The organism is Sulfolobus acidocaldarius DSM 639 (assembly GCF_000012285.1).
Taxonomy (GTDB): Archaea; Thermoproteota; Thermoprotei_A; order Sulfolobales; family Sulfolobaceae; genus Sulfolobus; species Sulfolobus acidocaldarius.
In genome coordinates this window covers 794,910-852,580 of sequence record NC_007181.1, presented here as the reverse complement: position 1 = coordinate 852,580, position 57,671 = coordinate 794,910, and the positions used below count along the sequence as shown (strand labels likewise).

The window sequence follows — 57,671 nt, the reverse complement described above, 5'->3', positions numbered from 1 at the left end:
TTCTATGAACATAATTTATATCGTTCCTAGTACAAAACTCTCTCAGCCTCCTCGAAATATTTTCATCAGTGGAGTCATCTAATAAAAATACATCTCCTTGATTACTTACAGCGTCCTTAACTGATAGTAAAGTCCTCTCCACGATCTCTGGATCCTCATTAAACGAGGTGACAAATGCTGCTATTTTAAAACCAGTCATCTCGTCTGCTACTTCAATATTATATCTTTTACTTCTCCTCAAAAGTAGGTAAAAGTTAAGAAATATATAAAATGCCGTAACCATGGCGAGCCATAACCCAAAGTCTATCAATATTGTCTCAATTTTCACCCACGTGAAATAAGTTATAACCGCTGAAATTATCAAAGGTGAAAAAAAGAATACTACGTTTAAGACCTTAGGCATATTTTATTACACTTCTATAATTTTATCAGCATAAGATTTTATCACATCACATTCATCTTTGATCTTATCGCATATCAACACAATCTTCACACTTCTCTTGTTCCTCATTGAATTTATGAATGAGTTCCAGAACTCGTCTAAATAGGCTGTATTATCAACAGCAGGAGAAATGTCATTAGTTCTGTGTACAATTATCACAGGATTATCTAGGTCTTGAATTTTGTAGACAATATCATTGGCTAATCTATGGGCTAGTTTGAGCACATCAGCAATAGTCTTCATCTTAAATCTCTCCTCCTTATATTTCGGTAAGATAGATATTCCCACAAATTTAATTCCGTTTGACCTTAATATTTCGGTTATCTTTTCTTTTGTATAGACTACTACAACATGTGATCCTTCCACTACTGCCTTATTTATGGAATTCATTATTGCTAAAATACCATTTCCCCCAGGTTCTTGTGTAATCAACGTCACGCCGCTTAAAGCTTCCCCACCTTGCGTGGAGATATATACAGCTTTTTCCTCAAACCTCTCTTTTATAATGTTGTCTGCTAAATAGTTTATTTCATCTACAACTGGTAAGTCCAAGATGTTCTCTTGTGATTTCTCCATGATCTCCCTGTATAAAGGAATAGCTATTCCATAACTAACGCCTAGTTTTGTTATTACTTCCCGTAGCTCTTGCCTAATTCTTTCCACTTCATCCAATGAAGGAACCATGTTTACTATAAAAGCTAGTGGAGTCCCTCTGTAATTCACATCGCTTTCAAATGACTTCAAATAATCAATTGTAGAGTTTATTATATTTCTAGAGGCTGATGAAACATAAATTCTAAGTACCTTAGGATTAGGCACATTAGAGTAAAATAAGTCCAGTTCTACTTTAAGTGTTAAATCGTTGTAGCTTATTAGTGGTGGATTATCCGTGATGTAATACTCGTATCCATATAAGAATTTACTGGCCAAGATGCTGAGCTTTTCCCTCAACGAAATATCTGACATAACTTTTTTAAGGTCGTCATAAACTCTTTCACCGTCGCCATAAAATTTTAATAATGATAGTTCCCCGTCCCCAAAAGATAGTTTTTTAAAACTTTCTTCAAAATGTTCTTCTCCATCGGCTAATTTAGCCAATATACCCTTTCTTTTAATTCCGAATGCGAATGATGCATAACCTACCATATCTCTTTCTATCAAAAGAACTTTCTTTCCCTTCAAGGCTAGAGCCTTTCCAAGGGACAAAGCTATTGTAGACTTTCCAACTCCTCCCTTAACACCTAGAATGCTAACTCTATATACCATCCAACGAGACCTTAAACATTGTTTAATTTACTACTATTTAAAATTTTTCTTAAATACGATAAAATAAGATTAAGTGATGAGTGGAGAGAAATTTACTTATTTATTTAAAAATTTTACGTTTACTGGATAAAGCTCTTACCCTGTGAAAATACTATCGCTTAGATCAAGTAGTTACTATTTGTTACTCTCGGATAGAACCTGTTAAGACCGTATACATTTCAAATCTATCGAATGAGATTAAAAAAATTTCAGCTTACAAAATTTTTTTGGTTAGATATCTTTTGATCACTTCAATCGTCTTCAAATCTATAAGTAATACATGAATAATATTGGGATTAAGTTTTTCTTCAAAATATTTATAAATGCTGTGCCTTGAGGGATTTTTAGGTATGAAAAAATCAGTTTATTTGATACTCTACCTCCTAACCTGCGCACTTTGCGTTCACTTCTCAGCTGTCCCAATTGGAATATCAAGCTATCAGGGGACTATACTTACCCCCTCTGTACTGGGTTATGCAAACATAAGTTCCTTGCTAGCTTATAGTAACTCGTCTCAAAATCCTTATGGAGCTTCCCTACAGCTTAATGTAATGCTACAAGTGAATACTACCACATCAAAAACTTACTACTTTTGGTTGCAGAATGTTGCGTCATTTCTAACAAATGATAAAGTGGCTTATTTTTTAGATAATGTGTGGAATGTTACAACGCCATATACGCAAATATCTAACGTCAAAGGAAACGGTCAAGTATACACAATATCTAACGGTCCTTATGGACAAAGTTTCTATGGTTATACTTCTAATTACCCGATTAGATACAACTATCCCTTCTCGTTTTACATGTTTATAAACACATCATACTCTGGATCTCTAGTTACAGTAGAGTTTGGATATGTAATTGTTCAAAATTCGACTGTTATTCCTCCTGTAGTTGAAACTTATGATGAAGTCCAACTGAGAATTAATGGAGTTCAAGGTGCATCCATAATAGTTAATGACTCCTATACTCCCAGTGAGGTTATAGAAAATGTGCCTTATCTAGGCATGCTGGAAGATTGTGAACTTGTCTGGGGAGGACTCTCTAACGGGGAAAAAACCAGCTTTGAAAACATGTCAAGCCTTCTGGCTATGTATTATTTGTCAGATCAGCAGTGGAAACCATTCAAAAACATTTTTGACTATGGATTTGATACGGCTGAAGGAGCTTACAATCTTAATGTCTCTCTGAGTAATCAGGGCTACGCATTAGTGAGAGTTGGCTCAGAGAACTTCCAGCTACTTGATACTAACTTTACTCCTCCACAGCCTTCCTTCACGTATGTTCGTATAACGAGTAAAGTGCCACTGGTGATTAACAATAAATTATTAAACAATTACACGAGTTACATTAACTCACCTTTGTCGATAACAATGTTTAATGACTTCTCCATAAATAAAACAGCTATCGCGATGCTGAAAACCAATAATAATACACTCACAATATTTCCTTCATCTTGGTTCAAAAATGTAACGTTAGTGCCGGACTATGAGTTCCTATATTTTGTAACAGTTAACTCTCAAATACCGCTGAGCGCTCAGGTGAATGGGATAAATACCACTCTAAATACAGGTTTATATCCAGGAGATACTCAAGTTGTAATACAGAATCTCACATATTATGAATCTAATGATATGAGAATAGTAATATTAAAGGTACAACCATCCTTAAACTTTACCATAAATAGTCCTTTAAACGTATCAGTAAGTACTAAGGTTCAATATTTAGTTACAATAAATGGGATTAGTAAATGGGTTGATAATGGTTCAAAAATAGAACTTAACCAGACAATACCATTCTACTATTCAGGTGTTTATTTTGGGACATTTAAACTTTACCCAGGGGAGAGTATAGTTGTTACACAACCTATAAACGAGAGTTTAAAATTATATCCTAATTACGGTAACATAGGAATAATCGTGAGTTTAATCGCAGTTATGCTGATCCTATATCTTGTGATAAGAAGAAAGTGAGATTTATTTAACGCCTCCACCAGGTCTCATTGCCTTTTCTAATTTCTATCACCCTATGAAGTGGAATTATAGTATCATCCTTAAGGTAAATGTAATTGTTATCTACACTCGATATATCGGGAAATGGAACCTCTATTGATCCCTTTTTTCTGTCTCTTAAGATGAGTGTAAACTTGTCTAGGGAACTACTCTCCGTCCAAAAAACCTTATTTATCGCGTCCTTAATTCTCATTTCAGTCTTCTTTATAGTACTATATAGCAATATATAAACTCAATATAGTAAATGACAATATATAGCTAGTCTATATTCATATTTTCCCACCAAAAAGATTAAAATATTGGTTTCCTATCATCTTTTATTATGGATGATTATAATAATATCAACAAAATTGCGTTTATCACTAAGGACAAGAAATTCATAATAGATGGAGGAAAGATAAAAGAAGCTAAAAAAATTCCAGAAGGATACAAAATTAATTTTGCAAAACCTATGTTGGTCTTTAGACTAGACGGAGTGGATCTATCATATTTTATTGAGAGCTGTGGAAGTTTACTCGTAGGTAGTCTAACCATAAAAGGACTGGTGAAGAAAATTGACTATGAGGATTTTCTCCTTTATGTTGACCATAATAGAAAGGACATAATCGTTTTCATAAATGGAGAGATTTACAAGTTATCGTATAGTAAATTGCCTTTTTTAAGGTATGTATTGGGTAGTTTGCATTCAGGTATATTACTAGAAAGTGCAAGTTTTGATGAGATTCAAATGTATGCATGTTAACCTATGTAATTAGAACATAGTGGATTTATACGTAAAACAGGAGAATCCTATTCAATGTTTTATCTGAAAGTGGGAAACTCAAAAACATTATTATTTAGTCTTAATAAGGAACGAATAATGAGAAAGCTTTCGCTCGAAGAATATCTACTCAGATATTTGCCTAAGCTTGAAGTGGATGAAACCTATTTATTTTACCTTATATCTCGGGAGAGGGGTATCAAGGAAAAATTAGGTGTAAATATAGATAAGGTCTTGTTCAGGCTAAAGACTAAGGATCCGCTGAAGACTGTGAGTATTTTATCCGCAATACGGGATAACATTGAATTTCAAGTAAGGGGAGTTAGGATAGATAAGAATTGGATAAAAATAATGCATGTACTCAATCCCATAAATATGAAGAAAGCGTCAAGAAATGCAGTTAGTAGATATGTAAGCAATTGTGACAAAGAGGTAGATATAGAGAAAATATACTACTCAGAGTTAGCTAAGAACGTTGATTTTAGAATGTTTATGCTAGATGTTGACTCTAAAAATCCATCAATAATTCAACAGCTTTCAGGGATAAAGGCTAGATTGGTATTAGTGACTAAAAGGGGATTCCATATTCACGTATGGAAAGATGACTTATCTAATCCTAAAATACTGTTTACATTAAAGGACGTGGAGATTAAGACCAGAAATTCATTAGAATACGTACCGTTCATAAGTCAAGGAACCTTCACCCCTGAGGCTTATGAGCTAAACGACATAATGGAGATTTTAAATTTGATTTAGAGAACCAAGTTCGAAGTTTGAAATAATATGTACTACACTTACACAAGCGTAGACAATGGTATTACGTTAATCTTTGCGTCTTTGACATTTTTAAATAATCCCGGGATGACGTTGGGTTAGTGGTTTGAAACGAAAGCAAATTTTACAAAAAAGTTATTACCCCATCATATACATTTTCGAATTTTTTACGAATTTACGATAGTTAACTCCTTATAATATTTTCTACACCTATTTAATTATGAAAGTAGAAGTCACATTAAACCTTGATGAGGAGGTAGAAAGAAAGGTTGAAATATATGCATTAAGTGAGGGGATCAGCTTTGATGAGGCTATGGAGGAGTTAATAAGAACTTTGCTATACGATGAAATAGTGGAAAAAATAACTTCGTCTTCACATTCCTGAAAGTAAAATTTTACAGCTCACTTATGGGCTCAATTAGTTAATTTTAGATCTACCACCCTCTGTGATAAAATCTAATTCTCTGGTTCTAGTCTCAGGTACGAAGAACATGACTATCAAACTTGAAATTAATGCAACAGAAGCGTATATTCCCACCATGACACCTAATCCTACTATGTTAACCAGGGATGGAAACAATGATATTACTGTAGCAGAGGCAGCCCTGTCCACAGCGACGCTTATTGCTTGAGATGTTGCCCTCACTTTTGTAAAGGACAGTTCTGGGGCTATCATACCAGAGCCGATTATTGACGCAGGTCCCATTGCTGAAAACAGATAATTTAGCATATAAAAGGAAAAACCTAAAACAGCACCTGTTCCCTCCAATGTGCTCGTCTTAGGCAGACCAAATATAAATGGGTTAATCAGTAAAAGTGAGTACATCACTAACCATAACGCCACTCCGGCATAGCCTAAAACTATGAGCTTCCTTCTCCCTATTCTATCCACCAGGAAGATACAGATTAATTGTCCGGGTATTCCTGCAAAGAATTGGGCAACATACGTGAACATAATTGGCGACAAGCCTAAATTATGAGCTATTGTAATCGGACCGTATATGGCAAAAGTTGATGAGTAAATGTCATATAATACCCAAAGAATTGCTGCAATTATTATGAATCTCATTGACTTTATCAGTCTAATTAGAAAGGAGGATTCATCAACATTTACCTTCAGATCAACTCCGTCACTTTTCAATTTATTTAACTCCTTAATATCTGGTTTCACCTTTGAAAGAAAAAGTAAAGTCTCACTCAGTTTTCTTCTAGCCAAGATAACGCTAAGGGCAGGGATAGCTCCTAAACCCAATACCATTCTCCAGCCTAAAGAGGCAGGCAAGAAATAAGAGATTTGAGTGACAAAAGCAGCAACCACTGCCCCTAAACCCCACATTACGGCAAATGTTATGACCATTGCCTTTCCCCTTTTGTCCTTATCAGCATTTTCAGCTACTATAACAGGAGATAATACGTAATCTGCTCCAATTCCCATTCCTAATAACAACCTTGAAAAGAACAACTCTCCATAATTCTGGGAAAATGCCTGAAGAAAAGCGCCTATGGTCATTAAAGTCACATCTATTCCATACATTCTTTTTCTTCCTTGAAAGTCTGAAATTAGCCCAAATATCAATGCAGATATGGCTGCACCGAAATAGCTCCCTGCAACGAGTAAACCTGACGTGACATTGTTTAGTCTAATGAAATTTGATATGGAATATATTACCAAGGAAAGTGAGTAAAGATTATAACCATCAGTGAATACACCCATACCGGCTATTAAAACACTACGCCAAGTGAGCTTCATAACAATTAGTAAATACTCATAGTTTAAAACTTTAATCTCTAAAAATCTAAACCATAGAATCAACAGGATTATTAATTTGCATCATAAAAATTACCTGTGCTAATCAAAAAGCCAGTTAGAATGATCTCAGGAGTTACAATAGTGTCAGTAATGACACACCCTCACAGATGCCCTCATGGAAAATGTATATTCTGCCCAGGAGGTGTTGAGTATGGTACACCGCAGAGCTATTACGGAAATGAACCTACACTAATGAGGGCTATAGAAAATAATTATGAACCATTCTACCAAGTCCAATCTCGCCTCAGACAGTATGAGGCTAATGGTCATAATCCGAGTAAGATCGAGCTTATAATCATGGGGGGAACATTTCTCGCTACTCCCTTAGATTATCAAGATTGGTTTGTTACTCAAGCCCTAGAAGCTATGAATAGATATCCCTCTAACCAGAAACCTGGTTTCATACTCTTAGAGGACGCACAACTGAGAAACGAGACTGCGTCAATTAGATGTGTTGGATTAACCGTAGAAACAAAACCGGACTGGAGTAAAGAAGTTCATGCTAAGCAAATGCTTAGACTTGGAGTGACAAAAGTTGAACTGGGAGTTCAAACAGTGTTTGATGATCTGTTGACGAAAAGTAACAGGGGTCATACGGTTAAAGACTCAATAGAAGCTACTAAAATTCTAAAAGATAATGGATTTAAAGTAGTATATCACATGATGCTTGGCTTGCCCGGCAGCGACCCTGATAAGGATCTGGAGTCATTTGAGAGAATATTTTCTGATCCTGATTTTTCACCAGATATGTTGAAAATATATCCAACACTAGTAGTAGAAACAGCACCATTAGCTGAACTGTGGAAAAAGGGTCTTTACAAACCATATGATACTGAAACACTAGTTGAACTTATTTCAGAAATCTACAAACTGATACCACCTTGGGTGAGAGTAATGAGAGTTCAAAGAGATATACCTGCGACAATCATTATTGATGGTAACAAGAAAGGAAACCTCAGAGAACTAGTCGAGAACAGGGCAAAACAGAAGGGCATTAAAATCAACGAAATTAGACACAGAGAAGTAGGAATAAAGTGGATACATACGGGAAAGTTACCTACTGGTGAACCAAAATTAAAGAGATATGATTATGAAGCCAGTGGAGGGACAGAGGTGTTCTTATCTTACGAATATGACGACGATACACTGGTGGGCTATCTCAGGTTAAGAAAGCCAAGTAATAAAGATGACGTCACTATAGTGAGGGAGTTACATATCTACGGACCAGAAACTCCAGTAGGACTTTGGGATGATTTTTCCTTCCAACATAAGGGATATGGAGGAAGATTATTATCAGAGGCTGAAAGAATATCAGTAGAGGAATTTGATGCGAAAAAGATTCTAGTGCTTTCAGGGATTGGTGTTAGAGAATATTACAGAAAGAAGGGATATCACAATGAATATCCTTACGTTGCAAAGGATTTAAAATGAGTGAAGTAAAGCTTTTTTCCACTGCTATTAAGCTCATAATTGAAAGAAAGACGTCTCCTGAAAAGGCTTTCGATATAGCCGTAAAAAGTCTAAACCATAAGGTAAATAGGAGGAAACTATTTAACAAGTTCTTAAGAGTTCTGTGGAACTACTATTATGCTACATTTCTATACCCTGAAAGGGATATTGAAGACATCATAAATGTCTCCTTGAATTCAGACTTTCCATTTAAGCCTCCAAAATGGGCTGAGGAAAGACTACAATCAATAATGGGGGACTTAAATGTAAAGACGCGACAGCAGTGGATAAGGGTAAATACACTTAAGGCTGATGTCGAAGATGTGAGGAGGAAACTGGAGAGGAAGGGGGTTGTACTCCAAAGAGATTCGTTCGAATTTTTATTTAGAGTGATAAAGGCAAAAAGTAGGATTTCAGATCTAGAGGAGTTCAAAAACGGAGAAATTGTAATTCAGGACAAAGCTAGTGTTTACAGTGTTGTCTTTCTAGATCCGAAACCTAATGAAAAAATACTTGAGATAGGATGCGCCCCTGGTATGAAGACGTCGTTAATACAACAAATTACCAATAATAAGTCTTTGGTGATAGGGATTGACATATCGTCAAAGAGGATAAAGATTCAGCAAGATCTAATGAATAAACTAGGTGTCGAGAATGTTGAATTAGTTGTGAGTGACGGTTCAAATGTTCCAATTACTAAGGCAGACAAAGTTCTCATAGATGCACCATGTACTAATAGTGGAACGTTTGTTGCAGATCCCTCAATTTTCTTGCGAATAACCAAAAAGGATTTGATGCGATTAAGCAGACTCCAAAGAAGTATTCTAAGGAGTATAAGGAAATTCAAGGTTCCTACAGTCTTCTCCACTTGTTCATTATTTCCGGAAGAAGGTGAAAAGATAGCTGAAAAATATGAGGCTTTTCTGACGCCCATATCCATAGATACAACTAATTACGGCTATAAGAGGAGTAAGGTGTGGAAAAGAGTAGTCAGATTTTATCCTAACATTCATGGTACGGAGGGCTTTTTCATTGCAAAATTTAATTTCTCTAAAAACATAACATTAGATGATCAGAATTGAACAGGAGATTACTAGTAAGTAGTGCAATAACTCTGGTAATACTCCCTATATTCTATTATGAGTTAAAATTTTCTCCAGCTTATGTAGGAATAATAGCGTTGGGAATTATATTATCCTTTATCTCAGCCTTTATAAAAAGGGTCTCAATAATTGCCGGAATTTTCATAGTAGCAATATCACTTGTTTTCAGTGTTCAAGGTCAAACTGGTAATTACTCGTTGTTCAATATACCTTATTTAGGATTAGTATTACCCTTCCTGTTAGGGTTACCTGGAATAGCCATACCCGAAGTATGGGGAATAGTCTGTATTATTGGTGGATTTATATCCTCGTTAGTATTTCCAACAATACAATTACCCATTTACCTTGCTACGTTAACGAGCTTAGCCTACTTTAACTTATCAGGAAGAGGGTATCCAACTACAATAGTGGTCAAGGGTTTACCAAAAGGAGCAGAATGGAGCATAGAAATTAACGGAACTCTTCAGAAAGAGAGAGGAAATAAGGTAACTATAAAGGAAAAATCTGCTGATTACCTCTTGTGTCCGCAATTAGTTGAAAACACTTATTACTTGCCAGATGTAGTCAGTGGAAAAATTAGAAAGGGACAGACAGTTGTAATAAAATTCAAGAAGAGCGACAATATACCCTTTGACAAATACCCCCACTGTATAAGTGTGTTCAGAATATCAGGTCTACCGACAGGGATAAACTCTAAACTTAATGTTAATGGGCAGGAGTATGATATAACTGAGGGACAACAGCTAGTGGTACCAGCACTAAATGAACAGTATCTAAAGTGGAAAGTTGAAGAAGTTACAGTGGGGGATGTTATTTTTAAACCAGTTACAGATAGTGGGATAGTTAAGAGAGGCTCTACGGTCACTATAAATTTCAAGAGCCTATATAAGCCTACACCTAAGCAAAAGGTCTCTTTACCTTCACTTAATAATTGGGATCCAAAGATATGGATAAACAAAGAAATTTATGGGTATAAAGTTATAGATGTCGTAGGACAGGGAGGAAATGGATATGTAGTGAAAGCAGAAAGAGAAAGTAAATATTACGCTATTAAGATTTTAAGTCCTGAAAATCTATCTAAATCCTCTTTTGACACATTATTTAAGGAATCTGAGAATTTAAAGGAACTATCTAAGAATGATAAGATAGTTAGTATTTATGGCATATATGCTGATAGTAATTATATCAATTCAATTATCAAAGGAAATGCTGAAGCTTATTTCAATTATCCACCAGCTATAATAATGGAATTCATGGATGGGGGAACTATAGCTGACCTTATAAATGAGATAAGAAGTAGTCCATATTTTCAGTATATAGTTAAAGCAATAATAAGAGAAGTTGGATTAGCCTTAAAGTATTTACACAAGAGGGGATATGTTCATTTAGATGTTAAGCCAAGAAACATATTTCTGTCTGTAATACCTCCAAAAGATGAGAAGTTGTTGCTAGACCAAATAAGTAGTCGTGGAATTATAAAGCTAGGGGACTTAGGTAGTGCAGTAAGAGTAGGAGAGAAGATAACACAAGCAACACCAGCCTATTCACCACCAGAGCAAATAGAGGCGGTGATAACAGGTAAGGGGGCACAACCCTCAATGGATAATTATGCATTAGGCGTTACCGCATATTACTTGCTCACCGGAAATGTAAGCCCCATTACAAAATATGTAGAGAGAGCAGTAGATCTTTACCTTCAAAATAAATTCAATGATGCGCTTGAGGAGATAGATAATTCTAAGAAGGTTTTAGAAGGTTTCAAACCTTCTCTGCCAATAAATACTCTTCCCGAGCTCAACAGAGTAATACAGGGAACAATACTAAGCGACCCAACTAAGAGGTTGACTAGTGACGATATAGTTCAGATTCTTTCATGAGCTAACTTAACATTAGTTGTTTATGATTGATTATGAGTTATCTCCTAAAATTGCCATAATTTCCTTTATGGTCTTTTCTAATTCTTCACTACTGATTTTCCTTGCCTCGATCTTCCCATCCTTTACTATTGTCAAGGAACCTGTTCCAATGGAATCAATGTACAAGCTTATACTATAATCTTTTTTATTTATGTAGAGTTCCTCTTTTTCTACGTAGTTATCCCGGGAATATTTTTGTATGATTTCAAAACCGTTTCTCACTCCCCTAACCTCATGAGACTCGATATAGATATCGTCAAGAATAGATCTAACTCTTTCATGTAGACCTTTAATACTTACCATTTAACTTCTCCACGTGTACTAACTCGTAAAAGAGTTAAAAATTTCTTTCCTCAGCTTTTGAACGAAATTTGATACCTCTTCAACACTCTTGACAGGCAAGCTCAACTCCTCATTGACAGACCTTATTTGAAAAACATCTTGATTTAGCTTTCCTTCAACAACACCTGGCAGAACCAAATCACTTTTAGCCTTCCCTAGTAAGTTCACAAGTCCCTCAATGGAGAAAACTAACTCTTCTATCAATTCTCGAGGTGAAAGAAGTAGATAATGGGAAACAGTGGAGTAGTTTATTTTAGATGAGTATATTATATTTCCGTTGAAGAGTAAGATAACTGTACCGTATTCCTTGGAGACATTTATTATAATTCTGAAGTTTTTAAAGTCCTCCACCCTAGGTAACATACTACCAAATTTCTTCAAAAATTCTTTATACACTTCATCTTCGAATTCAAATGGTTTTTTCTCTATTATATCTTTAATAACCTTTATAGGTAATGAGTATTTCAGGGAAAGAGCGTTAAAGTCAACTGGAAATATCTTCATCTCTGACAATCTGTTAAAGAGGGACTTCACGTCATTTATTATAATTCCCCATGCCCTTAGCTTTACCTTATCATTCTCCGCCTCAACTATGTAACCAAGCTTTACGTTTAATGGTGGGCTCACGAAAAGGGATTTTATAATATCATGAGCTTCCTGAACTTTTGAGGGTAACTTCTCTGTTTTCCCCTCAAACTCAGCTTTCAAACCTTGTGGTATTTCTATTTTTCCCCTTACAACATTTTTCTCGAATATTGCCGTATAATTGCCTGTAAACACGATAGCTTTGTCCTCATGGTTAATAATGTATGTACCACTAGCCATGGTTTTATCATGAACTGCTTATAATTAAATTTATCATTTGATTGCAGATAAGATTTTATTTGAGTTTATAATATACACTCTAGTGGGATAGAATTAAAGAAATTTTAATTTCTCTATTTCGTTTAATAAATTTATAAGATTCTATTTGTTAGATAGTAGTATTTTGATTATTTAAATTTAATCAGAAACCTTTAATTAGTAACATTTATAGCTACTAAACGATTTATTATTTTGATCCAGTAATGAAAAAAACCGGTAAACGCTCTAGGAAAGCAATTTCAAGAACTGTAATAGCAGTAATAGTAGTGGTTGTAATAATTATAGCTGCAGTAGCTGCCTATTTCCTCTTAATGAATAGATCCTCTTCTTCAATACAGGCGGTAGCACTTGCCCCGACATCTTTTGTTATACTTCAAGGTACAGCAGAAAATTTCACAGTTTATAATACACAGCCAAACGCAATTCTCACAGTTAATTTTGGAGACGGAGTAATCAAAAACTTCACAGCTACTGGGACTTCTACTTCATTTTCATATACATATCAATATCCTGGACACTACCTAGTACTCATTAACGAGTATGTTAACAATAAACTTGTATCATCTACAAACTCATCATTACTTCCCATTACTGTTGAAGCAAATATTCCATCTAACGAGTCCTCTGTTGCATCAGTACCTTTAATAACATTCAACACAACCAAGAATCCCACTGCACCCTTCTTTAGAGCAGGAGAAACTGCATACTTCTATGCAGGATTTTTACAGCCACCAACAGGTCAAAACATGAGAATCGAGTCTTATACCTGGAACTTTGGAAATGGTCAGACTCAAACTGTAAAAGCTAACAATAGCACATTACTTCCAACAGTTAATCCAGTTAACACTACATATAGCTCTCCTGGTATTTACGTAGTTAAACTAACTTTAACCACTCTAAATGAAAGTTCAGGTAAAACATATAACTTCTCCACATTATATACTATTGCAGTAGGATCTTATGCTGAGTTTAAGTTCACAGGAAACATACCAAACCCAGGTACTATAACAGTGGCTGAAAATGTCCCTGGTGGACCTTACTCATTCGATCCGGATATTGATTATGAGAGCGTAGGTTTCGAGGTAATTAGTAACATCATAGGTACATTATTAATATACAACGGTTCAAGCACGACAAGCTTTATTCCATTTATAGCGGCACAAATACCAACTGTTCAGAATGGAGGTATCAATACTAATTACACAACTTACACATTTAAGATAAGGTCTGGACTGTACTTCGCGGATGGAAGTCCAATAACAGCATATGATGTCTGGTATTCAATGGTAAGAGCCTTGTTAACCGTAGGTGGTACTCCCGGTACAGGTACATGGATATTGGCACAATACTTGATACCCAACTCTACCGCTGGCGTACCAGTTGTATCGAGCTCTGATCCAAATCAAGGTTTCCAGGAGATCATGAATGCTGTGACATATAATAACACAACGGATACAGTAACATTCCATCTCTATAAGCCTACTCCTCCTAACCTATTCTTCACTGCAATTGCGGATCCATTGACTGCTGGTATACTGAGTGCGAAATGGTTAGAGAGTGTAGGTGATGGAATAACATTTACCCCTCAAGGCTTCTTAACTTACGAGAATACTGCAAACGAGGGACACTATAACACTCAAGTTGAGAACGATCCATTAGCATCTGGTCCTTACATGATAAAGCAATATGTTCCAGGGCAGTATGTTGTATTGACTCCAAATCCCTACTTCCCAGGAGTTCCTGGTATTCCTAAACCAAATGACACTGTTGTCATAGAATGGGTAAAGGATCCACAAACCGCTTATAACCTTTTCACAAGCGGACAAGCTGATATTGTTACTGGTCTACCCACAAACTATTTTGCCTCATTAAAGCCTTTAGTTGCACAAGGACAAGCCTCTATATACCAGTTCCCAACTCTGTCAGAGTTCTTCTTCGTATTCAACCTCAATATATCTACAAGTGGATTAAAACAGTTAGGTCCAAACTATAATATACCTCCGAACTACTTCGCTAACCTGTACGTCAGAGAAGCGTTTGCATATGCCTTTAACTACACAAACTATATAGAGAACATTTTAGGAAATGCTAAATACGGTTTTGACTTCGGAGAGCCTTATGCAGGAGCTATTATCAAAGGATTGCCCTATTACACCCCACCATCAGAATTTACAGGTGTCCCCACATTTAACTTAACATATGCCAAACAGCTTCTGATTAAATCAGGAGTATATAACGAATCTGTATACTTCCCTATAATTGTGCCCTCAGGAGATACAGTTGATTATGCAGCTGTGCAAATGTTTGCTCAAACCATGCAACAGATAGACCCTAACATAAAGATAGAGCCATTATATGAGCCATTCTCGACCATTATAGGACTACAAGTTCCTGGACAGAATCCAATGCCCATGTATTATCTTGGATGGATTGCAGATTATCCGTATCCATCTGACTTTGTTAATGCCATGTATAAAGAGAATGGAACCTATCCTGCTCCAAACGGCTGGTCTATATCTTACTTACAACAATTAGGCTATACCAATGAGGCTCAAATGTATCAGCAACTTAACAACTTGATAATTCAAGCTGATAGTGCTACAAATGCAACGCAAGCTGCATTATTATACAAACAGGTAGAACAGCAGGCAATTAATCTGTATATGTATATATACTTAGATCAGCCCAATGCATTCTGGGTTGTAAAACCATATATGAATGGCTACAATGGTCAAATATCGTATGAGGAGAATCCACAGATAGGTGGCGCTGGAGATTCACTTTACTTCTGGTGGGTAAAAGGTTAAGCAAAAAAGGGTATTTAATTGAAAGATATAAATTAATTTTTTAATCTTCTACTTAAGGTAATCTCATATGAAATTATGGTTATTTATAGCCAAGAGAATTGTTTTCGCTTTTATAGCCATAATTGGATTGACTTTTATAGTTTTCATATTGCTACACACTGCAGGTAATAACTTATTACTCTCTGAATATATTAATCCAAGATTGACAGGACCGGCAAGAGAACAAGTTATTCATGAACTTACCCTAAAGTTTCACCTCAACGATCCCATATATGTACAATACTTTTATTGGTTAGTAGCAATATTTTCAGGTGATTTAGGGTATACGAACACTCCTATTTACAGCGGTCCGGTATCCGGTGCTATAGCATTGTTTTTACCTAACACCATTTTACTTACAATTATTGCATCCATATTAATCTGGATAATTGGAGTTCCAATAGGTGTAAGGTCTGCTGTAAAACGTGATAGCGCATTTGATCAAAGCGTAAGAGTAGTCTCATTTGCCCTATACTCAATGCCAATCTATCTAGTTGCGTTTTTATTAATTCTAGTTTTTGGCGTTTATCTAAAAATACTGCCTTTTGCATTCTCTCTAAGTCCTACATTAGCCTCGAATCTCAGCTGGTATGTTAACGGTGTATCATATCCTACACATATTGTAATTATCGATGCTCTAATACACGGAAATCTAACTGCTTTTGCAAACGCAATTCTACACGCAATTTTACCGGCATTAACGTTAGCACTATCAACTATAGCAGGTATAATGAGAATACTCAGAGCCTCTATGTTAGAGGTGTTAGATCAAGATTACGTAAGGCTCGCTAGAGCTAAGGGAGTTCCTGAAAAAGTGGTGATTAACTTACATGCTAGAAGAAATGCATTAATACCAGTTTTGACTCTTTACGGATACACTGTAGCATCGCTATTAGGTGGAGCAGTTGTAATTGAGGATATATTTAGCTATCCAGGCATGGGATATTGGACTACCCAGGCTCTTCTAAATAATGACGTGGGAGGAATTATGGCTTCGACCCTTATATTTGGAATAGTATTCGTGATCGCCTCGCTACTGCTAGATATAATCTACGCACTAATTGATCCTAGAATAAGATATTAGGGTGAAGTAAATGGAAAAGAGAAGTAGTCAACTTAAACTCAGCCTGAAAATATTCTTTTCAAATCCTACTGCAGTTATTGGGCTTATAATTTTCTTAGCATATGTTATTGACGCTATTATCGTTGAAGTCAGCCCTGGATTATTAGGTATACAGAATCCTAATCAATTACAAATGAATTTCATTAATCCAGTCCCTCAGCCTCCATCTCCTCATCACCCTCTAGGTACAACGTATCCAGGAATTGATCTGCTAAAGGGAATCTTAGCTGCCATAAGAATCGACTTATACTATTCCGTAGTTATCGTCATTGGAGGTGCGATAATAGGTTCCGTCATAGGAATTATCGCCGGATACAGAGGTGGAATCATAGATGACATATTAATGAGAATAACTGATATATTCTTTGCAATTCCTTACTTAGTTCTTGCATTAGCTATTGGCTTTGTCTTAGGCAGAACTACTGAAAGTATGTCGATTGCCTTAATTATTGTTTGGTGGCCCCTATATGCTAGATACGCAAGAGCACAGACACTTTCAATTAAAAGGATGCCATTTATAGACGCTGCGAAAGTCTCTAACGTAGGTTCACTAAAGATTATGTTTAAACATGTCCTCCCCAATGTGCTTCCACCCATATTTGTTCAGATATCATTAGATTTAGGCTCAATAATGGTGATATTCTCCGTGTTATCTTTCATAGGTTTAATTACTAACCCCAACTTACCAGAGTTAGGTTATCTTACAAGTCTAGGATTGCAATACATTCAGACCGCTCCTTGGACTGTAATATTTCCAGGATTAGCCATAACTATATTTGCATTAGCTGTTAACTTAATGGGAGACGGGTTAAGAGACCTGTTAGACCCGAGAAGGAGGAGTAGCATATGACAAACGTGTTAACTATAAGGGAATTGTATTTAAGTTTCGTGACGAGAATAGGGGTATACAACGCATTAAATGGGGTCGACTTAGACGTTAAGGAAGGGGAAGTTCTTGGTGTAGCTGGTGAAAGCGGTTCAGGAAAATCAACATTAGCCCTAACAATTGCCGGCGTATTACCACCAAATGCGTGGATAAAGAAAGGGGAAGTAAGGTTTAAGGATATAGACCTTGTCAGAGAGCTAAGGGAGGTAGGTGACAAAGGTTTTAATAAGAAGAAGAACCAGAGGGCTTTTAAAGAGCTAAATAACAGACTTCAGGCCTTTAGGGGGTCTAAGATAGCAATAGTGTTCCAAGACCCTATGACCTCTCTTAATCCTGTTTTGCAAATTGGTTACCAAATTGGAGAAACGATATACTATCACAACCCAGCCCTACTAGCCAAGAGAATATTAGCTAGAAGCAAAGTTACAAAGGATGAGCTAAGAGAGATAATAAGATTACTTGAACAAAACAAGGAAACTTACGTAGAAAAGCTAAATGAATTTGTTAAATCTAAAGGACTAGAGGGACTAGAGGATCAGATCCTGTTCATATGGGAGAGAAATGACATTCATAAGGCTAAGAAACAAAAACTGATCTTATCCTTAGAAGGTGAAAAACTCTCAGGTTTTGTACGTAATTTCCTTGAGAACGTAGCGGAGACAAATAGGGTAAGGAATATAAGTAGAATTCCTATAATATCCAGGAGACTTAAATCCACTCTAATCAAGGAGGGATATAGAAAGGCTGTAGAGATACTCACAATGTTGAATGTGCCTAATCCTGAAAAGGTAGTATATATGTATCCACACGAACTATCTGGAGGAATGAGACAAAGGGTAGCAATTGCAATTGCAATAGTCAACAACCCTGAATTGATTATAATGGACGAGCCGACAAGCGCATTAGACGTAACAGTACAAGCCCAGGTTTTAGAGCTTGTTAGGTCTCTCAAGAAGAAATATAACTCAACCTTTATATTTATATCACACGACTTATCAGTACTGTATGAAATTTCAGATAGGATAGCTGTGATGTACGCTGGTAGGGTAGTTGAAGTAGGGAATGTGGAAGATGTGGTAACCAATCCTCTACATCCTTATACGCAGTCCCTACTTAGGGCTGTCCCAACTATTGATTCGCAAGAGGTATCTCCTATACCTGGAGAAGTACCAGATATGAGAACTCCTCCATCTGGATGCATGTTCCACCCAAGATGTCCATTTGTAATGGATAAATGTAAGAACTCTGTTCCCCTAATGTATCAAGTTAGGAATGGCCATAAGGTAGCATGTTTCCTTTATGGTGGTGATAATAAGTGATCATAGCTGGTTATGATATTACAAAACATTTCGTCTCGGGAGGAATGTTTGAAAGGAATAAGGCCGTAGTTAAAGCAGTTCAGGATGTTTACATAAAAATCAAAGAAGAGGAAGTCATAGCATTAGTGGGGGAGAGCGGATCCGGTAAGACCACATTAGGTAGAATGTTAGTAGGTCTGGAGAGCCCTACGGGCGGTAAAATTCTCTTTAACGTTGAAGATAAGGTGTTAGAAGAATATGAGACAACTGATAACCAGTCGAGAAAAGCAGAGATAGAGAGTATTCATGACATATTTAAAGGCAAAATAGCCAAGGAATTTAGAAGACATGTAAATATGGTTTTCCAAGACCCTTACGCCTCCCTTGACCCTAGGATGAAGGTTATTGATATTATAAAGGAACCTATGATTTCCACAGGATATTTGAGGGGAGAGGAAGCTAATAAGAGGGTCCGGGAGTTATTAGAGGCTGTAGGTTTACCTAAGAGTTTTGCCGACAGATATCCCCATGAACTGTCAGGTGGACAAAGGCAGAGAGTAGCAGTTGCCAGAGCAATATCCACTGATCCAAAGTTTGTGGTTTTAGATGAGCCCACCAGTGCCTTAGATGTATCTACTCAAGCTCAGATACTTAATCTCCTGCGAAAATTGAAAAGAGAGCTAAAAATATCCATGTTACTGATCACTCACAATATTGCAGTTGCCTCATATCTTAGCGACAGAATATATGTGATGTATGCGGGACATATTGTCGAAACAGGTACAAAGGAACAGATAATGAAAACACCTAAGCATCCTTACACAGTTTCCCTGCTATCTGCTGTTCCTAAGGTTGGTAGTAAGATGAATAGGATTGTACTTAGAGGGGAGCCACCAAATCTAGTTGACCTACCTAAGGGGTGTAACTTCCACCCAAGGTGTCCTTATGCTTTCGGCGACTGTGGATGGACTGCTGAGGAGGTGGCGATAGACCTAAAGTATCTTATAGAAAGTAAATACTACGATCTAACAGAAGGTGAAATTGTAATCGATGTGTTAAGTGATAAGGAAATGAAAGTAAGAGGAATAAGTGACGAGAAGTTGAAGATGATAACTTCAAAAGAAAATGAAATTAAGAGCTTTAGCTCCATCAAAAGTATAAGTGCTGACGGTTCAGGAGATGTTCATGTGGTATTGAGAGACTATGAGGAACCTAAACTGTATAATATGAGTGATGGAAGACTTGTGAAGTGTCTCCTATTTAAAGGTAAGAATTGAAAGGATTAATAAAGAGAGAGAAGTTTTTAAGTAATTTTTTACATCTTGATTTTGCTTTGGCTTTAAAATATCATAATTTTTACTTCTAAACATTTAAAAGTTATGACTGGATTCATAAATTATGGTGTTTCCTTTAAAGTCTCTTGAGGATCTAAAGTTAGAAATATCTCAGGATCATGAAATCTTAAGACAGACCATAAGGGAATTCGCTGAAAAAGAGGTTTCAGGCTATGTAGATAAAGGTGAAAGTGAAAGAGATGTACCTAAAGTGTTAAAAGAGAGAGCTAAAGAATTAGGGCTTTATGGACCTGACGTTCCCACTGAACTAGGAGGTCAAGGAAGTGATTACTTATCCTTACTTGTTATTTCCGAAGAATTATCAAGAGTTTGGACATCTTTCTCCACCTTACTCCTTGTTCATTGGATGTTAAATAGAGCAATATATAAGTACGGTAAGGAAGAGGTGAAGAAAAAATATTTACCTCTTACAGCTTCAGGAGAGAAAATAGGTGCATTCGCAAACACTGAACCAGAGGCTGGGACAGATGTAGCAGGTATAAGATCTACAGCAAAAAAAGTAAATGATCACTACATAATCAATGCGAGGAAAATCTTCATAACAAATGGAGATATAGCGGACTATTTCGTCTTAACTGCTAGGACGTCTCCCCCTTCTAATAATGCAAGGTGGAAGGGGATAACTATGTTCCTTGTGGAGAAGGAATGGGGAGTTAAGACAGTGAGCAGAATAGAGACAACAGGGCTAAAGGCTTCCCACACTACTGAAATAATACTTGAGGACGTAAAAGTGCCTGCTGAAAACGTTATAGGAGAAGAAGGGATGGGTTTCAAATATGCAGTGGAGTCCTTTGATTATGCTAGGACAATAGTGTCAGCCCAGGCTGTTGGAATTGGACAAAGTGCCTTTGAGAAACTTGTTAATTACTCCCTTCAGAGGAAGGCATTCGATAAACCTATAGCTGAGTTTCAGATAGTTCAACAAAAAGTAAGCGAATCATTTGCAGATCTACTAACATCCAGGTTCCTAACCTATTGGGCAGGATCATTGTATAATAAAGGTAAGACTGATGAATATATTGTAGCAGCATCATTAGCAAAATTCTATGCCACAGAAGCTGCAGAGAAAATAGTGATGAGAGCAATGACTGCTCATGGTGGATACGGTGTATCAAATTCAATAGGACTAGAAAGAATGTTGAGAGATTTACAGATTCTGAAAACGTATGAGGGAACTAATGACATTCAAAGAGTATCTGCGGCAAGGCAATTCTTCTACAGGTTTATGGGAATTAAAATTTAGCTGAGCAGAGAGAAGAGTAATAAACTTTGGTTTTCAAATCTAGTTTTTTAGCCCTTATCGTCTAAAATTTTTTCCGTAACAAAGTTTAACAAAACACAATATTTAAATTTTTAAGCTAGCTCTCGATTTATCTCGTAAATGTGTGTTTTTTGTAAAATCGTGAATGGGGAAGAAGAAGGTTATATAGTTTATAGAGATAATTACTATACAGCATTTTTAGATAAGTATCCCATTGCACCTGGTCATACGCTACTAGTGACAAATGCCCACTTCGAAAATATATTAGACACTAGCGAGACTCACCTTAATGACTTAGGAAAAACAATAAAGATGTTAGCAAACTCGATAAAGAGAGCTGTAAAAGCAGATGGAATCAGAGTAGTAAGTAATGCAGGAAGGAGCGCAATGCAAATAGTCTTCCACTTTCATGTACACATAATTCCCACATGGGAAAACGGATATCCAGAGGACTTTGCTGACTTTAAACCTAGAACATTACTTCCGAGAGAATATTATGAAAAGGCACGAACATTAATATATAATGAGGTAAATAGGAGCAACCACAATAGTTATCTAATCGAGTGACACGATACTTTTTGTCCTAGCTTTATTATAAAAAAGCAGATATGATGAGACGCCTGGATAAACGATAGATGAGTTTAACTTGAGTCCTGCACTGAATCCACTATTCTTTTGAGAGCATTCCTAGCTCCCTGTTCAAAATGATCTCTTATCCATCGCTCAAACAATAAATACGGAAAGTTGAGTTTCACATTCCAGTTAGAACATAATTTTGTTTCATTAATCGAAATTTCCTGCGTACCCTTCATAGGTCCAGAAAGGTAAACTAATCTAACTAGTGAGTTCTCGATTTCTATCCTAATTTTCCCTGATGCAGGAAATGCAAAATGCACAGACCCCTCATAGAAATCTCCATTTTTCACCACATTAAGTTCCTTAATTCCTCTCCAAAACTCTGTCATTCTTTTAACATCACTTGCAATCTGCCACACCTGGTTTTTGATATGTGATGGAAAATCTTTACATACCGTAAATCTGATCATTTGACAAACACCAACCCATAATGATACCTTGAAGGAAAGAACTTATCAGTTAATTTAAATGTTTTAAAATACCTGACATAATCTTCCTCTGAAAATCTAATGTTAACAGGAGGTCCTATTTCTGTTTTCTCCTTTTTCCAGTCCACTACTAAGACTCTCCCGTCGTCTTTAAGTATCCTCCAAATCTCCCTCACCACTTCTTCCTTATTATCCATGTCATGAAATGAATTAGCGAGTAACACGACGTCTATCTCTGCATCAGGTATTGAGGTTTTATCAGCTGATTCACACAAAAATACTGCCTTAGTGTTAAGTGATAACTTTGCGTCTTCAAGCGCTTCACAGTCTATATCGACGCAATAGACTTTCTTAGCTAGTTTAACTAGTTTTTTACAGTAGAACCCGCTTCCGCAACCTAATTCAGCTACTATATCGTTTTGACTAATATACTTAGGTAGAAAGTCCTCTTCGTCAGGAGGATGATAAGTATGCCTCATATCTATTACACATGATATATTTTACGTTGTATAGGTATAAAATCTCTTTTTAGATTAGAAAACACCAACAAAAATATTATCACACCTAAAGGCTTATCTAATTGTCGAATTCAAACACGCTTAATCTTTTTTCCAATTCCTCCAATCGCCAAACTTAGAGTCGTATTCAGGGCATCCCCTTCTGTAATTAAAACCGTCAATCCAGTCTACATTAACAAATTTCTCAAAGAACCATTTTTCCTCAGGTTCTCCTCTGACGTATTGCCTCAGCTGTGATATGGCTTCTCTCATCTCCTCTTCAGTAGAGAAATATAATATTATTACCCCCTTCGATAAGAGGCTAATGGGAAAAGAGAACAAAGAGTATTTACCCACGTAGTTCTTCTCATCTAAAATTTGAAGAAACTGCTTCAAATCTACCTTGAGTGACTTTATCGGAATTCCTAGTTTAAAGCAATTTAAGGAGTTTCTATGCTGAACATTATTCTGATAAGCCAACCAACACTCTCTGCATTTATCCCAGCCATTACCAAACCCACTCCATCTTATCAACCTCTCACCCTGTTTATTGCCGTTTTTAACTTTGATAATCCGATTTTTGCCTCCTCTTCACTAATAACTAAAGGAGGAATTATTCTAATTGAACTTTTCCCTGCTGATATCACTATTAAACCTTCTTTGAATGCCTCTGTCACCACTCTATCCCTAACTTTAGGATCTGGTGTCTTATCGCTTTTTACAAACTCAATTCCCCACGCTAACCCTAGACCTCTACAGTCATCAACCTTCATTTGGCATAACTCCTCTCCGAAAATTTTGCCTATTTCATTTACGTGTGGCATTAACTCCTTAATCAGCTCAACGACCTTGAGACCAATAGACATGGAAAGAGCATTACCTCCGAAAGTATTACTATGTATGCCTTTTTTCTTAAAATCTAAATCGGAACGGAATATTGTTGCACCTACAGGAACTAACCCCCCACCTAATGCCTTTGCCAGGGTTATAATATCAGGCTCTATGTTAAAGTGTTCTATGGCGAACATTTTACCTGTTCTACCTAGTCCCATCTGCACCTCATCATCTATCAAGGGAATATTATACTTCTGGGCTAATTTCCTCAGCTCTGCGAAAAAGTTATGGGGAGGAACAACATATCCTCCCTCTCCCTGTATTGGTTCGAATATAATTCCTGCAACTTCCTCAGGGTCTACAACGTGCTGAAATAGCCAAAAATCAATGTATTCTATTACTGCATTGATTAGTTCATCAGGCTTCTCGTATCCATTAATTTTCCAAGGGTTCCTGAATGGATTAGGATAGGGAACATGAAAAACTCCTATTGAAAAAGGACCTGCGGAATACCTTTGCACGGGCTTGCTAGCAGTGAGAGCTAAGGAACCTAAAGTCCTACCATGAAATGAACCTAAGAAAGCTATAAGATATTTCCTGCCCGTGCCCTTGACTAATTTTATTGAGGCTTCAACGGACTCTGTCCCACTATTAGAAAAGAATACCTTTTTAGAGAAATTACCTGGAGATAGTTGAACTAGTCTCTTAGCTAATTCCATCTGTGGTATATTGTAGAAATCATTAGCAGCCGCATGGGCTAATCTTGTCATTTGAATCTGGGCAACCTTTATAACATCTGGATGAGAAGGCCAACCTAAATTGTTTACCCCTATACCCGATGTGAAATCTAGATATTTGTTTCCTTCAATATCATAGACCCAAACGCCTTCTCCCCTATCAATTACTAAAGGTTGTGATTCAGGATCTCTTGTTGTATTAGCCAGGTATTTTTCACTTTCTTCTATTACCCATCTAATCTTTTCCATACTTTTTACTTGTCTCCCAAGCTTAAATTAATAGTTTTAATTTTTTTCGACGAATTTACTACGATGTTAGATTTCAAAAAACGAAATTTTTGAGGTTGCAAGAATCCCCTTCATGTGAAGTTATAAGGGATAAATGTTTGAAGATGAAACTATTTTACTTAATTTTATATGAAGAAAATTCTTCATTTCAATCTATTCTTTAACCTGAATTGTTTATAAAATATTGACATTTTAAAAATATTCAGGATTACTTTCTACCTTTTTAAGTTCCTTGATTATAAAGACCTATTATCTTAAAGAATATCTCTTCCAAGTTATTGCTTACCTTTCCAATTTCATTAACCCCGTAAGGTGCTAGATCAGAAAACAGATTCTGCATGTCTCCCTTGAAATCAGATATATACAGCGTGTTTCCTTCCATTCTAGGTATACCATACTTTTCAACTACCTTTATTACAGTCTCGTTAGGTTTCTGTAATACGACCCTGACAGTACTTGAGCCCGCATAATTTCTAATTTCATCTATTCTCATCTCTTTCATTATCCTGCCTTTATGAATAAAAATAACCCTATCTGCTATATTCTCTATTTCGGTTAATATATGGGATGAGAATAGAACACCTTTTCCTTCTTTCTTAAAACGTATGGCTAAATCTCTAAAAAATGCAATACCCTGTGGGTCAAGACCATTTAAGACTTCATCAAATAAAAAGTTCTTAGGATCTGATAACATAGACACGGCAAGAGCAAACCTCTTTTTCATACCCTGGGAGTAATTCTTCAATTTATCCTTTTCCCTCCCCTCTAACCCTACCATGCTAAACAATTCCTGCGCCTTTTTCCTTGCATCTTCAGTACTAATACCGTAAAACCCTGCTAAGTAAATGAAGTAATCTAAAGCTTTTGCATCCTGCTCAAAAATGGGTAATTCGGGAACCCATCCTAAATTTTTTGAGGCAACCCTCTTTTCCTTTACGATACTATGTCCATCAATTTCCACATCTCCTTGGTCAGGAGACCTCACACCTGATATAATCTCAATGGTCGTTGTCTTACCAGCACCGTTTAAACCTACGTATCCCACAATTTCTCCATCTCTTACCTCAAAGGAAACGTCTTGTAAGGCTGTAATCTTACCATATTTTTTCGAAATATTTATAACCTTGATTGTCATTTTGCACAATGATACTAAAGAATATCGTGTATTTATGTTTATTCATTTAGTGGTCCAAAAATTACCAATCTGAGGGTAGAGTTGATAAAATAACGTAACAGGAGGGGAGAAAATTATTTGTAAAATATTTTTAAATAAATCATGAAGGCTTCATTTTTTAGACCTATACTCATAAATGACTTAAATAATTGTTATGTCTAAATTCTATCATGCATAGATATACTGTTATAGGAATAGGGATAATAATACTAGCTATCGTAACGTATCTACTAGTACCAGGACTACTATTTTCCAGCTTAACTACAACACAACAGGGGAAAGTAGTTGTTTTACCTGGAAACGAGTTTAATTTAACATATCCGCAGAACCTTTTTGTATCTGTTTACTATTCTGCCACCCCTCCGGTGAAGGTAACTATACCATCAAATGCCACTGAGCAATCTAATGTGATAGCAATTGTAAAAAGTGGACCAGAACCCATAATGTTCTACAATAACAATAGCGTGAACGCCACAATCAACTATACCCTAGTCTATGGATCTTTTACAGTAGTATTTGCAGTAGCCATAATAGGTGGCTTACTACCTATAGCATTAGGAGTTATAGGAATTGTACTAATTGTCTTAGGTGTTATAAGAGGTAGGAGAAAAGCAACATAATTTTAACATGGTTACTGTCTAAAACAGAAATCAGAGTGTTGGAAGAAGAAAGAAGCATTTTCTTTGACTTTTACATGGGCTTATGCTTTCAGCATTTGCTCAATTTTCTTTATAGGTCCTGTACTTTCTATTTGAACAGATAAAAATGATATCCAACTGCCCAATAGCCAACCTGCAATTACGTCTAATGGCCAATGCACTCCCACATAAACTCTAGAATAAGAAACAAGTACTGCTTCTATTATACCAAGTATCCACATCCATTTTGGGGATGTTAGGAGTAGTGTGACTGCACCTGTACTAACTATTAGAGCGTGTCCTGATGGATAACTGTAATCTGTAGGCTTAGGTTCAAGGAGATATGTTGGGTTTACAAAATTAAATGGTCTCAATTGTGCCATGACATATTTACTTACTTCCCCTAAAACTATAGCGATTACAAAGGATATTACCAGTGTGATTCCAATTTTTCTAGTCCTCTTGAATATGAGTAGTAATGCAGTAACTGGAATCCAGACATACTCTCTACCGTATTTACTTAAGAACACCATGAGACCATTAAGTGTAGCTATTTGATTGTAGTTAATGAGTTTGAACAATTCTACGTTAAACCCTATGTTCTGCTCTCCCCCAATTAGTTTAATGTATATTGAAAGAATTAGAAATAGAAGTAATAAAATCCAATAATAATATTTGCGCATCAAACCTCTAATAAAATAAAGGATATAAAAATCTTTAGGAAATCCCACCATGAATTCGGTTCATGAGAGTTCCATAGGTTCAATGCTCATTTTAAGCTTATTTTTCCCCCTATAAACTCCCAGTTCTACTTGATCTAATCCCTTCTCCTCGATACCGGCAATAATATCCAACTGGCTCTTTACCTTCTTACTATTTATCTCGTAAATTACATCTCCTCTCCTAATTCCAGCCTGATAGGCAGGACTTCTTGGATCAACGTCTATTACTATTACTCCCTCATCTACAGGCAAATTAAAATAGACTGCCATAGCTCTATTCAACTTTATTATCCTAACACCAATGTAGGGTCTAACATACCTCCCGTTTTTCTTTATATTTTCGATGAAACTCATTACAAGTCTAGAAGGTATTGCAAATCCTATTCCCTGAGCATATGGTATCATAGCAGTTATAACTCCAACTACCTCTCCCTTGGTGTTGACCAGAGGACCCCCACTATTCCCAGGATTTACTGCAGCATCAGTTTGTATAACATACAAGCTACTTCCAATTGGTGACTGAATAGTCCTATCCACACTACTAACTATACCAAATGTTGTACTATCTAGCCCCAAGGGGCTTCCTACTGCCAAAACGCCTTGACCTACCTTTACGTCATCAGTTAGTTTCAGAGGTTTTAAGTCAAGGTCAGTCTTTATGAGGGCTAGGTCGTTGAATGGGTTTACGGCAATAATTTCAGCCTCGCCCCTGAAACCATCTCTCGTAACTATCATACTACTACTAGCCTGACCAATAACATGGTAAGATGTCACTATGAGACCTTTACCTATGGAAAATCCTGATCCAAGTCCTTGTGCAACTGAGGGTTGAAGAAAATCATCTAAAGTTATTTGCTTAGTCAGAATGGTAACAACAGATTTTGATACATCGTCTACAACTGCCGAGAAATCCATAGGAAGAATTTACGCCTTCAATCCTATTAAAACTATTTGAGGCGAATTTAAGTTGGTAAGAAATCTAGTTATTAACATGGTAAATATTAAATGCTCAAGGTGTGGAAAGGAAAGAGAAAGTTTACATGAAATAAAATGTAAAAAATGCGGTGGAGTATTTGAGGTAGAGATTGATTTTGAGTTCAGAAAGGAAAATCTCAAGGATAACTTCCCCTACATAAGGGAATGGGTAACTTTAGGAGAAGGCAATACTCCACTTATTAGAAGGGGAAAAGTCTGGTTCAAACTAGATTTCTTAAACCCTACAGGCTCCTATAAGGACAGAGGAAGTGTCACGCTAATCTCTTACTTGGCTTCTAATGGAATAAAGGATATAGCAGAGGACTCCTCAGGAAATGCAGGAGCATCAATTGCAGCTTACGGAAAGGCTGCAGGCATGAATGTAACTATTTTTGTCCCTGAGACAGCCAGGGGAAATAAGGTTAAACAGATAGAAGCTTATGGAGCAAAATTGATGAAAGTGAGCGGAACAAGAGATGACGTAACTAAGGCAGCAGAAAAATCAGGATATTATTATGCCTCCCACGTATTTCAGCCCCATTTCAGAGATGGAATCAGGAGTCTAGCTTATGAAATAGTCAGGGATTTAAATTGGAAAATTCCTGAGAAAGTATTCATACCGGTCTCTGCTGGTACACTCTTAATGGGAGTCTACTCTGGTTTCAAACATCTCATGGAAAGTGGTGTCATAGAAAAGATTCCTACCATAGTAGCTGTCCAGACCAAACAAGTCATGCCAGTTTGCGCTAAACTTAACAATTTAAGCTATGCACCACCAGCCAAAGTGACTTCAATAGCAGACGCGTTAGTCTCCACTAATCCAGCACTATTACAGGAAATGACAGATGTGTTACAGAATTATGGTGAGTGCAGAGTAGTAGATGATAACCAAATAACGGAAGCGTGGAAGGAGCTTACTAAGATAGGCTTACTTGTTGAATATAGTTCCGCTACAGTTTATGCGTCCTTAAGAAAAGATGACGAAAATTCTGTCTTAGTACTCACAGGAAACGGGTTAAAGGTTTTATAAAGTCAAAACGCTATATCAGCATAATCATCTAGTAAGTTTGAATTTTATTTTAGAGGTAAACAACACTAGATCAGCTATATATTCTGGGGAGAAAAGTTATTATCACGTAGTACGCAAGCAGAAATTTAAATGTAATACATGACACTCCATTTTGGTTTACATAATTTTTGCACATAACTAATAATTTCTGTTTCATTATTCTTCACATAATCTAGTATCTCGTTATCATCAAAACCTAATAAACGTAAATATTCTACTAAAAGCACACTTGAAACGCAGTCCCTTATTTTATAAGGGTCACCTTGAAATCCTTCTATAAAAATAGGATTTATGTAGATTGTATGTCCTTTTGTTTCTACCACTTTATTCTTATTGTTTATCCTAAATGACGCTTTTACTGCAGATAGCTCCTTACCTGTCTTATTCCTCACCTTTTCCTTAATTTCATTTAATATCTCATCTATCATCCCTGTTCACTTAGTGCCTTGGGTATGAAGAAACATTTATCTTCAATTTTACCCTGTAAAGCGTCATCAACGAATTTATATGGATTCTTGACTTCTCTCAAGTGCTTAAGACTTCCACCGCGTAGTACTAACATGATTTCTGCTAGAATGCTTAATGCGATTTCCTCTGCGGTTTTTGAGCCAATATCAATCCCTACAGGTGCATATAGCCTATCCTTAAAGTCCTCCACTTTTAATCCTCTTTTTATTATCTCTGCTATTATCAATGCACCTCTTTTCGCGCTAGATAAAACACCTACATATTTGGCACCTTTTTTAAGGGCAATGTATGTAGCATAAGCGTCGTATGGTTTTCCTCCCTCATTTGCAACAATAACCATTGAATTACTGTCAACTATCTGTTCCAATGTCTCTATTTGATTTGAAATAAATGAGGTGAATGACTCAAATTCCTTCTCAGGCAAATCACCATTACCAACTACAGCGACATAATAGCCCATAGCACTCCCTAACTTAGCCAAAGACTTGGCAATCATTCCTGATCCAACTATTATTACTCCTGGTCTAGGTTCAATGGGCTCAATCACCACTCTGCCATAATTAGTGTTCACATCCACTTTAACATACTTCTCTAAAGACTCGTTGGCAAGTTCACTTATTTCGGTAGGTAGGTTACCAAGTAACGGTTTCCCATCAACAAATATTGTTCTCTCCACCTTGTCTTGTTTAAAAATACTTACCAGAGCAAAACGTTTTCCTTCTGCTCCAAGTTTTGCCATTAAAGGGAAGATCTCACATGAACTCATACTATAAAGTTTGCTCTCTAACAATAAAAATATTAATACCAATCTCTAGATATGCAACTTAATTATCAATTATGATTGTTCTCAAAATACTAGCCGTATCATAAGGAAAAAATATCATAATTTAAGGGGGACGCCAATGGTTCACTGTTGACACAGGCAACTAATTTACACTTATCACCCTCACATTCGTACAGACCATATCCTGAAGTGCAAGTAAACGTTTTTCTGACAGTATATGTTTTCCTAGGCATAAATAATGATAAAACTTTACCATTATATATATTTTTTATTAAAATAAAAAACTCATACTTTAATCATACTGGAATATTTTAAATTTTTAATTTGAAATTTTAACATAGGTCTGAGAACGATATAGGAGTACCATTAAATCTTTTTTTCAATAACTTTTCAAGAGCTATAAATACGCTGGCTAAGGCTCCAGTGGTCCCCTCTTCCCCTACTCCTCTTGCCTTACTATCGTAAACTGTTGGGGTTTCAATTACTTCCAGGAACACCTTATAGTCGGCATCAAGTGACGTAGGGACTCCTGCTTCAGCTATGGATGAATATACAGGATTACCGTTTTCGTCGAAAGGTGCCCCCTCTAGATATATCTGCGATAAACCTTGTAGAATTCCACCAACTATCTGACCTTCAACCTCACTAGGAATTATAGCCCTACCAACATCGTCTATAGCGTAGTACTCAAGAACTTTTGGCTTACATATTTCTCTGTCAAAGTCTACAACTGCAATGTGAACACCGGGAGAGTAGATATCTTCAGCCTTCGCAAATACCTCGTACTCTGTATAACCCTCTGAATTGATTGCGTCGTTCAAACTCATATTCCTTTTCTTTAGATCAGAAAGTAATTCTTTGCACGCCCTTATCACAGCCAGTCCCCCAGCCGAGGCAGACCTACTTCCAAAGCTACCAACTCCCTCCTTCAAAGATAGAGTATCGTTAACTTTCACCTCAATCACGTCTGGCGAAATACCTAAAGTCTCTGAGGCTAAAATCGAAAACGTAGTTTTATGAGCTTGACCATGTGGACCAGTCCCAACAAAAATCTCTACTTTTCCCTTTCCTACTCTAACTTTAGCGCCCTCACCAGGGGAGTCCCTCACTACAGTTGAGAAAAATACTAGAGCTACTCCCTTGTCCTTATATTTATTTTTGACCATATTATAGGTCTCCTTTCCCTTGAGAAATAGTTCCTTATATCCTGCCTTGTCAATTTTATAACCTAAAGGCGTAGTGTAATTACCCTCTATCAAGTTCATCTCCCTGATTTCTATAGAATCCTTCCCTATTTTTTCAGCAAACTCTTCAATGAGAGTCTCAGTAATTAATACAGCTTCTGGTCTACCAGCTCCCCTATAGGGACCTGTAGGAGGTTTATTCGTATAGACAGCCAGAGCTCTAAATTTGGAGAATCTAGTCCTGTAAACATTGCCTATGAGACCTGCAATAAATGATGGAGTGGTGGTATTTATTGAATACGCATACGCTCCAAGATCCACAGCTATCTCTCCTTCAAATCCCAGTATTGTACCGTCTCTTTTCCCATAGAGTCTGACTTTAGATTTGACTCCTCTGCCTTGAGTGGGATTTGTTAAATGATCCCTCCTAGTCTCTATCCATTTAACAGGTTTTTTAAGAATGATTGAAGCAATTGAGGCTAAAACATATTCTGCGTGTGCAGGAACCTTGTTTCCGAATCCACCACCCACGTTAGGAGCTGACCTCACAACAATGTTCTCAGGCTGTAAACCAATCGCCTCCTGTAAATCACTTTTCACTCTAAAGGATGACTGGAAACTACCTATGAGATTGAGAGTGCTTCCGTCATAGTATGCAATTAAGCCTTTAGGTTCCATGGGATTAGCTACTAATCTGTCCTGGTTTAATTCCCTCTCGATAACAACATCAGCATTCAATTTCTGTTCTACATCTCCTCCCGCAATTTCAGTGTCTAAAGCAATATTTCCATCGGGATGAATTTTCACCTCGTTTCTCAATGCGTCTTCTATAGACAAAACGGGAGTCAGCGGGTCGTAATCTATGGAAACCTCTTCAATCTTGTCCTCGATCTCATACCTGTCCTTTACCACAAAGGCGATTATTGGCTGACCTACAAAGTTAACCACACCATTTGCCAGAACGGGCATTTTCACTATATTCTTAGCCCTTCTATCAGGTCTGGCAGGAATAAATGATTTCACCCTATCCTGAGTAAGAAATAATTCCACCCCTGAGGGCTCTGTGATTCCCTTAATAATCCCTCTTGCATACGTGGACCTTACCACACCAAGGTAGACCATATTGTTAAAGACTAAATCGTCAATATATCTTGAATTGCCACTTATGATCTCATGGTGTTCCTTTAGTCGCATGAAAAATCTTCTACGTCCTACTTATTTAAACTTGTATTAAAACCTAATAGAGAGAAATCCTAAACTGGCTAAATATAATATAACTGAGTAAATGCATATTGATAAAGCCTGCACGAGAAAGGCAATTCTTTTCTTAAATCCTATTAGGAACATGAAAATTGAAGTTGCGTAAACGCCTATTATAGGGGTTAACAACAGAAAGATGGTAATTCCAAATGACTTAATGTACTTCTCATATGTCTTACCCTTACTAGCAATCCAGTTAAAGAACTTGGGAAATCTATTAGAGATATACTCAGCAAAACTTAGAAGTATAGGTATCGGTAAAAGATTAAACGCGGAGCACGTTATTATGGCTATTAATGGATCTAGTCCAATAGCTAAACCAATGGGATAAGCAACAAGTAGTTCACCCACCGGAGACGCAGCTGTCAGTCCCACGATCAGTAGCTTCAATAGTTCCATATCATGTATTTGTAAAGCCTCCTAAAAACATATACTGATAGACAAAGATTTCTAAGAGGAGAGCAAGTTTTCACCACACACAGCACATATATACACAACGATATAATACTTCATTATCATGATAAAAAGAAAAAATATTCATGAGAGGAGTACAGCCAAGGTCTTTCAGTGATTTACGGAGTGAAAAACTCTTATTTGGAACTGCTTATGTTTACATTTTCCACTAAAATGAAGGGGGAATATGTGGGAAGTGTGGCATCCCACCATCTTATACCGTATTTCTCCTTAGACAGCGCTTGAACATTTCTTAATATATTAGGTAATGTATCAGAGATTCTTATCCTATCTGCAACTCCAATAGGCTTCCCGTCTTTATACACAACTACCGCATCCCTACCTACTGTGGAGAAACTTCCCTCGTAGTAGTTCTGGAATCTTGTATACCACACGTTATTAAGAAGTATCACGTTTCCTGAAGTCATACTTTCAACTCCCATATTTCCTTCCTGCAAGTCTATTGCAAAAGCATTTGGACTGATTATCCCTGCATTACCCGTGCTCTTTTGACCCATGAGCTGACCTAACTCATTATTAAATAGAAGGGACTGGAATATGCCTGAATCTATAATCTTCTTATCCCTTGTAAATTCAGCTTCATCATCAAATGATCTAATTCCTGCTTTTATTGGTATATCTGAAATAGTGAGTAGATCACTGGCAATCCTGTCGCCTACTTTAAATTTAGCTAAGAATGATGAACCTGTTATCACACTAAAGGCTGAAGCAAAATCCGCAAAGAACCCCATTAGATTTGCTACAACTAAAGGTGACATAACAACATTGTATTTTCCGTCGTCTAACTTCACTCTATTAGTTATTGAGGCGAATTCTACAGCTTTCTTTATAGTGTCTTTTATATCATTAGGGGATTCGGAGAAAAATGCCCATTGACCTGAATATTCTTTATTAAACGCCCTTACGTACCCATCAATTTTATATCGTCTTTCTGAACCGTTGAAGCCATATGAAGTAACCAGATTTGTAGTGGTTTCATAGATACTAATTACCCCTGATATAGGCAGTTCTGCCTTTCCTATCTCAGAAATGATACCATCTATCCTCTCTTTTTCCACAATTTCTCTCAAATTTTCGTTGTTTTGATCTATCACAAACTCCCTGTCGTTCCTAGATAAAATTGGGTACAATTGGGCTCCTGATGAGACTTCAAAACCATTCTTAGCCTCTTCGACGTCTAAGTTTGTGCCTGAGTACATGAAATACCTATTTCCTTTTCTCACCATAATTCCGTAATTTACGTCAATTAGTTTTTGAATAGTTGCAACTTCACTATTCACGAATTTTATCAATAGCCTCGTAACCTTATTCTCTCCTACTTCGACCTCGTCAAATCCTCTAAGTTTATTAAGAACTGAGATTAAGTTTTCATTCACTTCCTCTCACCTTAATAACAGCATTTCTTATTCTCATATTGGGACCTCCTAACCATACAGGAATACCCTGATCAGGGTCACCTTTACCACATGTACCTCCGAAAAATTCAAGAGATTTATCAACTGCATCTATTGACATCAGCACATCAAATGTTCTTCCCTCAAAGACAGGGAACAGAACTGGTTCACCGATTTCTCCATTCCTTATCTCATAAGTCTCCAATCCTACATATCTCTGACCTATCCTTAAATCGTCTATATTCCACTCCATGTACGATTTGAAATATATTCCGTCTTTTATGTCCTCAATCAACTCTTCAAATGAGTAATCACCTGGCTTAAAGTAAGTATTAGACATCCTCACTAAAGGTTCCCTGTTGAACGCTGATGCCCTAGCTGATCCATTGCTCTCCACACCAAACTTATGTGCCGAAAATCTATCCTGTAAGAGTTCATTTATAATTCCGTTTTTAATCAGGTGTTTTGGTCGAGCCTTCACTCCCTCATCGTCTATTCTATAGTATCCTAAACCACCGTCAACCAGAGGATTGTCCATAACATTAACCGCCTCACTGCCTATTCGTTCTCCTATCTTTCTACCTACAAGGTAGCTTAGTCCTGCCTGTGCTGACTCTCTACCTAATATCCTGTCAGCCTCAAAAGGATGCCCTACAGATTCATGAGCCATAATTCCTGACAATTCATTACTGAAAACCACGTCCTTCCTTCCTGGAGTTACCGATTTGCCCTTTACCAATACGTTGTCTACTGACTTTAATTTATTTTCTAAATGACCATATGGATCTTTTTCTTTGATTAGCTCGTAACCACCACTTCCACCGACTGCCTCTGAGAATACTGTAGCAGATCTGTTCTCATATGTCAAGGTTATTGAATAAAATAGTCTAACTCGCGGAATCTTACTGTTTATCTCTGTACCGTCTTCAAAAACTATCTCCTTATCTTCAATGCCCTCCATGTAGTAGATGGTAGAAGATACTATCTTAGACCTAAGATCCAAAGAGTATATGCTCTTAGCTAACTCACTTAACTCCTTCATTTTATCTTGAACAGGAATATCCAACAGATTGATCTTTTGAGTAACTTCATACCTACCTCCTTCCCTCTTCTCCTCACTAACACCTTTTTCCCAACCCTTTACCTTCAGCTTACTGGCAGTTAAGTCCTCTGGTTTATCTGATGATAAAAAGTAAAGGTAGTTTTCATCAAACACCCTTGCCGAATATCCCTCATTAACACTTTTAATATATCCCACAGGACTACCATTCAAAATTATTATTTGGGAATGAGAATTTCTCTGTTTTCTTAATTCAACATACTTGAAAGATGAAAACCGTTTTAGTAGATTAGAAAGCATGGATAATTATCCTTTAATTAGAATTTATATTTTCCAGTAATCTCTTAGTATCCTTCTTGCTTGGTACAAAGTATCCCTAAATTTACTCCTTACTGAATCACTGCTAGGATTCTTCTGGTAAGTAACGTTTTCGTTCTCAAGACCATTTACAAAAGCTCTTGAACCTCTCTCGAGCCCTACGGTATATCCACCTTCTAACACTGCAAATCTTTTATATCCTCTACTCAAGAGCCCAAGGTTGTAATAAGTCCATTCTGTTGCCCTTAAATTTGCTAAACCGTCATCTTCAAATCCATCAAAACCTGCAGAATACACGATGTAACTGGGTTTGTAGTCATCGATAACTGATTGTATAATTGGAATTAGTTCCTCATAAAGATCGTCACCACCTAAAGGAGGAATAATGAGGTTTATTTTAGTTCCCCTAGCCTCTCCCCCTCCAATCATATCGGGAAAACCCGTACCAGGGTACAATGTTCTAGGATCTTGATGAATGTCAATGTGGACTACATCTGGATTTTCCCAAAATATTTCCTGGGTACCATTACCGTAATGAACGTCAAAATCTATAATTAAAACCTTCTTCAATTTCAGTTTTACAATCGGATATGCAACGTTGTTAAATATGCAGAAACCTAATGTAGGTGCTCCCATAGCTCTCCCTGATATACCTGCGTGATGACCAGGAGGTCTTACCAAAGCAAATGCGTCGTTCTGAAATGCAACATAAGAGCCACCTAATGCCAATAACGCTGAAGACCACGTAAACTCATTGGTGTACGTATCAGCGTCTAATGGCTCTCCCATTTGTGATGCCACTTTTACCAGCTTAACATAATCCTCATTATGGATTAGTTTTACATCTTCCTCATCAACTGGTTTAGGTTTAATGATTGTCCTACCCTCTAATGCCTTAAGAACTATTTTTAGTCTTTCAGGGTTCTCGACATGATACGTTGATGATCTATGCTTTAAATATGTTTCATCATAAATGAGTGATATCATGATGTAACCATTTATATACTCTTGTTCAATATAAAATTTCTATGAGGAGCAAATTAGAGCGGGTCAAGGAAGAGCTAAGAGCTAGAAATATAGACTATCTTATACTTGCCCCAGGTAGTAACATGTTGTATTTAACGGGCTTCGATGAGGAGCAAATGGAGAGACCTCTATTCTACATTGTGACACAAAATGAGGAGTTCTTTGTTGTACCTAAGTTATATGAGGAGCAATTAAGCAACCATAATTTGATAGTTTACACTGACGGAGAGAATCCCTTTAAGAAGATCCCTATACAAAAGGGTAGAGTTGTAGCTATCGATGACACAATGTGGTCCTCTTTCACAATAGATATCCTAAACTATTTCTCGCCATCACAACTGGTTAAATCTAGTGAAGTTTTGAAAGAAATAAGAATGATAAAGAGCCAAGAGGAAATAGAGATACTAAGGGAGGGTGTAAAGATAGCCGAGGAGGCGTTCTTAGAGACAATTAACTTAATTAGAGAGGGGATGAAGGAAGTTGAGATCTCCAACTTGTTAATTCAGAAATTTTCAGAGAGAGGTGTAAAACCGTCTTTTGAGCCAATTATAACCTCTGGTCCTAATACGTCGATGCCTCATCTAAGAGCGACAAATAGAAAGGTCGCTAGGAATGAAGTGATAATATTTGATTTTGGGATTAGATATAAGGGGTATGCGACCGATACCACAAGAGTAGTGAGTATAGGAAAGCCGAATGAGGATGTGTTAAAAATCCATGAAATAGTTAGGGAAGCACAGGAGAGAGCTGAAGAGTATGTAAGTGAAAAAGTTGAGACTTCAGAAGTAGATAAGATAGCCAGACAGACTATTTCTAAGTACGGCTTTGGGGCTTATTTTATACATAGAACTGGACATGGAATAGGTATTGATGTACATGAAGACCCATATATTTCGTCAGACTATAAGAGACCGATCAAGAATAACATGACATTCACCATTGAGCCCGGAATATATTTGCCTGGAAAATTTGGAATAAGAATAGAAGATATGGTGTTTGTTAACGATAAGGGAATATCAATGAACAAACTTGATAAAAATATTTTCACACTCTAATCCATGCGTCTCTTAGTCTTTTAACACCTTCCTTTATCTGTTCCTCAGTAGCCACAGAAATGCTGAGTCTAGCCATAGTTTCACCCCCTCTAAGGTAAAAGGGCTTTGCAGGAACAAAGCTTAAACCTAGTTTCACTGCTTCATTGAAGACTTTCCAACTGTCCTTTTTCAAGTCTAGCAGTAGGAAAAATCCGCATTGTGGTTCATTGAAGTCCTTAAAACCTTTATCGTGTAAGGAGTCTATGAGAGTTTTCATCTTCTCCTTATAATAAGAGTGAAGATTTTTCATTCTCTCCCTTACAATACCTTTCTTCAGTAATCTGGCTATAACAAACTGATTAATTGTAGATGTGGAGAAGTCCATTTGCTCTATTAAGGAGATCTTATTACTCACTTCCTCAGAGGACGATACTATAAACCCTACCCTTAAACCTGGTGCTATGATCTTACTAAAAGAGCTTATGTATATCACTCTTCCGTTTCTATCTAAACTCTTAATAGTCATAGGAGTCACGCCCGCAATGGGCTTATATGGATCGTCCTCCAGTATGCAGAAATCGTATTTATCAGCTAATTCCACTAAGATCTTTCTCCTTTCCTCACACATAGTTACACCAGCAGGATTGTGGCAATTAGGGATAACGTACAGTAGCCTTATCTTACCCACTTTTAATAAGAGTTCTAATTCGTCAATCTTGATTCCACCCTCGTCTAGGGATACTGGTAAGACTACGTTACTTCTCAACTTTAATGGGGTGAACGTCTCTATGAATGTAGGATTTTCCACTGCTATGGTATCGTCCTCAAGAAAATATTTAGCTAACAACTCAACTGCATGTTGCGCTCCACTGGTAACTACAACATTTCCCTTGATACCTGAGTCAATATATGGGAGAAAATTGTTTTCTATTTCCTTTTTTAGCTCTTCTTGACCTCCTGCACCAGGGTAAAATAAGACTTTGGACCCAAATTCCTCTAAAACTTCGTCATAAGCTTGCCTTATCTCCTTAATGGGCATTAACCTAGGGTCTGGAGTTCCGCTGGCTAAATTTATCTCAACTTTCTTTGCTATTTGCGAACCCATCTCTACAGGTGATAATTCTATTTCCTTTCCAATTCTTGAGACCATTTTCCCCTAAGATCTATTTCAACTCCTAACCCATATTTCTTTGCTTTTTCATAAAGTAATTTCATAGTAGCTACATCTTCAAGTCCAATTCCAGTAGATTTGAAAATTGTTATCTCGTCATCACTTTTTCTACCCACTTTTCCGTTGATCACGTCTGAAATTAAAACCACCTTATTCCAATCGAGCATTTTCATCTTCTCAGCTAATATTAGATCCCCTGCCTCCTCTTTAGCCTGTTCTAAATCCTCCACCGCAATTAATGATGAAGCTTTTATGACTTCGGGAAAGAGTTCCGCCCTTTCAGGGAGATTTGAACCTAAAGCGTTGATATGGGTACCGTGGTTTAAGAATTCAAGTTTCAAGAAGGGATCTTTAGAGCTGGTAATAGTCACAATAACCTCTGATGTGGAGCATAATTCCTTATAGTCCTTTGCTGGAATAACGTTTAACCCTTGTGATTGTAGCCTCTTAATGTTTTTATCAGTTTTCTCCTTACTGATTGCCCTAATCGTAACCCCTTTCTTCAGTTCATTAAACGACTTTACCTGAAATTCTCCCTGTTTACCTAGACCAATAATACCAACTGAAGTGTAATTTTTCTTTGCTAAATAGTCACTGACTAAAACTGAAAGTATTCCAGTTCTAATCCTACTCAAGAGGTCTGCCTCTACAACAAGGACAATATCGCCGTCTAAACTATATAATACGCCTAAATATGTGCCCTTTACAAATACTTTGAATCCAAGGTAATTGTCAAAAGCTCCAGCCTGATAAGTCATAACACTGCCATGAAATATAGTCCTAATCCTTTTCGTGTTAGAGGCGTTCTTGTTAGATAAGTATTTAAAAGCCCTTTCTAGCGAATCATATATATCTTTGAAGTTCACTAGCTTCTCTACGTCAACTTCTCGCAATAATATAGCCAACTTCTCCCCTATAAATTATGCCTTATGGCTTAAAAGCAAATTTTCTAAAAAGACAGTACATATGGAACTTACCCCAAGATTGCAGGACATAATTTCAATACTCAAAGAAAAGGGAGGTAGCGTCAACATAAGGGATTTAGCACTACAACTGAAAATTTCACCAAAGACTGCAAAAGGGTACGCAAGGGAACTTTACCGGTTGGGATATATTGAAATGGATGAAAACGAGAACATGATATTGAAGAGAGAAAACCCAGAGAACATTACTGATCTTAAGAAGACCGTTGAGACCCACACAGCTGAAATTGAAGCTCTAAAGAAAGAGGTGGAATTCCTTAAAGAAGAACTGAGTAGATTTAGAGGGACTAAGAAAGTGAAAGTTTAAGGACATAAGTAAACCACTTGAAAATTTTTTGAGAATCCAATTTACTTTTCCCCCTCTCCCTATCATGAAAACTTATTGGAACCTCAGCAATTTGTAACCTTGATTTAAATATATGATAAACAGAACATATTTGAAACTCATAGCCGTCTGCGCTCTTGCAAGGAGATATTGCCTCAACGGCTCTAGGAGTGTAAGCTCTATACCCAGATGTTGCGTCTCTCACATTAAATCTAAGCAGAAGTCTCGCTATCGAATTTGCCCCTGAACTGATTAGTCTCCTTTGTAGAGGCCAGTTCTCAATAGCCCCTCCCTTTACATATCGGGAACCTATTACCAGGTCAGCATCTTTAGATATTAGAGCCGGTATATACTTAGGGTCATGACTCAAATCTGCATCCATTGTTATTAGTCTCTTAAAACCCATCTTAACCCCTTGCTCTAAACCAAATTTCAGGGCACTCCCTATACCTCTCTCATCCTTTCTGACGAAAACTATTGCCCCTAACTGCTTTGCTATTCCGGAAGTGTTATCAGGACTATTATCGTCAACTATTATTATATTTATGTCCTTGTCTACCTCCTTAATTCTGGGAATTAACTCACGAATGTTTTCAGCTTCGTTGTAAGTTGGGATTACCACGCCCAGCATTGCACATCTCCCATATATTATCAGACACGTAGTGCAAATTTACACCAAACTTACCTTTTTTATCTTGAATAGCTTTATCTTTATTAAGAATGACTTTTATTATAGCTATTGGTAAGTTGGTTTTTGTCTTAACTAAGACCACGTCCCCTTCTTTACATTCACAATTATAACTTACTATGCCTGGTACAAATAAATCCGCGCCGTCTGTCACTCTCTTAACAGCCCCCTCATCGACTACAACATATGGTAAATCGAGTTTATACTTTTGAACAAAACATAAAGTGGGAATGATTTCTTCTGAGAAGAATGAGAGTAGACCATTCACAAAGTAATACAACTCTTTCTTTTCCTTTCCTACCTCTATCTGACCCTCTAACTCAATATTATATTTTTGTTTAACTTTTGATAAAAAATCCCTTTTATCTTTATCAGAAAGAAGATGTCTATTCAATTCAACTCACCAGATCCTCAAATCTTACAGGCATCTTCAAAATCCTCTTCTTCACACATTGCTCTACTGCGTTAATCACAGCAGGTGTAGCTGCTATAGCACCAGCCTCACCTATACCTTTACTTCCTGTGGGATGAGACGATTTTCCATATATTACATTGTGCCATTCCACATCCGGAGACTCAACAGCAGTAGGTATAGCATAGTCCTGGAAATTAGAAGTGAGTAGTTGACCTTGATCATTAAAGACAGTACCCTCTAGTAGTCCTTGCGATAATCCCTGAAGAGCACCTCCTATTACCTGACCTTCAGCCAACAAAGGATTGATAACTACACCCACGTCATCAATTGCAACATACTTTTTAACGACAACCTTCCCTGTCTCGTCAACGTCTACTAAAGCTAAATGAACGCCGTATGGGGTAGTAGGTGGTAGATCGACTTTATATACACTAGTCACGTCAAGGCTCTCCCCAAAGGAAAAAGCCTTGCGCGCTATCCTGTTCAAGTCCACTGATTCTCCAGTCTTCTTATGAATAACCTTTCCTTGTTTGTACTCAACCTCCTCTACATCAGCTTTTAGTAACTTAGCACCAACCTCAATTAATTTCTTCTTTAATTGCTGAGTTGCTAAAACTACTGCAGATCCGCCTATGGTAACTGTCCTACTGCCCCATGTTCCAATACCGTCCTCAATAATTTCAGTGTCTCCCCATCTCACCTCAATATTTTCTATTGGTATCTCGAGAATATCTGCGGCAATTTGAGCAAATGCCGTCGCATCACCTTGACCGTGGGGACCTGTACCTGTGACTAAAGTTATTTTTCCGTCATATTTTATGAATATTCTTGCCGTCTCCCAAGGTCCAAAACCTGAAATTTCAGTATATGAAGAGACTCCCACACAACCCTGGGATTTTAGGCTTTCATAGAACTTTCTACCATATTCAAGTAATCCCTTCACATTTCCTGAGTCATACTTTATACCCAACGGATTTGTGTAAGGTAATGAATCAATAGCATTTTTCACTCTTATCTCATATTGGTCAATTCCTAGTTCATCTGCCACTATATTCATTATTCTCTCAATAAAGTATGTCGCCTCTGGTCTCCCTGCACCCCTATATGACTGAGTGGGAGGAACATTGGTATTTACTGCTATGGCTTCGATCTCAATACCCTTTATCTTGTATATGCCTGGTAACATTTTTGTTGCACTTTGAACATTTCCCAACTCATCATCATTCGCATCTGGATAGGGTGCGCCCAAATTACCCACTAGTCTTCCTCTAATTCCTAATACATTACCCTCTCTGTCTACTGCTGTCTCGAACTCCAAGAATTTGTCCCTTCCATGACCCGCAGACAGAAACTCCTCTGTTCTTGTCGGTATCCACTTTAGCGGTTTTCTAGTTAGTATCGACAACTTAGCTAATGCGTATTCCTCAGGATGAGCTATTATCTTACTTCCAAATGCTCCTCCCACATCAGGTTGAATCACACGAATATCCTGAAAGCCAAGAAACTCTGCTAAATTCCTCCTCAAATAGTGAGCAGATTGTGTTGAGGAGTAAAAAGTCAACTTACCTCCGTCATAGAAGGCTAATGCGCCCCTAGTCTCAAGAGGAGATGCGACTATACGTTGGTTGTAGAGTTTGCCCTTAATTACCTTGTAGGCACTATTGAAGATTTTCTCCACATCTCCCCCTTTGAATACCTCCCTGTAAACTATGTTGCTCTGACTTTTGCTGTAAACTTTTATCTCATCCTTTAAGGCAACTTCAGGATCTGTTACAAAGTCTAATGGCTCATATTCCACTTCAATGTTTTCCAGTAGGTCATATGCCTCATATCTGTCCTTAGCTATAACCATTGCAATGGGCTGACCTACATAAGTTACCTCTTCTGTTGCGATTGGAAAATCTTTTCCAGGATTAATCTCATTACCAGTAAAGACACCATCAGTCTTTTTCAACTTAATTTTCGCATGAGGATATTGACTTCTTAAAAAAGCCACAAAGTGTGTTCCAGGTATTTGTATATCATCAACATAGGAACCTTTTCCTGTTATTAACCTCACATCTTCGATTCTCTTGACAGGCTTGCCTACATACATAATCATAGATAGGGTTAGAAAGTTTAAAAAATCAGCACACGTGCCTTTACATCACCATTCATTCCCGGTCAAGCTCATCATGAACTTAGGTATTTCCAGGATAGGGTTATTCCTATAATCGAAAGTATTAATGCAAATACTACTAAATATATGAAGTCGATAGCTAAATTCCCTGGAACGCCTAATAGTAAATTCCTTATTATGGAGTTTGAGTGTGTCAGTGGGTTGACCTCAGCAACAGGTTTTAACCACCAGGGCATAGAATCGACAGGGTAGAAAGCGTTACTAGTAAACAGTAGGGGTAAATTGAGAAGGTTCATTATAGCCATTTGAGACTGCCACGTTGTAGCCCTTATTGCCACCATCATAAACAAAGACGATAAACCAAATGACATTAGAAATAATGCAGCATAAGACCCTAGAAAGTCTAAAGGCGAGATACCCACTCTGAAACTCATGCCCAATAGGACTGCGATAGCTAGTACTATACTTGACTGAACTAAAGACCTAATAACCGATGAAAATACCTTAGCCATCAATATATTGGCTCTTGAAACAGGAGTAGTTAGCAACCTATCTAAAACACCCAATCTCCTATCCCACACTATAGACATACCACTTTGCATTGAGGTGAATAGGGCAATGAAAGATAACATGCCCGCAGCTAAAAATGAAAAGTAATCTGATGTTCCAAATGTCTGCGCTAACGCCTGTTGAGCAATTTGGTCTAGAACTTGCTTAGGAATATCTAAGCCAGGGATATTGAATGAAGTACCGCTAAATATGTTGGCTAGGTTCATAGCTTTCCCAAATAGTCCTATCCAGAGGATGGGTTGTATTATAGATAACAACAAGACTACAATGTCCTTATACCACTTTTTCAGTTCTCTGTTTAATAAGGTGAATAGACCGTGCAATGGAGACATGTTTACCCTTTCTTCATTACGTTCTAGTGTCTTCATCCTCTCGCCCTCCTTAAAGTTCTTCTTAACGCAAACATCTCTCCTTCACCTGCTTCTTGATCTCTCATTTTCCTCCCAGTATATTCCATATAGACCTCATCTAAAGTTGGTTCAGTAATGTATAATTTACCGACCTTTATTCCTTTCTTTATTAACTCCTCCATAATTTTAGGTGCTATCTCCTCTCCTCTTTCCACCTTTACCCTTATCATACCATCCATGACTTTCAGCTCCTTTACGCCCTCAACCACTTTTATATACTGCTGGGCTAACTCATTATTACTTGTACTTAGACTGATGATATCACCGCCTATTTTGTCCTTGAGCTCTTTAGGACTTCCAATTGCTACAATTTTTCCGTGATCAATAATGGCTATCCTGTCAGCGTAATTGTCAGCTTCCTCTAAATAGTGGGTGGTAACAAATATCGTCATACCTTGTTCTTTTTTAAGTTCTAGAATGTACTTCCAAATAGATACCCTTGTTTGGGCATCTAAACCGATTGTAGGCTCATCTAAAAATAGGATTTTAGGTCTACTAATTAGTGACATGGCTATCTCTAATCTCCTCCTCATTCCTCCTGAGTAAGTCTCAACTTTTCTATTGGCAGCGTTGGTAAGTTCAACTAGTTCCAATAATTCCTTACCTCTCTCATTCGCTACGTCCTTTGGAATACCGTATAAACCAGCCATCATCATGATATTCTCCCAACCTGTCAAATCTTCATCAGCTGTGAACTCTTGAGGTACAACTCCTATAGATCTCCTCACCAATGAAGGCTGTTTAACGATATCATACCCATTTACTATTCCAGTGCCTTCTGAGGGCTTAAGGACAGTGGTAAGCATCTTTACTGTAGTAGACTTGCCAGCGCCGTTAGGTCCTAAAAAACCAAATATTTCTCCCTCAACAACCTTAAAGCTAACATGGTCTACTGCGGTGAATTTTCCAAACCTTTTGGTTAAGTCGATCGCTTCAATTATGTTCTCACGCGTTTCTTACCACCTCTTCTATTTTCTTTAGTATATCTAGAATATTCTCCTTATGGAGCGCCAACTCCTCCCTATTTATTTCCTTAAAGAAATCAAGTAAACCTCGTAGTTCCTCAACAGCATCCTCAGTTTTACTTCTGTTTCTAACAAGTATGAAATGCTCTATTTCCTTTATACCTTTATCTGTTATCTGATATTTATCCCCACCTTCTTTTCTTACCGCTCCTTCCTCCAGAAGCTTATTCAATAATGGATAGACAGAACCGGGAGATGGTCTCCACATACCCCAACTCATTTTATATATATCGTCAATGATATCTATCCCTCTTTTAGGGGACTGATATAAGAGCCAAAGAATTAGGAGTCTTAATCTACCTCTCTGTCTTGCCAGTAACTCGCTCATAATATCGAAATCGATATCCTAAAATATAAATCTATCGAAATCGAAAAATAATTGAAAGAACACACACTGATAGAGAATTCTATCCACGACAGCAACTTAGATTAAGTCTAAGTACTAACAGCAGTATAACTTATGAAAAAGGAGAAATAGAAAAAAATTATCTTGAGTTAAAAATAAAAATGGTGGTTCACATTATTTCTTTTGTCCACCTGATTGTTGACCAGACTGCTGTTGCTCCTTCTTCTTCTTTGCCATATAGGTCTATTTTTATTTGTGAAATAACAAGTTATTAAGCCATACTCACATAAAAATTGATAAATATTTACGCAAAGTCCATGGTAAATAATTGAATAATATATAATTTTAGGATCAAGTAGCCACAAAAGAGTGAATCAACCATCGTAGAAAAAATGAAAAGAATTTGTATTCATGCAGTATTACCCCTTAAGTGTTACCATATATCTCCTTCGCCCAAGGTTATTCTTTATTTATAGAAGAATTTCAATCACTTGATAATAATTTTTTGTAAATTCACATTAAAGTTAGATAATATTGGTTACAATTAATTCTTTTTTACCCTCAGAATCCATATTCCTTCTTCATCATCCTTATTTTTTTCTACTATTTTATACCCTTTAAACATATAAGAAACGTCAAGTTTGCTTAACAAAATTAACTCATCGTTAACTCTTAACTTTTTCAATATATTGGACAATTTTTCTTTGTTATTTTCAATTTCTCCCTCAGTTAAAGTGACTACTATTAAGTGATTCATATGCCAAAATTTGACACTACCTTATAAGACTTTTCCAACTTTTATCTGACAACTAATTTAAATCGACGTGAATTTGAGCAGGAAAATTTTGAAAAATATTCACTTTAGACTATTATTCTTCAAACACTTGATTCTAACAAAAACCATTACTGTAATTTTGTTTTCTAAGATTTCAAAGTAGATTTAAACTTATACGATAACAGATTTAAATTTTCTTAGGAATGTCTAAGCAGACTAGGAAGAGAAAAATGGAGGCATACAAAATAGCAATTACTTCTATAATCGGCTACGTTATACCAGCCTATTTGATAGTGTCCTCAGCTTACGTTGTAGATCAATTCTCTCTACCTACATGGTTATCCTACGTACTTGTTTCCATCCCATTTCTCGGAAGGCTAATTGGGGCTTTGATCTACCAAAGAATAATTCGCATAGTAAAATCGGATATGATATTTTCACTCTCCCTAACAATCCTTGGGATAGTTTCTTTGCTTCTAAGTGTAACTAATGTGAATTATATCCTTATAATGTGGCTAAGATTTACATTAGGGATTATTTTTGGAATAATAGCTTCATTGTCCATAGATCAAGCTGTCAGATCAGGTAATAGAATAGTTATTGGTCTAGCATTGAGCGGATGGGCAATAGGATGGATATTTGCACAGGCGTCTTATAGTTTATTAGATAATTGGCGCTCGATATATGCTGTCGGAGTCATAAGCTTACCATTAGCCCTTCTAGGAAAATATACTCTCAAATTCAAGGCTGAAGATCATATCATACTAGATAACCACATATCATTGTACACGATTATGATATTTCTCTTAACACTTGAACCTAGTTTTATATTAACATTAGCACCACAGATACTTGAAAGACAGGGAGAGTTGGAACTACTCCTATTAGCTTATGTTCTCTCACTTCCAATGTACATCGTTAATTCAGTGATCAACTACAAAGTAGCGTTCACCCTTTCAGGCATATCAGCAGGTATATTTGGGTTTTTGTTCTTCCTTACAGGGAGCCCAATTTTAATAATACCTCTTGTAATGTTTGGAATAACCATTACGAGTGTTGTACCTAAAGTATTCAACTCTAAGAACACAGGTGCATCAATAAATATTGCGTCCATAGAAGGTGCAGTAGTCCCGGTTGTAGGTACAGTCAGCGATTATGTTGCAGGCGGAATGACATTATTTTCAATGATTACGTTAGTTGCCATGTATTTTGGTGAGAAGAAGATTTTAGGTAACAAGAGTAGGGCTGCAGTATAAACTGGCAGTACAAACTGGCTAAAGCTATAATTTACTTTTTATCGACAGACCGTAATCAGCCTAGAACTTACTACTTTTTACTCCTTCTTAATACCCAAAATATCAAGAAAAAGATACCTACAAGAGCTATCGGGATGACATAGATGATCACACTCCCGGTCATATTGTTCTTCCCTGTTGAAGGATTAGGGACTATTATTATTGTATTCTGTCCCTGTCTTAAATTGGCGAGGAAATAGATAACATTGAAAGATCGTGCATACTTAACATATTGCCCGTTTACGAGTATGTTAAATCTATCATATATCGTGTGGAAGTAAAGTGTTGTAGAGTTGTCACTATGCATATATATGTCAATTATAAGTGCAGTCCCGTTCCACTGCATGTTCGTCATGTAGTTGAAGTTGCCTAGATTCGAGATGTAATATGGGTACAACGTATCATTAATTGCTGATAGGGACTCAATTGTAGCTACTCCCCAAGGCTGAGTCTCTGAATTTATCTGAAAGTCAGATCGCTGATTGTTCCCCACGTAAAAGGCTAAGAAACCTGAGTAATTGCAGACGGTCCTCCACCACACATCAGTGAGAGCTAGGGAGGCTACAGTATAGTTGCCCACAGCCAGAGCAAATTCTGCCGTTAATTCGCTCTTGTACGTATAAGCATCAGCATCGACAGTTGAGTAGCTAGCATAGACCCATAACCTATTTGCTTGGAAAGTGTTTATTCCTAACACCTGGTACCCTGATTCTGGCACAGGTCCATAGTGGATTGAGTTCATTACCAGTTGTGCCCTCTGCATATATGTTGTGTTTCCAGTAGTTTTGTAGAGAGTCACCAGTGCTAATCCGGAAAGAGCTCCTGCATCCAATAAGTAAGGCTGTGGGTAGTTCTTCACTGCAGGGTTAGGATTTTCTATTTCAGGTAACGTAAACTCACCGTAGAACGGGTTCTTCCATGAGAGGGGGATAGTTACGTTCGATGGTCCATTCGTCGAGTCCACTAATACGTATACTGTGTTAGTGCCCTTGATGTTTAACCCTACTATGAGGGTGCTATTAGGAGGGGCGTTTATTGTCGTAAGCACTGGGAACTTGAGTGTTACGGGGTAGAACGGCGGGGAGCCTGCCCCTCCTCCTAACTGCACATTGGTCAGTGTGCCGGACCCAATAGTTTGCAACACGTTACCGTTATTAGCGATCTGAACTGTTACAGTGATGTTAGCTAGAGTACCTGCAGTCTGCGCGTTCATCCATAGTGTTGTAGTAAAGGTCCCTGAGACGTTTAACGTATTTTGATAAGTGAATGGGAGGGTACCCTTATCCAGCAAGTAAATAGCATAGCTGGTGTTAAGCGGGATATCCTCAAAGAAGTTCACCCTTATTTGGGTTCCGCTCATTACATAACCTACTCCCATATTGCTACTCTGATTGATAATAAGCCCGTAACTATTGAATCCATTTACGTCTAAGCCTGTGTTTATTTTATGGTACCACATTGGAAAATAATAGTAGGCATATCTACTTACATTTTGATATTGTAACAGCCATGAGCCTAATTGGTCAAGAGCTGAAGAGTACTCTGGGCTTCCTGTGACCTGATATAACACTTCCGTGGCTAAGATAAAGAGGGCTAACGAGGATGTGTAAGTCTGTCCGTTGTACTTTTGTAATAACGAATAGTATGCACTCCATGCTTGTTCCGCCATTTGTAAAGCCTGAGAATTCCCGTACTCCCCAAGTAATGCTAAAGCGTAAATTATCTCGCCCTCGTAGTAGTTCATTCCTAAGTCTGCATATTCATAGTACGTTGGTACGTTCAACAGTAAATTAACGACGTTATTCGGGTCTGGGATGTAGTCGACGCTGGGATAAAGGTCAAATGTAAAGTACCAAGAACTGTTAGGCGCTCTGTAGGCTACCTGAACCCACTGATACATCCCTGGTGGGGTACTAAATGTCGAGTTAAAGTAAAGCGTGTTTCTAACCTGGTATGGATCTCCTCCGTACGCTGAATGTCCTAGTACATTGATGTACTGACTACTGGTAGAGGCGCCTGGGAACACGAACAGTAGCTGTAACTCCCCGATCCAATTAGGTGCATAGTTAGTAGAAAGCAACATCCATTTGCCTATATTGACGTTTGTGAAATAAGACCACGAAACGTTACTGATGTCCTGGTAGTTTTTAATGAGTCCTTGGTTCTGTGTAACTAGTTCCGTGTAACCAGTACTTAACGTCGAGAGTTGATTGAAGGGGACATATATTGTGGAGTTAGCTAATGGAATATAACCTAGACCAATGAGTGCATTGCTGTCATTTAAGATCCATGCATACCAGAAAGTAACACCATAGTAGTCACTTTTCCAAGATTCGTTATATACCACCGAATTGTCCTCTTGGGTGATGGAAAATTGAGGACTATAGGTTGTTGGTACATTGGTTGATAAATCCGCAATATAGACCACGCTGGGTTTAGTTCTAGATGGGAAAGTCCCACTTACTGAAGTCCCGGCGCTTGAGACAATGAAGCCTACCCCTACTAAAAATATTGGTAGAGTTGTAGCTACCACTTCTGGAACTTCTTGTTGTAAGATAGGTATCGTAATTTGGGTCCATGTATTCGAGTTAACATAAACAGGTACGAATGATGCATATAATGTATTGCCAGGATATCCATGGACATTGGGAGCCCAAATAAATGTGAAATAGAAGAATCCATGTCCTTGAACAAGGATTGTGAAATTGATTGGAACAAATTTTTGCTGGTAGTTATACTGCCCTCCTAGCCCGTTCATGAATTGTATAGGGTATGGGGATTGAAGGCGATTGATTATGGGGAAATTGACGTAAAGGTTCTCGCTGGGAGTCCCGAAAAATGTTGGTCCTGTTAGGTTCAGGTAAGTCTTTGCACTCTTAATAAGTGTAACAATAGAACCGTTTGCAACAGTACCATTAAAAGATATCCATGGAGGATTTTGACCCCCAGACCCACCAAATCCTCCGTCAATAACTATATTTTCCATGTCCTGATTGACGTTAACAAGAACGCCATCGGGCAACTGGATTATTATAGGCGATAGGAACGCAAGGGGTAAGGTGGGATTATAATAAGTTGAAACAGAGAAGTTTTCAGATAAGGGGTTACCCCTAAGGATTTCAAACCCATTAGTCCACGTATCTGTGCCAAGGTTCTGAAGACTCGGATACTCGAATCTCTTTATAAACAATCCATTAATATCACCTTGCTGTAGAAACTGCAATATTGGGCTAACGTAAGTGGAATACGACTGCCAATAAGGAGCGATGCTCTGTAGGAACTTAGCTTGATCATCTAACCAGAAACTATTATTTGCTGTTTGTGCCTCCTTGAATGCGTAAAGTCCAGTAGGGGATTTTGCCCACAGTTGATTTATCTGAGTATTTACAGCTTGCGCTAACCACTCTGGCGGAGGGTTTAATGAGGAGCCTGTCGTGAGGACTGGAGCAATAGTCCCTATTAATATATGCAATATTAGGAATATAGAGACGAACTTCATTCTTCCCCACCCTCACCCAGAAGGATCTTAATTATTGGTTTCACCCGCAATGCTATGATGAATAATATTGCAGATAAGTTGGATTCCAGTTCCTATTTGTAATCTCTGCGTTACTTGAGATATTATTGTTATCATGACGGAGCTAGCTGTTAGAGTTAATAGAGATAGATTAACGACAACGATAAATATATCTGGTGTTAGAACCCACTTCACTATCATTACGTTAATAGAAAAACTTAGAATTTTAAATGAAGCTAGTCAATTTATAGGTGCTTTCTTTGGGTAGTCCAAGACTCACTAAATACTAAACCGCTTTTTGTAAGCAGATCATTTAGTCTCATTATACGTACATCTCATATGTTCTATACAAGTCGTATATGAATCGAATACGCCAATCAAAATTCCACGAATATATCGTGACATGGATTTTGTAGCGATCAATTTGTACAAAAAAGACGAAGGATCGTTTATCAATAGTTTTGCAATTGCTTTGATTAGGCGTTTCTCTATGACAAGAACAATGTCTCTCGTGTTCTTCCAAGCTAAAATGAAACTTTAAAACGTATACTTTCTGTTAAATTTTGATAACAGAAACTCATCACAGCTGATCGTTGAATGCTTTCTCGACTAACTAAGTCTTTCATTTAAGTATATATTTTTCTATCTCATTTCTCTTTTTATACTTACAGTTAAGCCTGAATTAACTCTACAGTTTGTTGAATAAAAATTCTATTGATAATTACATCTAGTAAAACAAATAATATTACTAATGAGGAATTTTATCATTTACTTTCAAGTCTAGGATTAATTAGGGTATTTGCCCCATGTGCTAAAGCTTTTATGACGAAAAACGTCTGAATTAACATATGGCTTATACGACTTTCGTTGCCGGGCAATATAAAATACGTCAGAGAGGGAATAAGTATTATGTTTACCTTGTAGAGAAGGGTCAAGACAGTAAGGTAAAGGAACATTACGTTGGTCCTTTAGACAAGATAGTTGAATTTTACGTAAAGTATGGGGGACTTAGGGTGTCCCCCACCATGCGGGGGGTGGGACTTGAACCCACGCAGGCCTACACCAGCGGAGCCTCAGTCCGCCCCCTTTGACCTTGCTCGGGCACCCCCGCACTACCATTAATTATTGAATATGGTACTAAAAATGTTTTCCGCGATTACGATTCAGTCAATCTTATTAGTTAATGAAGGTGTAGATAAAAATGATAAGGGATGAGTCTTTGACAGATACGAGATAAACAGATTAGAATTAAAGGCACTAATAAGAGAATTAAAGAAATGGAGTGCCCCTGCAACAGTATTATTATCGTTGTACATACCACCAGGTAGACCCATTCCTGATATACTTAATCTATTGAGGCAAGAAGCTTCCATAGCTCAGAACATAAAACTGAAAAGGACAAGAGATGCTGTAACCACTGCCATTCAAGCTGCTATTGATAGGCTAACACAAATTCCTAAGGTAGATGGTAATGGTTTAGTGATATTTTGTGGTGAGAACTTTAATAATGAGGACTTTAAGTGTTTTATGTTCTCTCCACCAGAGAAAGTACCGCTATTCTTCTACAGGACAGACAAATTCTTCCATGTGGAGTTCTTAGAAGACATGGTTGAGGAGAATGAGGTTTTCGGGCTAGTAATAGTGGAAAGAGATTACGCTACAATAGGTGTTCTTAAGGGAACTAAGGTAGAAGTCCTTGATGAGTTCGAGGGATTTGTTCCAGGGAAACACATGATGGGAGGACAGTCACAGAGACGTATTGAAAGAATAATAGAGGAAATGTACCATAACTTCCTTAAAGAGGTAGGTGAAAAGGTAAACCAATACTTCCTGCCCTATATAGAAATGAAGAAAATGAAGGGGATATTGATTGGCGGACCAGGATTTGCAAAGAAAGACCTATATGAATCTGATTTACTAGATTACAGGGTTAAAAAACTAGTATTACAACCTCTGTTTGATATTCCAGATCAAGGAGAGCCAGGGTTAAAAGAGCTAATCATGAAAGCGCAAGATATTCTTAAGAACCAGAAGTATATTGAAGTGGAGAACCTTATGGAAGAGATTAAGTATCATTTAGCTAAGGATGATGGTATGGTAGTGTATGGCTTAGAGGAGATTAGAAAAGCATTACAGTTAGGTGCTATTGACGCTCTTATAGTGTATGAAGAACCAGGGAGCGAACTTGAAAAGTTGAGCCAAGAAGCTGAAAATTATGGAACTAAGGTTTATGTTATAGGAGATGAATTACCTGACGGAGAATGGGTTAAAAAGACATTTGGAGGAGCAATCGGTAAGCTAAGATTTAAGATATACTAAAGAAAAGTCTATATCATTTTTCTCCTCTTCATTTCGTCCATTATCTTAATCAAAGGTATAGGAGGCACTATGCCATAGCTCTCTTCAAATTTTCTCTCAATGTCTTTCACATCAGACCCTCCATTACTCAGAATCTTCCTCACTAGGTTAATCTCGTCTTCCCAGTAATTCCAAGGATACATGAACCATTTCCATTCTGTTACCACCATGCCCACATAATCTGGTTTATATTTTGAAACTGACTGAATATATTGCATAGTCGCAGTTTTCACTTCTCGTGGAAGAAAATTATCCTCAACAAACTTTTTGGCTAAAACTACGCTATCACCTGTGTCCGCAATATCGTCAACTAAAAGTACCCTTTTGCCCTTGAGATCAAGCTTATAAGGGTATTTTACCTTTGCCTCAGGAGTCTGGGAAGCTGTTTCCACCCAATGTTCAACCTTTATAGATAACATATCTAGAACCCCTAATACGTCAGCTACAATCCTAGCAGGGACTAAACCTCCTCTGGCAATTGCAATTATAATATCCGGCTGATATCCCTCCTCCTTTATGGAATCCCCCAGTTTAGTGGACCATTCCACTACCTCCTCCCATGTTACCACTTTCACAGGAATTTTTACCAATTTTAAACTCCCATGACAACTATAAGTTAAGATTTATCAATTTTATGGTTTTTATACCCGGTGATTTTAAGAGATGATTGATGATCACAACAAAAGATAAAGCAAAAATAGGAATAATAGGTGGTTCAGGTCTATATGATCCAAAGATTCTTGAAAACACTAGAGAGATTAAGATCTATACCCCCTATGGAGAACCAAGTGACTACATACTTTTAGGAGAACTGGAAGGTAAGAGTGTGGCTTTCCTCCCTAGACACGGAAGGGGTCACAGGATACCACCGCATAAGATTAACTACAGAGCTAACATATGGGCTCTCAAAGAACTAGGAGTAAAATGGCTAATATCAGTCTCAGCAGTAGGGAGCTTGAGAATGGACTATAAGCCAGGTGACTTTGTGATTCCGGACCAATTTATTGATATGACAAAGGGTAGAGACTACACATTTTTTGACGGACCTGTGGTGGCACATGTAAGTATGGCAGATCCCTTCTGTAACAGTCTAAGAAAAATAATTCTAGATATTGTCAGAGAGATGAAAATTCAAACCCATGAGAGAGGAACATATATTTGTATTGAAGGACCTAGGTTTTCCACTAGGGCTGAGAGTAGAGTATGGAAGGAAGTATTTAAGGCGGATATAATAGGCATGACACTAGTTCCTGAGGTTAATTTAGCATGTGAGGCTCAGATGTGTTATTCAACTATAGCCATGATCACAGACTATGATGTATTTGCAGAATTACCTGTTACCGCTGAGGAAGTGACAAAAGTTATGGCTGAGAACACTGAGAAGGCGCGAAAATTACTTTATGAAGTTATAAAGAGATTACCAGAAGAACCAGATGAAAGAGAGTGTAGCTGTTGTCACTCCCTGAAAACAGCTTTACTTTAAAAAATAAAGTAAAATTTTACGATCCAGAGGTAAGCTTAACTGGTAATGTTAGTCTGGTCTATTCAGAGAACTCGGAATTGGAAGCCTACACGGTACATAGGGCTCTATCCTCCTTAACAGGGAGGACTATAAGGCTCGTTAACCTATACGATTTTCTCTTTTTCGAGAGCCCTTATGTGGATAGTAGGGACTATATCTTAGGAATTATCCATGACAGGAATCAAATAACAGAATTTTTAGACACGGCTTGGGCTCTAGAGAATCATGGGGCACTAATAACATGTCTAAGTAACGTGAAATCAAAGGGGATGATTCAACTTTTTAACTATAATGACGAGTTATGCGAAATCAACATTGCCCTCTCCCTCTTAAGGAAGATTTCTGAACTCTCTAATGACAAGAGGAGTAGAGAGATTAGTAAGGAACTTGAGGAAATAAATTCATTGGAAGATTGGCTCAAAGAAAAGATAAAGGAGACTAAGCTGGGAAGAGAAATAATTCTCTCCCCTGTATTCGCCCCAGCAAGGCATTTAATTAATAAATTCTTAAGTGTAAACGTTTGGCTCTACAACGATGAGCATATACCTAATCAACAAAAAGAAGTTCAGTTCATAACAACTTCCGCCGATATTTTAGTTACTAGGAGGAAGGAGAATGAGCTTCGGAGTAACGGAATAAACGTTAAAGAAACGTTATTAGACGTAGATCCAATTTTGGCGCCAATATATTTAACCCTTCTAACATACTTATTTAAGGAAGTTAAAGGAGGTTTATAGAGTGGACTTCATAGAGTATTGGATTAAAACTAAGCAACTCATTGACGATGTTATTCAGAAATATCTATCACAAATCAAGGATCTTGACATGTTAGAGGTTAGCAAATACATACTGAAAGACGGAAAGAGATACAGAGCAGTGCTAAATATGTTTTTTACTGAAGCTTTAGGTGGTGAACTGAGTAATTCACTAGACGCCGCCTTAGCTATAGAAATACTACACTCTTCCTCCCTGGCATTAGATGATATAGTGGATTATGATACCACAAGAAGGGGTAAATTATCTGCTTGGGCTTTATACACAAATAGGAGGGTTGTTTTCATAACAAATTATCTCATTCCATCTGCACTGAATATTATCTCTAGGTATGGAGAAAATGCGCTTAAGGTTAGTCTAGAGTTATGGAAAGACACTGCAGTAGGTGCAATCAAAGACATGTTTGGTCCTGCTACTTCATATCTGAGCACCATTGAACTAAAGACATCAAGTCTGTTTAAGTTGTCCACAGCTTTGGCTGCATTTACAGCGGATAGGGAGAAGGACTTAGACTTACTTTTAGATATGGGGAAATACCTTGGAATCATGTATCAACTTATTGACGATTATATTGATTGTATTAATTTTGAAAGTGGTAAAACTAAGGAGCTTGTAGGTAGTGCAAAACAACTGTATGAGTTATACGGGAAGAAGTATGGGGAATTTGTTAAAAGCGAATACAACAACGCATCAGCTCAGTACATATCTCTTCTTTCGAAACTGGATGTCAGAGAGAAGTTTAATGAGATAGCTATATCAATACCCGACACACTTTCGATGGGTTTACTTACCGAGGCAGGTATTAAAAAACTATAAAAACATTATTTTCGAG

At 37.3% G+C, this 57,671-nt stretch carries 55 protein-coding genes, 1 tRNA gene and 1 pseudogene (1 of these 57 only partly in view); 24 read left to right on the top strand and 33 right to left on the bottom strand.

Features of this window, described 5'->3' with window-relative positions:
- A protein-coding gene (locus tag SACI_RS05020; RefSeq protein ID WP_011277910.1) for a glycosyltransferase family 2 protein crosses the window boundary here: on the bottom strand, nucleotides 1–403 show its 5' portion. 1,100 nt of this gene lie to the left of the window's left edge; only the first 403 of its 1,503 coding nucleotides appear in the window; its start codon is at nucleotides 401–403; the stop codon falls past the left edge of the window.
- A 6-nt stretch (nucleotides 404–409) separates the two neighbouring features.
- A complete protein-coding gene (locus SACI_RS05015) occupies nucleotides 410–1,708 on the bottom strand; it encodes an AAA family ATPase (RefSeq protein ID WP_011277909.1) in 1,299 nt (432 codons plus the stop codon).
- Nucleotides 1,709–2,097: 389 nt separating this feature from the next.
- Here SACI_RS05015 and SACI_RS05010 point away from each other — a divergent pair, with 389 nt between their 5' ends.
- Nucleotides 2,098–3,720, top strand: a complete 1,623-nt coding sequence (locus tag SACI_RS05010; RefSeq protein WP_011277908.1) for a thermopsin — start codon at nucleotides 2,098–2,100, stop codon at nucleotides 3,718–3,720.
- A 7-nt stretch (nucleotides 3,721–3,727) separates the two neighbouring features.
- Here the strand turns inward: SACI_RS05010 and SACI_RS05005 are convergent, their stop codons facing one another.
- Entirely contained in the window at nucleotides 3,728–3,952 is a 225-nt protein-coding gene (locus SACI_RS05005) for a DUF504 domain-containing protein (RefSeq protein ID WP_048054429.1), read from the bottom strand.
- Nucleotides 3,953–4,081: 129 nt separating this feature from the next.
- On the opposite strand from SACI_RS05005, the gene SACI_RS05000 reads away from it, so the two are divergent.
- From SACI_RS05000 to SACI_RS12045, 3 genes are all read left to right on the top strand, one after another.
- Nucleotides 4,082–4,501 (top strand): hypothetical protein, encoded by a 420-nt coding sequence (locus tag SACI_RS05000; protein WP_011277906.1) that lies wholly within the window; start codon nucleotides 4,082–4,084, stop codon nucleotides 4,499–4,501.
- 117 nt (nucleotides 4,502–4,618) lie between these two features.
- Nucleotides 4,619–5,275, top strand: a complete 657-nt coding sequence (locus tag SACI_RS04995; RefSeq protein ID WP_011277905.1) for a hypothetical protein — start codon at nucleotides 4,619–4,621, stop codon at nucleotides 5,273–5,275.
- Between the two features lie 238 nt (nucleotides 5,276–5,513).
- Nucleotides 5,514–5,678, top strand: coding sequence for a hypothetical protein (locus SACI_RS12045; protein ID WP_015385538.1), 165 nt, complete (start codon nucleotides 5,514–5,516; stop codon nucleotides 5,676–5,678).
- Between the two features lie 33 nt (nucleotides 5,679–5,711).
- Here the strand turns inward: SACI_RS12045 and SACI_RS04990 are convergent, their stop codons facing one another.
- Complete coding sequence (locus SACI_RS04990) at nucleotides 5,712–7,043, bottom strand: MFS transporter (RefSeq protein ID WP_011277904.1); 1,332 nt, start codon at nucleotides 7,041–7,043, stop codon at nucleotides 5,712–5,714.
- Nucleotides 7,044–7,139: 96 nt separating this feature from the next.
- Here SACI_RS04990 and SACI_RS04985 point away from each other — a divergent pair, with 96 nt between their 5' ends.
- From SACI_RS04985 to SACI_RS04975, 3 genes are read left to right on the top strand one after another with little or no spacing between them, the layout of a single operon-like run.
- On the top strand, nucleotides 7,140–8,534 hold the full coding sequence (locus SACI_RS04985) for a tRNA uridine(34) 5-carboxymethylaminomethyl modification radical SAM/GNAT enzyme Elp3 (RefSeq protein ID WP_015385536.1): 1,395 nt from the start codon (nucleotides 7,140–7,142) through the stop codon (nucleotides 8,532–8,534).
- Nucleotides 8,531–9,634 carry an RsmB/NOP family class I SAM-dependent RNA methyltransferase gene (locus SACI_RS04980; RefSeq protein ID WP_011277901.1) on the top strand — a complete coding sequence of 368 codons (1,104 nt, stop codon included), beginning with the start codon at nucleotides 8,531–8,533 and terminating at the stop codon, nucleotides 9,632–9,634. The genes SACI_RS04985 and SACI_RS04980 overlap by 4 nt, the downstream gene beginning before the upstream one ends.
- On the top strand, nucleotides 9,631–11,532 hold the full coding sequence (locus SACI_RS04975; protein WP_011277900.1) for a serine/threonine-protein kinase: 1,902 nt from the start codon (nucleotides 9,631–9,633) through the stop codon (nucleotides 11,530–11,532). The genes SACI_RS04980 and SACI_RS04975 overlap by 4 nt, the downstream gene beginning before the upstream one ends.
- 30 nt (nucleotides 11,533–11,562) lie before the next feature.
- Here the strand turns inward: SACI_RS04975 and SACI_RS04970 are convergent, their stop codons facing one another.
- Nucleotides 11,563–11,874, bottom strand: a complete 312-nt coding sequence (locus SACI_RS04970; protein WP_011277899.1) for a hypothetical protein — start codon at nucleotides 11,872–11,874, stop codon at nucleotides 11,563–11,565.
- 18 nt (nucleotides 11,875–11,892) lie between these two features.
- The gene (locus SACI_RS04965) at nucleotides 11,893–12,738 is read right to left on the bottom strand and encodes a hypothetical protein (RefSeq protein ID WP_011277898.1); all 846 of its coding nucleotides are present in this window, start codon (nucleotides 12,736–12,738) and stop codon (nucleotides 11,893–11,895) included.
- A gap of 242 nt (nucleotides 12,739–12,980) precedes the next feature.
- Here SACI_RS04965 and SACI_RS04960 point away from each other — a divergent pair, with 242 nt between their 5' ends.
- The 7 genes from SACI_RS04960 (at nucleotide 12,981) to SACI_RS04930 (ending at nucleotide 22,113) form a co-directional block, all read left to right on the top strand.
- Nucleotides 12,981–15,584 (top strand): ABC transporter substrate-binding protein, encoded by a 2,604-nt coding sequence (locus tag SACI_RS04960; RefSeq protein WP_011277897.1) that lies wholly within the window; start codon nucleotides 12,981–12,983, stop codon nucleotides 15,582–15,584.
- Between the two features lie 67 nt (nucleotides 15,585–15,651).
- A complete protein-coding gene (locus tag SACI_RS04955) occupies nucleotides 15,652–16,707 on the top strand; it encodes an ABC transporter permease (RefSeq protein WP_011277896.1) in 1,056 nt (351 codons plus the stop codon).
- 10 nt (nucleotides 16,708–16,717) lie between these two features.
- Complete coding sequence (locus SACI_RS04950; RefSeq protein ID WP_011277895.1) at nucleotides 16,718–17,596, top strand: ABC transporter permease; 879 nt, start codon at nucleotides 16,718–16,720, stop codon at nucleotides 17,594–17,596.
- The gene (locus SACI_RS04945; RefSeq protein ID WP_011277894.1) at nucleotides 17,593–18,951 is read left to right on the top strand and encodes an ABC transporter ATP-binding protein; all 1,359 of its coding nucleotides are present in this window, start codon (nucleotides 17,593–17,595) and stop codon (nucleotides 18,949–18,951) included. Before SACI_RS04950 ends, SACI_RS04945 begins: the two co-directional genes overlap by 4 nt.
- Nucleotides 18,948–20,207 (top strand): ABC transporter ATP-binding protein, encoded by a 1,260-nt coding sequence (locus SACI_RS04940; protein WP_011277893.1) that lies wholly within the window; start codon nucleotides 18,948–18,950, stop codon nucleotides 20,205–20,207. The genes SACI_RS04945 and SACI_RS04940 overlap by 4 nt, the downstream gene beginning before the upstream one ends.
- 121 nt (nucleotides 20,208–20,328) lie before the next feature.
- Entirely contained in the window at nucleotides 20,329–21,528 is a 1,200-nt protein-coding gene (locus tag SACI_RS04935) for an acyl-CoA dehydrogenase family protein (RefSeq protein WP_011277892.1), read from the top strand.
- Between the two features lie 138 nt (nucleotides 21,529–21,666).
- Nucleotides 21,667–22,113, top strand: coding sequence for an HIT family protein (locus SACI_RS04930; RefSeq protein ID WP_024083597.1), 447 nt, complete (start codon nucleotides 21,667–21,669; stop codon nucleotides 22,111–22,113).
- Nucleotides 22,114–22,187: 74 nt separating this feature from the next.
- Here SACI_RS04930 and SACI_RS04925 read toward each other — a convergent pair whose 3' ends face one another.
- The 5 genes from SACI_RS04925 to SACI_RS04905 all read right to left on the bottom strand — a co-directional run bounded on the left by SACI_RS04925 (nucleotide 22,188) and on the right by SACI_RS04905 (nucleotide 26,101).
- A complete protein-coding gene (locus tag SACI_RS04925) occupies nucleotides 22,188–22,592 on the bottom strand; it encodes a hypothetical protein (RefSeq protein ID WP_011277890.1) in 405 nt (134 codons plus the stop codon).
- Nucleotides 22,589–23,089, bottom strand: coding sequence for a class I SAM-dependent methyltransferase (locus SACI_RS04920; RefSeq protein ID WP_011277889.1), 501 nt, complete (start codon nucleotides 23,087–23,089; stop codon nucleotides 22,589–22,591). Before SACI_RS04920 ends, SACI_RS04925 begins: the two co-directional genes overlap by 4 nt.
- Nucleotides 23,090–23,209: 120 nt before the next feature.
- Nucleotides 23,210–23,641: a hypothetical protein gene (locus tag SACI_RS04915; protein ID WP_011277888.1), complete on the bottom strand. Its 432-nt coding sequence runs from the start codon at nucleotides 23,639–23,641 to the stop codon at nucleotides 23,210–23,212.
- Nucleotides 23,638–24,927, bottom strand: coding sequence for an acetyl ornithine aminotransferase family protein (locus SACI_RS04910; RefSeq protein WP_011277887.1), 1,290 nt, complete (start codon nucleotides 24,925–24,927; stop codon nucleotides 23,638–23,640). Before SACI_RS04910 ends, SACI_RS04915 begins: the two co-directional genes overlap by 4 nt.
- 262 nt (nucleotides 24,928–25,189) lie before the next feature.
- Nucleotides 25,190–26,101 carry an ABC transporter ATP-binding protein gene (locus SACI_RS04905; RefSeq protein WP_011277886.1) on the bottom strand — a complete coding sequence of 304 codons (912 nt, stop codon included), beginning with the start codon at nucleotides 26,099–26,101 and terminating at the stop codon, nucleotides 25,190–25,192.
- A gap of 209 nt (nucleotides 26,102–26,310) precedes the next feature.
- On the opposite strand from SACI_RS04905, the gene SACI_RS04900 reads away from it, so the two are divergent.
- Nucleotides 26,311–26,760 (top strand): hypothetical protein, encoded by a 450-nt coding sequence (locus tag SACI_RS04900; RefSeq protein WP_011277885.1) that lies wholly within the window; start codon nucleotides 26,311–26,313, stop codon nucleotides 26,758–26,760.
- A gap of 80 nt (nucleotides 26,761–26,840) precedes the next feature.
- Here SACI_RS04900 and sepP read toward each other — a convergent pair whose 3' ends face one another.
- Complete coding sequence (gene sepP / locus SACI_RS04895) at nucleotides 26,841–27,461, bottom strand: undecaprenyl-diphosphatase SepP (protein ID WP_011277884.1); 621 nt, start codon at nucleotides 27,459–27,461, stop codon at nucleotides 26,841–26,843.
- Between the two features lie 60 nt (nucleotides 27,462–27,521).
- The gene (locus SACI_RS04890) at nucleotides 27,522–28,415 is read right to left on the bottom strand and encodes a S1C family serine protease (RefSeq protein WP_011277883.1); all 894 of its coding nucleotides are present in this window, start codon (nucleotides 28,413–28,415) and stop codon (nucleotides 27,522–27,524) included.
- A gap of 76 nt (nucleotides 28,416–28,491) precedes the next feature.
- Here SACI_RS04890 and SACI_RS04885 point away from each other — a divergent pair, with 76 nt between their 5' ends.
- Nucleotides 28,492–29,505, top strand: coding sequence for a pyridoxal-phosphate dependent enzyme (locus tag SACI_RS04885; RefSeq protein ID WP_015385534.1), 1,014 nt, complete (start codon nucleotides 28,492–28,494; stop codon nucleotides 29,503–29,505).
- 125 nt (nucleotides 29,506–29,630) lie between these two features.
- On the opposite strand, the gene SACI_RS04880 is transcribed toward SACI_RS04885, so the two are convergent.
- From SACI_RS04880 to SACI_RS04850, 7 genes are all read right to left on the bottom strand, one after another.
- Nucleotides 29,631–29,972, bottom strand: coding sequence for a hypothetical protein (locus SACI_RS04880; RefSeq protein ID WP_011277881.1), 342 nt, complete (start codon nucleotides 29,970–29,972; stop codon nucleotides 29,631–29,633).
- Entirely contained in the window at nucleotides 29,969–30,778 is an 810-nt protein-coding gene (locus SACI_RS04875) for an XdhC family protein (protein ID WP_011277880.1), read from the bottom strand. Before SACI_RS04875 ends, SACI_RS04880 begins: the two co-directional genes overlap by 4 nt.
- 350 nt (nucleotides 30,779–31,128) lie before the next feature.
- Nucleotides 31,129–33,174: a xanthine dehydrogenase family protein molybdopterin-binding subunit gene (locus SACI_RS04870; protein ID WP_011277879.1), complete on the bottom strand. Its 2,046-nt coding sequence runs from the start codon at nucleotides 33,172–33,174 to the stop codon at nucleotides 31,129–31,131.
- A 36-nt stretch (nucleotides 33,175–33,210) separates the two neighbouring features.
- Complete coding sequence (locus SACI_RS04865; RefSeq protein WP_011277878.1) at nucleotides 33,211–33,639, bottom strand: small multi-drug export protein; 429 nt, start codon at nucleotides 33,637–33,639, stop codon at nucleotides 33,211–33,213.
- Between the two features lie 191 nt (nucleotides 33,640–33,830).
- Nucleotides 33,831–35,090 carry a TldD/PmbA family protein gene (locus SACI_RS04860; protein WP_011277877.1) on the bottom strand — a complete coding sequence of 420 codons (1,260 nt, stop codon included), beginning with the start codon at nucleotides 35,088–35,090 and terminating at the stop codon, nucleotides 33,831–33,833.
- A complete protein-coding gene (locus SACI_RS04855) occupies nucleotides 35,083–36,468 on the bottom strand; it encodes a TldD/PmbA family protein (protein WP_015385533.1) in 1,386 nt (461 codons plus the stop codon). Before SACI_RS04855 ends, SACI_RS04860 begins: the two co-directional genes overlap by 8 nt.
- 24 nt (nucleotides 36,469–36,492) lie before the next feature.
- Nucleotides 36,493–37,473 (bottom strand): histone deacetylase family protein, encoded by a 981-nt coding sequence (locus SACI_RS04850; RefSeq protein ID WP_011277875.1) that lies wholly within the window; start codon nucleotides 37,471–37,473, stop codon nucleotides 36,493–36,495.
- 41 nt (nucleotides 37,474–37,514) lie between these two features.
- On the opposite strand from SACI_RS04850, the gene SACI_RS04845 reads away from it, so the two are divergent.
- Nucleotides 37,515–38,567: a M24 family metallopeptidase gene (locus SACI_RS04845; protein ID WP_011277874.1), complete on the top strand. Its 1,053-nt coding sequence runs from the start codon at nucleotides 37,515–37,517 to the stop codon at nucleotides 38,565–38,567.
- Here SACI_RS04845 and SACI_RS04840 read toward each other — a convergent pair.
- Both SACI_RS04840 and SACI_RS04835 read right to left on the bottom strand, forming a co-directional pair.
- Nucleotides 38,557–39,696, bottom strand: coding sequence for a PLP-dependent aminotransferase family protein (locus SACI_RS04840; RefSeq protein ID WP_011277873.1), 1,140 nt, complete (start codon nucleotides 39,694–39,696; stop codon nucleotides 38,557–38,559). The two genes, SACI_RS04845 and SACI_RS04840, sit on opposite strands and share 11 nt — an antisense overlap.
- The gene (locus tag SACI_RS04835) at nucleotides 39,669–40,622 is read right to left on the bottom strand and encodes an ornithine cyclodeaminase family protein (protein ID WP_011277872.1); all 954 of its coding nucleotides are present in this window, start codon (nucleotides 40,620–40,622) and stop codon (nucleotides 39,669–39,671) included. Before SACI_RS04835 ends, SACI_RS04840 begins: the two co-directional genes overlap by 28 nt.
- A 61-nt stretch (nucleotides 40,623–40,683) precedes the next feature.
- On the opposite strand from SACI_RS04835, the gene SACI_RS04830 reads away from it, so the two are divergent.
- Entirely contained in the window at nucleotides 40,684–41,007 is a 324-nt protein-coding gene (locus SACI_RS04830; RefSeq protein ID WP_011277871.1) for a winged helix-turn-helix transcriptional regulator, read from the top strand.
- Here SACI_RS04830 and SACI_RS04825 read toward each other — a convergent pair.
- The 7 genes from SACI_RS04825 to SACI_RS04795 all read right to left on the bottom strand — a co-directional run bounded on the left by SACI_RS04825 (nucleotide 40,988) and on the right by SACI_RS04795 (nucleotide 47,355).
- Complete coding sequence (locus SACI_RS04825) at nucleotides 40,988–41,656, bottom strand: polyprenol monophosphomannose synthase (RefSeq protein ID WP_011277870.1); 669 nt, start codon at nucleotides 41,654–41,656, stop codon at nucleotides 40,988–40,990. The two genes, SACI_RS04830 and SACI_RS04825, sit on opposite strands and share 20 nt — an antisense overlap.
- Nucleotides 41,619–42,107, bottom strand: a complete 489-nt coding sequence (locus tag SACI_RS04820) for an RNA-binding protein (protein WP_011277869.1) — start codon at nucleotides 42,105–42,107, stop codon at nucleotides 41,619–41,621. The genes SACI_RS04825 and SACI_RS04820 overlap by 38 nt, the downstream gene beginning before the upstream one ends.
- Before the next feature lies 1 nt (nucleotide 42,108).
- The gene (locus SACI_RS04815; RefSeq protein ID WP_011277868.1) at nucleotides 42,109–44,223 is read right to left on the bottom strand and encodes a xanthine dehydrogenase family protein molybdopterin-binding subunit; all 2,115 of its coding nucleotides are present in this window, start codon (nucleotides 44,221–44,223) and stop codon (nucleotides 42,109–42,111) included.
- A gap of 77 nt (nucleotides 44,224–44,300) precedes the next feature.
- Nucleotides 44,301–45,185 carry an ABC transporter permease gene (locus SACI_RS04810; RefSeq protein WP_015385531.1) on the bottom strand — a complete coding sequence of 295 codons (885 nt, stop codon included), beginning with the start codon at nucleotides 45,183–45,185 and terminating at the stop codon, nucleotides 44,301–44,303.
- Complete coding sequence (locus SACI_RS04805; protein ID WP_080504011.1) at nucleotides 45,182–46,168, bottom strand: ATP-binding cassette domain-containing protein; 987 nt, start codon at nucleotides 46,166–46,168, stop codon at nucleotides 45,182–45,184. The genes SACI_RS04810 and SACI_RS04805 overlap by 4 nt, the downstream gene beginning before the upstream one ends.
- A gap of 4 nt (nucleotides 46,169–46,172) precedes the next feature.
- Complete coding sequence (locus SACI_RS04800) at nucleotides 46,173–46,580, bottom strand: PadR family transcriptional regulator (RefSeq protein ID WP_011277865.1); 408 nt, start codon at nucleotides 46,578–46,580, stop codon at nucleotides 46,173–46,175.
- Between the two features lie 562 nt (nucleotides 46,581–47,142).
- Nucleotides 47,143–47,355, bottom strand: a complete 213-nt coding sequence (locus SACI_RS04795; RefSeq protein ID WP_011277864.1) for a hypothetical protein — start codon at nucleotides 47,353–47,355, stop codon at nucleotides 47,143–47,145.
- 221 nt (nucleotides 47,356–47,576) lie between these two features.
- Between SACI_RS04795 and SACI_RS04790 the strand changes: the two genes are divergently transcribed.
- Nucleotides 47,577–48,629, top strand: coding sequence for a hypothetical protein (locus SACI_RS04790; protein ID WP_011277863.1), 1,053 nt, complete (start codon nucleotides 47,577–47,579; stop codon nucleotides 48,627–48,629).
- Between the two features lie 70 nt (nucleotides 48,630–48,699).
- Here the strand turns inward: SACI_RS04790 and SACI_RS04785 are convergent, their stop codons facing one another.
- Both SACI_RS04785 and SACI_RS11975 read right to left on the bottom strand, forming a co-directional pair.
- Entirely contained in the window at nucleotides 48,700–52,167 is a 3,468-nt protein-coding gene (locus SACI_RS04785; RefSeq protein ID WP_011277862.1) for a hypothetical protein, read from the bottom strand.
- A gap of 27 nt (nucleotides 52,168–52,194) precedes the next feature.
- Nucleotides 52,195–52,386 (bottom strand): hypothetical protein, encoded by a 192-nt coding sequence (locus SACI_RS11975; RefSeq protein WP_048054391.1) that lies wholly within the window; start codon nucleotides 52,384–52,386, stop codon nucleotides 52,195–52,197.
- 647 nt (nucleotides 52,387–53,033) lie between these two features.
- Here SACI_RS11975 and SACI_RS11630 point away from each other — a divergent pair.
- Nucleotides 53,034–53,177, top strand: a pseudogene (locus SACI_RS11630) (putative integrase); the annotation flags it as partial.
- Nucleotides 53,178–53,211: 34 nt separating this feature from the next.
- Here SACI_RS11630 and SACI_RS04775 read toward each other — a convergent pair.
- Nucleotides 53,212–53,296 (bottom strand) — tRNA-Leu (locus SACI_RS04775).
- Between the two features lie 122 nt (nucleotides 53,297–53,418).
- Between SACI_RS04775 and prf1 the strand changes: the two genes are divergently transcribed.
- A complete protein-coding gene (prf1, locus tag SACI_RS04770; protein WP_080504010.1) occupies nucleotides 53,419–54,504 on the top strand; it encodes a peptide chain release factor aRF-1 in 1,086 nt (361 codons plus the stop codon).
- Between the two features lie 8 nt (nucleotides 54,505–54,512).
- On the opposite strand, the gene SACI_RS04765 is transcribed toward prf1, so the two are convergent.
- Nucleotides 54,513–55,133 carry a phosphoribosyltransferase gene (locus SACI_RS04765; protein WP_011277860.1) on the bottom strand — a complete coding sequence of 207 codons (621 nt, stop codon included), beginning with the start codon at nucleotides 55,131–55,133 and terminating at the stop codon, nucleotides 54,513–54,515.
- An 80-nt stretch (nucleotides 55,134–55,213) separates the two neighbouring features.
- Between SACI_RS04765 and SACI_RS04760 the strand changes: the two genes are divergently transcribed.
- From SACI_RS04760 to gdS-2, 3 genes are read left to right on the top strand one after another with little or no spacing between them, the layout of a single operon-like run.
- Nucleotides 55,214–56,026, top strand: coding sequence for an S-methyl-5'-thioadenosine phosphorylase (locus SACI_RS04760; protein ID WP_011277859.1), 813 nt, complete (start codon nucleotides 55,214–55,216; stop codon nucleotides 56,024–56,026).
- Entirely contained in the window at nucleotides 55,996–56,802 is an 807-nt protein-coding gene (locus SACI_RS04755) for a hypothetical protein (RefSeq protein WP_011277858.1), read from the top strand. Before SACI_RS04760 ends, SACI_RS04755 begins: the two co-directional genes overlap by 31 nt.
- A gap of 1 nt (nucleotide 56,803) precedes the next feature.
- The gene (gene gdS-2, locus SACI_RS04750) at nucleotides 56,804–57,655 is read left to right on the top strand and encodes a hexaprenyl pyrophosphate synthase (protein WP_011277857.1); all 852 of its coding nucleotides are present in this window, start codon (nucleotides 56,804–56,806) and stop codon (nucleotides 57,653–57,655) included.
- Nucleotides 57,656–57,671 lie beyond the last annotated feature (16 nt).

What these genes read in the sequence shown, in the direction of transcription:
- SACI_RS04990 (WP_011277904.1), bottom strand. Translation starts at nt 7,043, where the DNA reads ATGAAGCTCACTTGGCGTAGTGTTTTAATAGCCGGTATGGGTGTATTC.
- SACI_RS05005 (WP_048054429.1), bottom strand. Translation starts at nt 3,952, where the DNA reads ATGAGAATTAAGGACGCGATAAATAAGGTTTTTTGGACGGAGAGTAGT.
- SACI_RS04875 (WP_011277880.1), bottom strand. Translation starts at nt 30,778, where the DNA reads ATGAGTTCATGTGAGATCTTCCCTTTAATGGCAAAACTTGGAGCAGAA.
- SACI_RS04910 (WP_011277887.1), bottom strand. Translation starts at nt 24,927, where the DNA reads ATGGAAAAGATTAGATGGGTAATAGAAGAAAGTGAAAAATACCTGGCT.
- SACI_RS05000 (WP_011277906.1), top strand. Translation starts at nt 4,082, where the DNA reads ATGGATGATTATAATAATATCAACAAAATTGCGTTTATCACTAAGGAC.
- SACI_RS04950 (WP_011277895.1), top strand. Translation starts at nt 16,718, where the DNA reads ATGGAAAAGAGAAGTAGTCAACTTAAACTCAGCCTGAAAATATTCTTT.
- SACI_RS04885 (WP_015385534.1), top strand. Translation starts at nt 28,492, where the DNA reads ATGGTAAATATTAAATGCTCAAGGTGTGGAAAGGAAAGAGAAAGTTTA.
- SACI_RS04995 (WP_011277905.1), top strand. Translation starts at nt 4,619, where the DNA reads ATGAGAAAGCTTTCGCTCGAAGAATATCTACTCAGATATTTGCCTAAG.
- SACI_RS04970 (WP_011277899.1), bottom strand. Translation starts at nt 11,874, where the DNA reads ATGGTAAGTATTAAAGGTCTACATGAAAGAGTTAGATCTATTCTTGAC.
- SACI_RS05015 (WP_011277909.1), bottom strand. Translation starts at nt 1,708, where the DNA reads ATGGTATATAGAGTTAGCATTCTAGGTGTTAAGGGAGGAGTTGGAAAG.
- SACI_RS04840 (WP_011277873.1), bottom strand. Translation starts at nt 39,696, where the DNA reads ATGGTCTCAAGAATTGGAAAGGAAATAGAATTATCACCTGTAGAGATG.
- SACI_RS04790 (WP_011277863.1), top strand. Translation starts at nt 47,577, where the DNA reads ATGTCTAAGCAGACTAGGAAGAGAAAAATGGAGGCATACAAAATAGCA.
- SACI_RS04850 (WP_011277875.1), bottom strand. Translation starts at nt 37,473, where the DNA reads ATGATATCACTCATTTATGATGAAACATATTTAAAGCATAGATCATCA.
- SACI_RS04965 (WP_011277898.1), bottom strand. Translation starts at nt 12,738, where the DNA reads ATGGCTAGTGGTACATACATTATTAACCATGAGGACAAAGCTATCGTG.
- SACI_RS04880 (WP_011277881.1), bottom strand. Translation starts at nt 29,972, where the DNA reads ATGATAGATGAGATATTAAATGAAATTAAGGAAAAGGTGAGGAATAAG.
- SACI_RS04935 (WP_011277892.1), top strand. Translation starts at nt 20,329, where the DNA reads ATGGTGTTTCCTTTAAAGTCTCTTGAGGATCTAAAGTTAGAAATATCT.
- SACI_RS04825 (WP_011277870.1), bottom strand. Translation starts at nt 41,656, where the DNA reads ATGCTGGGCGTGGTAATCCCAACTTACAACGAAGCTGAAAACATTCGT.
- SACI_RS04810 (WP_015385531.1), bottom strand. Translation starts at nt 45,185, where the DNA reads ATGAAGACACTAGAACGTAATGAAGAAAGGGTAAACATGTCTCCATTG.
- SACI_RS12045 (WP_015385538.1), top strand. Translation starts at nt 5,514, where the DNA reads ATGAAAGTAGAAGTCACATTAAACCTTGATGAGGAGGTAGAAAGAAAG.
- SACI_RS04960 (WP_011277897.1), top strand. Translation starts at nt 12,981, where the DNA reads ATGAAAAAAACCGGTAAACGCTCTAGGAAAGCAATTTCAAGAACTGTA.
- SACI_RS04900 (WP_011277885.1), top strand. Translation starts at nt 26,311, where the DNA reads ATGCATAGATATACTGTTATAGGAATAGGGATAATAATACTAGCTATC.
- sepP (WP_011277884.1), bottom strand. Translation starts at nt 27,461, where the DNA reads ATGCGCAAATATTATTATTGGATTTTATTACTTCTATTTCTAATTCTT.
- SACI_RS04955 (WP_011277896.1), top strand. Translation starts at nt 15,652, where the DNA reads ATGAAATTATGGTTATTTATAGCCAAGAGAATTGTTTTCGCTTTTATA.
- SACI_RS04760 (WP_011277859.1), top strand. Translation starts at nt 55,214, where the DNA reads ATGATCACAACAAAAGATAAAGCAAAAATAGGAATAATAGGTGGTTCA.
- SACI_RS04925 (WP_011277890.1), bottom strand. Translation starts at nt 22,592, where the DNA reads ATGATCAGATTTACGGTATGTAAAGATTTTCCATCACATATCAAAAAC.
- SACI_RS04905 (WP_011277886.1), bottom strand. Translation starts at nt 26,101, where the DNA reads ATGACAATCAAGGTTATAAATATTTCGAAAAAATATGGTAAGATTACA.
- SACI_RS11975 (WP_048054391.1), bottom strand. Translation starts at nt 52,386, where the DNA reads ATGATAGTGAAGTGGGTTCTAACACCAGATATATTTATCGTTGTCGTT.
- SACI_RS04865 (WP_011277878.1), bottom strand. Translation starts at nt 33,639, where the DNA reads ATGGAACTATTGAAGCTACTGATCGTGGGACTGACAGCTGCGTCTCCG.
- SACI_RS04845 (WP_011277874.1), top strand. Translation starts at nt 37,515, where the DNA reads ATGAGGAGCAAATTAGAGCGGGTCAAGGAAGAGCTAAGAGCTAGAAAT.
- SACI_RS04980 (WP_011277901.1), top strand. Translation starts at nt 8,531, where the DNA reads ATGAGTGAAGTAAAGCTTTTTTCCACTGCTATTAAGCTCATAATTGAA.
- SACI_RS05010 (WP_011277908.1), top strand. Translation starts at nt 2,098, where the DNA reads ATGAAAAAATCAGTTTATTTGATACTCTACCTCCTAACCTGCGCACTT.
- SACI_RS04930 (WP_024083597.1), top strand. Translation starts at nt 21,667, where the DNA reads ATGTGTGTTTTTTGTAAAATCGTGAATGGGGAAGAAGAAGGTTATATA.
- SACI_RS04855 (WP_015385533.1), bottom strand. Translation starts at nt 36,468, where the DNA reads ATGCTTTCTAATCTACTAAAACGGTTTTCATCTTTCAAGTATGTTGAA.
- SACI_RS04815 (WP_011277868.1), bottom strand. Translation starts at nt 44,223, where the DNA reads ATGTATGTAGGCAAGCCTGTCAAGAGAATCGAAGATGTGAGGTTAATA.
- SACI_RS04830 (WP_011277871.1), top strand. Translation starts at nt 40,684, where the DNA reads ATGGAACTTACCCCAAGATTGCAGGACATAATTTCAATACTCAAAGAA.
- SACI_RS04785 (WP_011277862.1), bottom strand. Translation starts at nt 52,167, where the DNA reads ATGAAGTTCGTCTCTATATTCCTAATATTGCATATATTAATAGGGACT.
- SACI_RS04800 (WP_011277865.1), bottom strand. Translation starts at nt 46,580, where the DNA reads ATGAGCGAGTTACTGGCAAGACAGAGAGGTAGATTAAGACTCCTAATT.
- SACI_RS04945 (WP_011277894.1), top strand. Translation starts at nt 17,593, where the DNA reads ATGACAAACGTGTTAACTATAAGGGAATTGTATTTAAGTTTCGTGACG.
- SACI_RS04870 (WP_011277879.1), bottom strand. Translation starts at nt 33,174, where the DNA reads ATGCGACTAAAGGAACACCATGAGATCATAAGTGGCAATTCAAGATAT.
- SACI_RS04920 (WP_011277889.1), bottom strand. Translation starts at nt 23,089, where the DNA reads ATGAGGCATACTTATCATCCTCCTGACGAAGAGGACTTTCTACCTAAG.
- SACI_RS04890 (WP_011277883.1), bottom strand. Translation starts at nt 28,415, where the DNA reads ATGGATTTCTCGGCAGTTGTAGACGATGTATCAAAATCTGTTGTTACC.
- SACI_RS04795 (WP_011277864.1), bottom strand. Translation starts at nt 47,355, where the DNA reads ATGAATCACTTAATAGTAGTCACTTTAACTGAGGGAGAAATTGAAAAT.